Below are 57671 nucleotides of genomic sequence, written 5' to 3' on the forward strand. Positions count from 1 at the left end.
GCCGAGACTGCATTATTTGGGGCCCAATAATGCACCATCATCACCAAAATAGCGCAGACGAAAATAAAAAATAAAAACACTTAAAAAACAATGAATTAAAAAATAAATAATAAAAACATCGTCAGATTATTTTATTTAAAAAACGACAATTCCAAATATAAAAAATTAACGATATTTAATTTCAAATAAATCACAAAAATTAAAACTTAACACCAGAAAAACGCCACAAAGGTAGATATAAAAACTGATTTAACCTCTGCATTGACAACAATCTAACTCTCGTTATTATCGATTAAACAGATACACCTTCTCGCCCCAAAAAACCTATATCGCATGATCAATGACTGACGCCTTTATTCAATTCGAGGATGTATGATGGATATCAAAAAGCCTTATTTGTTATTTCTGGGTGATGCGCACGATCAGCTGGCGGCAAAAGTGGCCATCGGCATCAAGCAATGGCATCCCGAATATTGTGTAGGCCAGTTTCGTATGGAGGGCTGTCACGCCGACTGCCGGCTGCCCGATATGGACATCGCGACGGCGCGCGCCGCCGGAGCGCAAACGCTGGTGATTGGCGTCGCCAACCGGGGCGGGATCATTTCTGACGCATGGATAGCCGTATTGAGCGAAGCGCTGGAAAGCGGTATGGACCTGGCCGCCGGACTGCATAACCGTCTAGCCGACGTCCCCGAACTCAGCGCGCTGGCAGCCAAGCTGGGAAGAAACCTTCACGACGTACGCCATCCAGCGCAAACCTATCCGGTCGCCAACGGTCGCAAACGGACCGGTAAACGACTGCTTCCGGTCGGCACCGACTGCTCCTGCGGCAAGATGTATACCGCGTTGGCGATTGAGAAAGAGCTGCTGTCTCGCGGCGAGAAGGCGACCTTTCGAGCTACCGGCCAGACCGGCATTTTGATTAGCGGCTCAGGCGTTAGCATCGACGCCGTGGTGTCTGACTTTACCGCCGGCGCCGTCGAGGTGCTGGCTCCGGCCAACGACGCCGATCATTGGGATGTTATCGAAGGCCAAGGATCGCTCTTTCATCCGTCCTTCGCGGGCGTAACCACCGGCATCATTCACGGCGCTCAGCCGGATGCACTGGTGCTGTGTCACGAACCCACGCGTAAAACCATGCGCGGCGTGGACTATCCGATCCCCGATCTCGCCACCTGTATGACGCTGAATTTATCGATGGCGCACCTCACCAATCCCCACGCGCGTTTCGTCGGCATCTCCGTGAATACCTCGGCGTTGGACGAAGCCGCCGCGCAAAAATTCATTACGGAGACGGAGAGTCAATTCGGCCTGCCGGTGGTCGATCCCTTCCGTCAGGGCGTTGGACGCATCGTTGACCAGTTGGCTAACCTATGACAGAACTTCACGTTTCTCATGAAAGCTGGCCGCTGCAAGGCACATTTACTATTTCGCGCGGCAGCAAAACTCAGGCCGATGTCGTTGTCGTTGCGCTGAGCGCGGGTGGTGCGACAGGTTATGGCGAGTGCGTTCCCTACGCGCGCTACGGCGAGTCCATCGATAGCGTAATGGCGCAGATCCGCTCGCTGGAGGACGATCTCCGCAACGGGTTGGATCGGATCGCGCTTCAACGCCGCCTGCCTTCCGGCGCGGCGCGTAACGCGGTCGACTGCGCCTTTTGGGATCTGGAATGTAAACAATCCCGACAACGCGTCTGGCAGAGACTGCCCTTATCAGCGCCCAACGCGCTCGAAACGGCCTATACCTTGTCGTTAGATACGCCGGACAACATGCGTATAGCGGCCCAAAAACAATCCGCCAGACCTTTGCTGAAGCTTAAGCTGGCGGACAAAGACGATTTAGAAAGAGTGGCCGCCGTACGTGAGGGCGCCCCTGCCGTGCGACTGATCGTCGACGCCAACGAGGGCTGGAACGCCGCGCTTTATCTAAAACTAGTGCCCGAGCTGGCGGCGCTGGGCGTGACGATGATAGAGCAGCCGCTGCCCGCCGGACAAGACAGCGAGCTGGAGGTGTTGCCGCACCCTATTCCTATCTGCGCTGACGAATCCTGCCATGACTGCGATTCACTCAGCGGCATCGCGGGTTACTACGAGATGATTAATATCAAGCTAGATAAAACCGGCGGGTTGACCGAGGCCATGCGCCTGCGCGCCGAAGCCCAGAAAGCGGGCCTGCAGATTATGGTCGGCTGCATGGTCGGCACGTCGCTGTCGATGGCGCCAGCCACCTTTGTAGCGCAAGGCGCTGAGGTGGTCGATCTGGACGGCCCATTGCTGTTGCAACGCGATCGTGAAAATGGCCTGCACTATGATGGCAGTATCATCGCACCACATACGGCGGCACTATGGGGCTAACGCATACGCTGCGCCAAATGACGAGTTAGAGGAGTGTTGTAATGCAACGTCTTGTTTATGTTGACGGCCGCTATGTACAGGAACAGGAAGCGTCTGTTTCCGTGTTCGACCGCGGCTTTCTGTTCGCGGATGCCGTCTATGAAGTCACCGCCGTGGTCAATGGCAAATTGGCCGAATTCGAGGGTCATATGACCCGACTGCAGCGCTCTTGTCGAGAGCTATCGCTGGCGCTACCGGTCAGCGTGGAAGAGCTCAAAAATATTCATCAGGCGTTAATCGAAAAAAACCAGATGCAGGAAGGCGCTATCTACCTTCAGCTGACGCGCGGCAATGCGGGCGATCGTGATTTTCACTTTCCCGGCGCCGACGTGAAATCGACGCTGGTCCTGTTTACCCAGGCTCGGCCGGTCCTCGAAAATCCGGTGGCGCAGCGCGGGCTGAGAGTGGTGACCTGTCCGGACATTCGTTGGCATCGACGCGACATTAAAACCGTCAGCCTGCTGGCGGCCTGTCTTGCAAAAGAGTTCGCCCACGCGCACAACGCGGAAGACGCCTTTATGGTGGAGAATGGTTTTGTGACGGAAGGAAGTTCATGCAATTGCTACATCGTGCTGCACGATAATACGGTGGTGACCCGCCCCCTCAGTAACGACATTCTTCACGGCATCACCCGCAAGGCTATTTTGCAGTTGGCCGAACAGGATGGCATCCGACTGGAAGAGCGGCTGTTCACGCCGGAAGAAGCCTATCATGCCAAAGAAGTCTTCATCAGTTCAGCCACCACGTTCGTTCTCCCGGTAGTGACGCTTGATGACCGAACCATCGGCGACGGCAAGCCCGGCCCAATTACGCGTCGCCTGCGCGAAATCTACATCGAGATGGTCAAACAGCAGACGCAATAAATGCCGCGTGTACCAGATAGTCTTTGTAGCCGACAGATGATCCTGTTGCGTCTCATCTGTCGGCTTACTCTTTCCAGACATCAGTCCATCAGTCCATCAGTCCATCAGTCCATCAGTCCATCAGTCCATCAGTCCATGGCATCTTCTTGAGTGAAGCCGACAAGTATTTTTTGCTTCAATTATCGCCCAACGAACGGTGGCTGTTATGCCAAAATATAACCGTTTCCCCACACCGGATTTAGCCTTCAACCCATTTAATTGCGCGGCGCGTCGTCGCCTAATAGCGAAGGGGGCACGGTGGTCGTGTTTTGCGCATTTTCCAGCACCATACGCTGAGGCACCGCTAACGGAATACCCGCTGCGCGCAGACGTTTGATTATCTCGAACAACAGGTCGCTTTTAACACTCGCCACTTGGCGAGGACTACTGACATACCCAGTCACACTGAGCACCATACCGTTTGCGCTTAATTGACTAAACGTCACCGAAGGCGCGGGACTCGTTAAAATGCCTTCATGCTCTGTATAGGAGTCCAGCAGAATGGTCCTGGCCTCTTGGGGATCGGTATCCAATGGGAAAGACAGCGCGAGCGTCGCTACCCCGAGGGCATTGCCCATCGTAATATTGCGTACGTTCTGCGAGATAAACTGCGAGTTAGGGACAATGACCGTCGAGAGGTCGGCTAGCTGGATTTCCGTCGCTCGTACGTTAATGCGCCGAATATCCCCCTCAACGCCGCTGATGTTAATCAGATCGCCCACTTTCACCGGACGCTCCGTCAGCAAGATGACCCCCGAGATAAAGTTTTTCACTATCTCCTGAAGCCCGAAGCCAATACCCACCGACAGTGCGCTGACAATCCACGCAAGCTTGTTCCACTGAATACCAAGTGTGGCCAGCGTCAGCAAAATGATGATGATATAGCCGACGTTGCTGAACATCGTCACCATCGACGCGCGAATCCCACGGTCCAGCGTGGTTTTAGGGAGAAAATCGTTTTCCAGCCAGCGCCGGGAAGAACGCATGGCGTACAGGGCGATCGCCAGAAAAATCAGCGCATCTACCAACCGGGCCGGAACAATACGTAAGTTTTCCAGCCCTTTCCCACCCCAGATATCCAGCGCTTTTCTCATCAGCTCCAGTGGCGTAGTGGTGCCAAACGTCCCATTCAAAAGCGCGACGGCGGCCATTAAGATTAGAAAAACCTTGCCAGCTGCGGAGAGCAACGCCGTGGCCTGAGCTAAGTGACGGTCATCGAGATTCAACGAACTCTTGATACGCTGCCCACTTGGATTGTTCGGTGAAAACAAACTTTCACATGTATCAGATACCAGCGTGGAGAAGAGATAGAGGCAGGAAAACACGATGGCTATCCATACCAGCTCGTAGATCAGAAAACGCGCCAGGGAGATATAGCCGATGACCAGAGAAACCAGTACGGCAAAGGTCGTCAGCAAAACCGCCAAATGAATGATCCCGGAAAGCGTGGAACGCGCTTCCGGTTGCTCGCCGGTTGCCACCATCTGACGACGTATCTGATTACTTCTCAAGGCGACCATGCCCGTCGTCAATGCCAGGAATAGCGTCGCCAGCCCATTAACAACAATGGTGACGGCAACCGTAGTGCCCATCGTGATGGTCACCTGCTCAATGATCCCGAATATCAAAATAATTAATGCGGCAATCACCGGAAACGGGGTCATGGCCTTAGCCACCGGATTGGAAATGGCGGGAAGGCGCCATGAAGGCCGTTGATTAGACAGAAAGGCTCTCCCCAATCCGGCAAGCATGGAGCAAAACACGGTAAGGCGTACCAACGTATCCATGAACGAGGCGACGCGTTCAGAGGCGATATCATGACGAGTAAATGTGATGTCGATAAGATTGGCGGCAACCCCTACCGTCAGTACGGTAGACATGACGGTCGCGGTTGCGAGGAAGCTGCGCCGCAGCCGTCCTTCCGGCAGCTTATTCATCCCCAGCCAAGCCAGATATTTCTCGAGGTATTTGCCCCCAAGCGTCACCAGAGCAAGCGCAACCAGCAGCAGTATCGCCGACCCCCAGCGCCAGTCCGCACTCCATGCGCCGGTAAATGCACTCGATACCTGTTCAGAAAACGAGGATAACCGGCTCACGTCCTCCGGCTGTGGATTAACAATCGGCGACCAGAAGCGCGCACCAAAAAGACTGCCCGAGTCGAGCGCCAGCTGTGTCTTCAGTGCATTTCGCCTCAAGTTGACGATCTGTATTGAAAGATTGGCCGCGCTGGCATGCAGCGCCTGAATCTGCTCTAACTGTGAATCCAGATTGGCTTTTTTCTGGTTGAGGCTGTTGCGTTTACGCGTCACCTCATTGGTTTCATTGAGCGCGGAACTCGACTCGGGCTCCGGTCCCAGCACATTAAGCTGCGACTGCATTTGTGAACGAAGCGGCGTCACGATCGCCGAGAGTTCGTCCGCCTTGCTAATGAGCTGCTGGGTTTGATCGTTCAGGTCGCCGAATTTGCTGTCGTTGTTAACTGCCGACACCTGCTGCTTGATACCATCCAACTGTTTCTGGAGCTGTACCAATTCAGCATCGACATTGACGTTAGACTCCCCGCTCGCTTGTGCAGATTGGGATGCCGTCTCCGCCGCCACGCCATATCCCACCGGCAAGACCAAAATCGCCCACAAAAAAACACGCATCATTACGGAAAATAAAGTTGGCATATAGCGAAAGGTTCCCAGGTTCATCAGAGACGGCGGATATCCATACACCCACACCAGACAGGCTAAAGTGTAATCCATTAGTACAAATGTAGGGCAAAGTTCCAATCAGAGGAGACTGTAATTGCGCATCGTCTCGCAGTGGCAATGGCCAACGATGAAACTAAAAAAGGCTTTTCTCGATGAGGATCGAACAATCGACGCTCTCGATTAGTAAAAAGCGCGAACGGCGCCTTGCTGTACAGGGAATCGCCGTCTGGCCAAAATCGGCCGCCAAGTCGTTGACTCACCGAGGGGGGTGGGTATAATCCAGCCCACTTGTTATTGGTTGCGGTGCATTGCAATCTCTCTTCCCAAGGCGCCCTTAGCTCAGTTGGATAGAGCAACGGCCTTCTAAGCCGTAGGTCACAGGTTCGAATCCTGTAGGGCGTACCATTCATACATAGTTATCCTGTAAGTAAAAATCCTATTTTCAACAGACTTGAGTATTTTTCTATATCCACGGCCAATTGAGCAGATCAATTACCTACCCATAATTGTCATTAGAAGCGTCTACAGTATTGGCATTACATTTTTATCAAACCAAATTCAGCCATAGAAAATGATTTCATTGGTTACCTTGACTCATGGTTATTATTTGACATTAAAATCACATCACAACAATAACCATCGGATATTATATCAAAAAATGCGGAAATGAGCGGCATTCATAAGTAAAGTCATCGTTTATGAAAATGGAATTATATATCGTATACAAGGATATTTATGGCAAACTTAATTTATCTCAAACTCACTGGAGTGAAGTGAAGACTTATTTCTGCGGGTTGCTCGAGCGCGGACTCAATTGGAAACAAATATCAAGCTCTACATGAAGATGAAATTTTCGTCTATGAGCTAATGAGCCAAATAACGAGGCAAGAGAATGTTGCTCTATATCCTGTTGAGATGAGAAAACCGATAGATAAATCCACCCCTCTTTTGTCACAAGCATTAAGCGATAATGAAAAACTAACTTGTGAGTTCCTCTTTTACAGGACAGCTCAATCTAGGGGCAATGAACTCTATTTCAAAATAGTGCTAAACGAAGCGATAGTAAATGATATTCGCATATTAGCTCCTAATTCGTTGACGCATAATGAATTACAGCCTCAAGAAAATATTTCTTTCAAATTCGCTTCAATTGAATGGGATCACATAATTGCTCGAACAAGCTCTTATCTTATGTGGAAAGATGTGGAGTATTAAAACATGAGCATAGATTCCGTTAACTATGTCGGTTTCCTTGACGAAAGCGATCGCCTAAGAAGAGTAGCTCTTTTAGCATCATCTTTTTTCATTGAAGACAAAACATTGAGAATGAATTACCTCCGTGAAATAGAAAGTTTCATCAATGAAATAGATTCGAAGCTGAAATCAGCGACGATTAGCTTTTTTGATAAAAGTCACATACTACAAGAATTAAAAACAGAACGTGAGCAAACCGAAAAAGACTACCAAAAACTTAAAACTGGTGACTATGTCAAATATCTAGTCACAGATATATTTGAAGATGAGGGTATTTTAAAGTACACAAAAATTGCTGCTGGTGTATTTTCAGAGGTATTCAATCAGTTGCTGGCATTCGGTTATATCAATTAGGAAATGCCCTCCACATAAAACATCTTAAATCAGTAGTCGTTTGTTAGCTGCTCATGGAGCCAACAATGTCTACGAGTCTGTAACTCCCCTCATATTCGATGGAAAATACAAACCTGGATTAGTCAGAGACGTATATATAAGCCTAGCATCTCTAGCCGGATATGAAGACGATACTGGGGACTTGTTATATAGCGCAAGTGATTTAACTCTCTCAATTTACGCTTCATTCCGTACCCCTACTCTTGTAGAGAATTCGTCTAGATTAATATCTCGTGGGTTTATGGAGCAGCCTGGAACAACAAAATTGTTTCGATATATCCATAAGGATTTCAGCCCAAAATACAACACTGCAAATAAGCTTATGAAAGTATACATGATTGGAAGCTCTGCTAAAAAAGTCTATACTGAATTTAAAGATCAAAATTACCTTCTAGGTGAAAAATGATTTTTCTTAAGATTTTATATTTTTTGCTTTAAGTCACTTACTTTCATATGTCATTCTCTTTATTTGAACAAAACGATAGAGCATAGTGAGTTGTATAAACGAATAGGGATAAGCTTTAACATCACCAACATACTTATATTTAATCTATCACTTTTAGCTTTTGGGAAAATTGGAAACATCATTCCATAAAAAAGAATAATAACCCTAACGCTATTCATAACAACTTGATACGAATAATGATTAAAAATAGAAAAAACAACGGAGGTGAAAAATATGATAAACAAATCACCCCAGGAAACATACGCAATAAAATATATGTATGCGACAAAAGATTTGACATCTTTAGTTTTTGTTTCTTCGCGATAATTCTTCTTATCATTTAAATAATTATTTTTAAGGATTAATACCCCCCTAAAGTTCAGCCTTGCAATGAAAAATTGTTTCTTTTTTACAAGTTACCTCCTATATTCCATGCCCCCATATTATTTATTTCATTAGCATATTTAACTCACTTCCGATATTATTTAATAGCAAGCAATCTTAACCTAATTAGCATTAATTTAAAAACAGTTATCGTTTTTATTTTATAGATTTCGCTCTTAACTTTTAAAGTAGAAAATAAAATGATAAAATATAATAAAAAGAAAACTAATGTGGTAGAAAGAAAATCCTTATATTTATAAAAGTGATCAACAGAAAAACACAAAGGAATCAAAGAAGGAATAAATAGCCCCTTCCAAGATGTGTATGACATAAATAAAATATAATCAGCAAAAGCTGCAATATCCTTTTCAGTGGTATCTAAATACATAGGTTTTTTTCTGGCACTGATATAACTATTTTTCAGACCCCAAAGATCTTTTATACTGAGACCCGACCTCAATATCGCTCTTTTTTCATCCATTCCTTTCGTATTCTCCTATCTTAACCAGCGAATATTTGCTCATTCAGTGTAACCCTTTCTTTCACAGCAGGTTTGGCGTAGTTTTTGGAACGCCTGTCGCCGACGTTTTGCTAATCTTTACGTCAAACATCTCAGCATCCCAAGCGGTTGGAAACCGCTTGGCAGTAAAAAATGAAGTTTTTTTACCTATCGCCTCATCCAACTACAATTATCATTAAAGCAAGTGTCAAATAAAATATCAAAACTGAGGAAACTTAAGGGTCTTAGTGTTGTTACGATTCTAACAATTTCCTTTTTGTAGATCAGCATTAAAACAATTTATTCTTGAGGCCTGTGAATAAGATAAATGACATCGGGAAAGCAGTGGGAGGTCTCTTCTATCGAGCCCCCTTTACCCACATAACCCCTTCCTTACACCATCAAAACCACCGCCTCCCCCCAGTTTCCACAAACCCCTTGATTGCGTAACGCGGATGCGTATAGTTCTTATTTCTAATTACAGTTATTTGCCTTCTGTTTTTCTTCAACCGCCCGGCAAGCAGAACAACGCTCGCCCAGCAACGCCTGCTTTGTTCAGCGTGGGATCGGGTCGAGCTGGTGTTGGCCGCCCCGGGTAAATGGAAGTGCAAGCCAAGATTTTCGCAGTGATGGGCATCAGGGATTCGAGAAGGGTTAACCGTCACGGCTGCGTAAACAAGCGCGTCCGGGCAGCGATGGGATAGGCCCGAGCTCCATGCAGACGGACTCAAGCCCCCGGAGAGACTGATGCCCACGTCGCACATGAAAATTGTCAGATCAATGTTCTCGAATGCAGACAGGATATTACCGGGCATCACATCACTGAAGCGTCTCAATCCTCAGGCCTCGCGCAACCCGGTCTGTGACATGGAATCAATAAAAATCGCCCCGGAAACGGGATTTGCCATTTCCACCTTTCTCTATAGTTAAGCGAACTATGTATAACGTCAAACACACATCCACGCCTTTAAGTAAAACGCTGCTGGCTCTGGCGGTAGGCTCTCTTGCTCAGACGGCTGCCGCCGCAACGACTACAACCCAAGCTGACGCCGATGCCAATACCGATTCAAAAGATACGATCGTGGTGCAGGCGAGCGAGGCGGAGAACTTCCGGCCCGGCGGCGATACGCTGGTTCCTGCCTATCTGGAGGGTCAGGTCGCGAACGGCGGGCGTCTAGGGATGCTCGGCGAACAGAAGGCCATGGATGTGCCGTTTAACGTGGTGGGCTACACCGCCAAAATGGTGCAAGACAAACAGGCAAAAACCATTGCCGAGCTGTTACACAGCGATGCAGGCGTGCAGACGCTTCAGGGTTACGGCAACGCCGCGGAAACCTACCGGATTCGCGGTTTTAAGCTGGACGGCGATGACATGACTATGGGCGGTCTGGCGGGCGTGGTGCCGCGTCAAGTCGTGGATACCCAGATGCTCGACCGCGTGGAAGTCTTCAAAGGCGCAAATTCTCTGGTCAACGGTGCGGCCACCAGCGCCGTCGGCGGCATGATCAACCTTGAGCCTAAACGCGCGGAAGATACGCCGACCACTCGCGTGGGCGTCGATTACACGTCGTCGTCGCAGGTAGGCGGCAGTCTGGATCTGGGCCGTCGTTTCGGCGATGACAATCAGTTCGGCGTACGCATGAATGTGGTACACCGGGAAGGTGAAACGGCCGTGGATGACGATAAACGTCGTACTACCATGGCCTCTCTCGGGCTGGATTATCGCGGCGACCGCTTCCGAACGTCGTTGGATCTGGGCTACCAGAAAAAAACGTTCCACGGCAGTGAAATGGGCGTCAATATCAGTGGACTGGACGACGTTCCCGCCGTACCCAGCAATACCCGCAACTATTCCCAGAAATGGGCCTACAGCGATGTGTCCAACAAGTTCGGCATGATCCGCGCCGAATACGATCTGACCGACAGCTGGACGACTTATGCCGCGCTCGGCGGGCAGCATGCCAATGAGATGGGCACCTACTCCTCCCCTGCATTGACCAGTAGCAACGGCGATGCGACCGCCTCCCGCCTCGACACCAATAACATCGTCGATAATTTCAGCGGCATGGCCGGCTTGCGTGGCAAGTTTGATACCGGTTTCGTGTCTCATCGCGTCAATGTGGGCTATTCCGCGCAAACTCAGCGCACACGCACGGCCTGGGGCATGTCGTTCAATAACCCGACCACTAACATTTATCACAATAGCGACGTCGCCATGCCCGACAACGCTCTGTGGGGCGGCCATTACGCCGACCCACTGACCACTAGCCGATCACGCATGCAGGGCGTACTGCTGAGCGACACGCTCGGCGTGTTAAACGACCAACTACTGTTCACCGTGGCCGGGCGTCATCAGAAAGTGGTGGTGCGTAACTACAGTAATGCGACCGGCGAGGAAGAGGCTGACTCTCGCTTTACCGAAAGCCGCTGGATGCCGACCTATGGCGTGGTTTACAAGCCGTGGCAATCGCTGTCGCTGTACGCTAACCATACGGAAGGCCTGCAGCCGGGCAGCATCGCGCCGAGTACGGCGGCTAACGCAGGTCAAAGCACCGGCATTATCCATTCGAAGCAAAACGAAGTGGGCGTCAAGGTTGATATGGGACGCGTAGGCGGCTCGATGTCGCTGTTTGAAATCAAGAAACCGTCGGCCATTCTTGATAGCGTCAGCAATCGCTACAGCGTCGACGGCGAGCAGCGTAACCGCGGTCTGGAGTTGAGCGTCTTTGGCGAACCCGTATTGGGCGTGCGTCTGAACGCCAGCACGGTTTGGTTGGATCCGACGCTGACCAAAACCGCCGACGGCGCCAATGATGGTCATGATGCCATCGGCGTCCCGCGTTTCTTCGGCGTGCTGGGCGCTGAATACGACATCAAGCCGGTGGATGGTTTGACCGCGACGGCGCAGCTGAACCACTCCGGTTCACAGTACGCCAACGCGGAGAACACCAAAAAGCTCGACAGCTACACCACGTTGGATCTGGGTCTGCGCTACCGTACTCGCGTGAATAATGATCAGAACGAGATGGTCTGGCGCGTGGCGTTAAACAATGTGACCAATGAGAAATATTGGTCTGGCGTGGAGGACTACGGCGTGTATGTCTTCGAGGGGGAACCCCGCACGCTCAAGGTGTCGATGAGCTACGACTTCTAACGCCCTTCCCTGCGCTAAGATCCCGATATCCGGTCATGGACGTCGGGATTTTTGTTTCTCCGTCTCAGGGGGTATTTCAGCCAAACGGGGATACGCGTCAATAGAGCAACTCGCGCCAGCCCCACACCCACCGCAAGCACTGACCACACTTGAAACGTTCCAGCCTCTAGATACGCAGGCGAATCACGTAGATGCTTTCAGGCCAGCTCGAATATCCGCCTGAGCGACCACCACGACAAAATCTGCTTCATCGCGCAACGACCGAATAACGCGTATCGAGTAGCTCGAACTCGTAATTGGGGTTTGGCGACAGAATGATCTGTTTCTCTTTCGTCACGAAGATGGCGGTAATACCTGGGGAGTCTTGCAGATGGGCGATCCCGGCTTCCACCCCCATGCCGTACATCAGTGTGGTGTAAATATCGCCGTCAATGGACTCGTCCGACACGATGGTGACACTGTCCAATTCGTTATTCAGCGGATAGCCTGATTTCGGGTCTAGAATGTGATGATACCGTTCGCCATCGAGGGTGAAGTAACGCTCGTAAGTACCGGAAGTTACGACAGATTTATCGATCACTTTAATCACCCCAATCAACTCGCCCTGTTCGGCGAACGGCTTTTTAAGGCCAATGCTCCATCGCCCTTGAGGGTCGTTTAACGATCGCCCCATCGCCTGCACGTTGCCGCCCAGATTCAATAACGCGTCTTCAACACCGTTTTGCCGTAGGAAGCCTTTAATCACGTCGGCGATATACCCTTTGGCGATAGCGCCCAGATCGATCTCCATGCCCCCCTGCTTGAGAAAGACGGAGCACGCGTCGTCATTCAGGATGACGTGACGAGGCTCCGTTAGCGCAAGCCGCTGTTGAATCTCTGCCGCGTCAGGCACCGTATTACCGCTAAAACCGATTTTCCATAGCTTGACGACGGGGCCGATGGTGAAATTGAAATGGCTGTTATCCAGCAAGCTCACCTGCCGGGCGCGCTTAATCAGCTGATAAACGATGGGGCTCACCGCTACCGGATGCTGGCCCGCCGCATGATTGATATTCATCACTTCCGATGGGGAGCGATTCACCGTGAGCAAATCTTCAAGGCGTTTGATGCGTTTGAAAGCCTGAACAACCAGTTCCTCATTGAGAGAAAAGAGCGTTAAGGAAATCCGCGTGCCCATCAATGTCGCGGCATAGGAAAAGGAGTTGTCTTCAGACATCGTCATAACAGCACCGTCGCAGTTAGAGGGGAAAAACATCGCTCATGATGGATGCCATTAAAACGCAGGCGGGGCAAAGTTGACAACTTTGCCCCGCCTGTGGACTACGAACGCTATAACCAGACGTTACCGTTTAGCATAGGCCGCAGCTTGTTTACCGGCCTGGATACCGAAGATGATGATATCGGCCACGGCATTTCCGCCGATGCGGTTGGCGCCGTGAATGCCGCCGACCACTTCACCCGCAGCGTAAGCGCCCTGAATAACGGCTTTATTGTTATCCAGCACTTCGGTCGCCGTGTTAACAACCACGCCACCCATTGTATGGTGAACGCCCGGGGCGATCTTAATGGCGTAGAACGGTCCCTTATTGATCGGGTTACGCAACGCGGTCGTTCTGCCGAAATCGTCATCGTGCTGCTTTTCAACAAACGTATTGTAGCGTTCGATGGTCTTCGTCAGCTCGGCGGGTTCAATTTGCAATCGGTCTGCCAGCGCCACGATAGAGTCTTCGACTTCGACGAAGCCCTGAGCCACATATTCGCCGACCGCCATGTTTTTCTCTTTGACGTGGTCGTCAAAGACGATATAGGCGTATTTTTCCGGCAGATTGATAATGCTCGCGGACACCTTGTCACGCGTTTCCAATTCATTAAAGAAACGCTGACCGCTTTGGGAAACCAGAATCGCACCGCCGCCGCGAATAGATTCAGAGATCAGATAAGACGTATTCTGCTCCACCGTCGGGTGGATCTGAATTTCACCCATGTCGACAGTATCCGCGCCCAGCGCTTCCAGCAAGGTAATCCCGCTACCGGTGGCGCCTTTGTGGTTCGTCGTTACAAAGCCTTTCAGGTCCGGACGGTATTTCACCACCAGGTCCTGATTGGCGCTGAATCCGCCGGTCGCCATGATGACGGTTTTCGTCGGAATGACACGCTCTTCGTTTTCGTCGTTGATGGTGCGAACGCCGGAAACCTTACCGTCTTCCTGCACAATCTCGGTAACGGACGTTTCCAACATGACGTCGATGTTGCGCTGGTTGAGGTTTTTCACCAGTCCGCTGATCAGGTAGCCGCCTACCGCCGCGCCGCTGGCCGGACGGTGAGTTCGGTCGACGCTCATGCCGCCTGTGGTCGTCAGATCGCTCAACTCGATGTTGCGATCGGCCAGCCAGTCGATGGCTTCATGAGCGTGTTCGACAAAGTATTTTACCAGTTCAGGGTTGTTCTTGTTCTGGCCGCTTTTCAGCGTTTCGTTGTAGAACAGTTCTTTATCGTCGACGATCCCTTTAATTTTCTGGAAACGCGTTTCCGCAGCGTTCATCCCCGCAGAGGCTTTAATCGTGTTCCCGCCAATCACCGGCATTTTTTCGACGATCAGCACTTTAGCGCCATCATCAGCGGCCTGAATGGCTGTTGCCAAACCCGCGCCGCCGCTGCCGACGACAACCACATCATATTGCTGGACTTCGTCCGGGTTGCCGCCCTCTTCAATAATCGCTTCTTTGAACGACTTAGTCATCGCCTTCGTCACCGCTTTTTTGATGGCTTCGCTCTGCTCAGTGGCGCCGGTCACGGCGTCGACGTGCGAACTATTGGCATCAAGAATACGGGTTCTGATGATTTCGAAGCTGCCGATCAGTTCGTCATCCCACCCGGCGGTATCGGCCAGCGCGATATCTTTGATGTAGTCTTTTTCCAGGCTGACGTTAACGATGAGTTCTTTATCGTTGTCCTGAACTTTCTCCTGGTAGACACCCACCTTGAACTTTTTAGCGTTCAGGCTCATATCGCGGATCATGCTTTCCACCAGCGAGAAGCGCCACAATGGCTCCGGAATGGTCAGCTCTTCACGCTTGGTGCTGTCGATGTAGAGGTCGATATGTTCCTGCGCGGTGATGCGATCCATCCAGTCCGGGTAGGCGATGCAGCCTTTACCCACCGCCACCAGATCGTAACCGTGCTCCAGCGCGACATCGGCATCCGCTTTGTTAACGATGCCGCCCACGCCCACAACCGGAACCTGCGCCAGCGTATCGGAACGCATAGCGACATATTTTTCGATTAGCGGAGTCGCTGATTCCGTGTCGACGATTGAAGGGCGCAGCGTGTGACCCATGGAGAAGTGCACGTAGTCCAAACCGCGCTCGGCCAGTTTTTCCAGCAGGTACAGCGTGTCGTCAAAACGGATACCCGGCTCTTCCAGCTCTTCCGGCGAGAAACGGTAGCCGATGATGAAGGACGGATCGGCATATTTGTCTTTCATCTGGTGTGCGATATCCAGCACGGCCATCGGGAAGCGAGTCCGGTTGTCGCGGCTGCCGCCCCATTTGTCTTCACGGCGGTTGGAGTGTGGAGAATAGAACTGCTGAATCAGATAGGTGTTGGCGCCGTGGATTTCCACGCCGTCGAAACCGGCCTGGATGGCGCGGTGGATGGCACGACCGAATTTGGCGACCATCTCTTCGACTTCATCCGCCGTCAGCTCAATCGGCGTCGGCGCGCCGGGACGAGGCGCGGCAACGGCGCTCGGTCCTACCGGCGATTCACCGCCGATGAGTTTCGGGTCAACCATGCGTCCGCCATGGTAGATCTGCAGGATAGCTTTAGAACCCTGTTCTTTGACCGCGCTGGCGACCTTGGACAAACCTTCGATCTTGTTGTCGTCATCGATACCAATCGCGCCAGGGAAAGCCCGTCCGCGGTCGTCGATGAAGCAGCATTCCACAATCAGCGCGCCGATCTTACCGGAACGCACCTGATAGTATTCGATGAGTTCCCTGGTGACGGAACCATCAAAAAAGCCGGTGCAGGTTGTCATTGGCGCCATAACGACCCGGTTTTCCAGGGTGACGCCATTAGGCAACGTGAACGGCTGCAATAATCTATCGTTGATGTTTGTCATTAAAATACCACCTAATTTTCACAAATTTTTAGCAAATTCTTAAATTCGGAAATGGCAGGCTGCTTTTTTATTGTTCGTGTTTTAGTTGCCTACGATTATTATTCTTTTATTATGTGGTTTTTTTAATGTCATAATACTTTTTTTTAATGTCTTAATTATTTAGTATTTGCAGTTATGTTACCACCCTGTTTAAATAAAAACGTTTAATGTAAAAACATTATAAAATGTAGGGTTTTATCGACGGAAAAATGACACGCCATTTATTTCCTCAACGTTTTCGTTAACCGGGTCCTGGCGTTTTTTTATTCGCTCATTTCACAGCATTAAACCTTACCCCATAAGATTGACGGCTATTTCCAGCGTTGCTGGTTTTTATGCACTCCCCTTTTGAGCTGACCTATTCTGAACGGCAACCGTCGATTTACGCCGCATAAAACCACTAAAAAACCACCAAAAAACAATAAATTAAACATAAATGAAAAGTAAAACCGAACTGCATTAAATCTATTGCCCTTCCAAAAAACCGGATATTTATGCGCCGCATAACACGGCGATGGCATTCAATAAACGCCAGGTTGTTTCTTTTTGTACATTCTTTCAGCGAAATACAGCCTGCAAGGGCAACATAAAAAGCAGGCCTTTGTAAGTATTTTCCTCAGTACTTTTATTCGTTATTTCGACGGTTTTAATGGCTGATAAATCGGTGCGAGACTTAAATTAAGATGTTGGATATAGACCAGAAGAATGAAACGTTAGTCCGACTTTATTAATAAACTTCCCGCAGAAAAAATATTGAAGGTAACGAAATTTACTCGGTAAGGAATGTGCGAATCATTTCTCACACATCAAATAAGAACAACACTCATAAAAAATAGTACGGGAATGAATATCAGCTCTTTACCCAGATATTTATAATAATCGGATTTCCACTGTAAAAAATAGTGACTGAGATAATAAAGGCTCATGACGCATTTTACTGTTTCACCGTTTATCCTCATTTTTAGACATGCCTTCTCCATGCGTTTAACAATTTCGTTAAATGTATTGAATTTTCTATTATCCATCTTTAGATAAAATGGCTGTGGGGTTTATTTTACCCCCCCCCCCGACTTCTCATAAAAAAATTTGGCATTATCACGCAAATATCACCTGACTAAGAGCCGTCATGAAAATTAACGTTTCCTTCCGAAAACTCACACTCGTGGGATAACTGCTCCGCCCTGTTCATTTACACATTAGGTCAGGGTAAGTTGATGATTAGCCTGCGTCTGAATTTTTTCATTTTAGTTTAGTCCTAAACATTACCGTAATTTATTAATTACCGAGCGCTCTCTCATCGTTAACCTCCACCAAAAACGCAAGGGAAAATAAACATTACAATCATACGGATATAGAAAAATAGCAATAACCCCACCCTTTCCTTACCCTATCTTCGGCTATTTACTGACTTTTGATAAAGCTCAGCCATCTAATGTACCGAATAGTAATGAAATAACTCACTACTAAGGTTTCGCCTATTAGATTAAAAGCTCTACTCTATTAAAGCGACAATAATGGTTTCCATGATCATCATCACCCCGGAAATATATTAATTTCTGAAACACGCATTGACATTTAATTACCTTCTTTTCGAAAAATAGCGATGAAGTCGATTACCTGTTTGCCGATAACAGCTTCGAAGAAATGAAATGTTGATGGATTAAAAACTGGCTCGCGTGTTTCCCCACAAGCGTCCCAATGAACGGATGCGTAAAACATAGTTCTGATTATTCAAGAACTAACCCCCCAATTACCAGGGCTACGACTATGAATTTTATTCGTGATATCAAAATCAGAACCATGATGGTTCTTATCCTTATCGTGTTTTCCTTATTATGGGGAGGCGTGTCTGCCTTTGCCCTTTACTCTCTGGGGCAACTCACCTCAGAAATAAAACTGACCAATGTCCAGCAGGACAACGGCGATATTATCAATGCCGCCAGCGGAGAGTATTACCGCGTTCAGAACATCCTGAACCGGGCCGTGGCACACAAACAGAATAATAACCCCGCCGGGTTCAATTCAGAGATGCAGCAGGCCGCCGCAGAAATCGGGCGGCTGAAAGCCGGTCTGGCGCAATTTAAGGTGACCGATCACGCCAACATTAATACGGCAACGATCGATGACATCTATAGCACCTCCTACCGCCTATTTAGTGAAGCTGTCGTACCGATGTACGACGCACTGGAAGCCGATCGCCTTGATGCCTACAAGGAGATTTCGCTACAAACTTATACCCCGCTGCGCACTCAGTTCACCAACAGCATTACGCAATACAACACCGTTATCAGCACGCTGAAAGGCGAGGCTCAGGACCGCATCAGCAACTGGGTACATTGGTGTGAATACATTCTGATGGCGGCGCTGGCTACCGGCCTGATCATCGTATTGCTGACCGATCGCTACCTGGCCAAATTCGTGGTGCGTCCGCTTGATAAGATTAAACAACACTTGCAGGTTCTGGCCGTCGGCCAACTGCACACTAAAATCGCAGACTTCGGCAAAAACTGCGTCGGCAGCCTGGTCCCGTACGTCCAGCAGATGCAGGGCAACTGGGTCAATACCGTTTCTGACATCCGTCTGAGCGCTGACGAAATCTATCGTAGCTCGGGTGAAATTGCCGCAGGCAACACCGATCTGTCCTCACGTACCGAAGAGCAAGCCTCTGCGCTGGAGCAAACCGCAGCCAGCATGGAAGAGCTGAGCGCCGTGGTGAAACAGAACGCCGAGAACGCGAATCAGGCCAGCTTACTGGCTCAAAATGCCTCCAAAACGGCAAATGAAGGCGGCAGCGTCGTTAATAACGTTATCAATACGATGAACAGCATCAGCCGCAGCTCGCAGAAAATTGCTGATATCATCAACGTTATCAACAGTATCGCGTTCCAGACCAACATTCTGGCCCTGAACGCCGCGGTAGAAGCGGCGCGGGCCGGCGAACAGGGGCGCGGCTTTGCCGTCGTTGCCAGCGAAGTACGCAGCCTGGCGCAGCGCAGCGCCGAAGCGGCCAAAGAGATCGAAGGGCTGATCGGCGAGTCCGTCGGCAACGTGAAAATTGGTTCCGACCAGGTGACGCAGGCGGGCGATGCCATGGGCAACATTGTGAAAGCCATCACCAACGTGACCGACATCATGGGTGAAATCGCTTCCGCCTCAAACGAGCAGAGCAAGGGCATAACCCAGGTGGGTCAGGCCGTCATCGAAATGGACAGCGTTACGCAGCAGAACGCCGCGTTGGTGGAAGAATCAACGACCGCATCGTCGTCACTGGAAGATCAGGCGCGTCGACTGACGGAAGTGGTTTCCATCTTCCAGCTGGCCGAGTCCGAATCTCGCACCAAAGCGTCCGCGCCGGTCAAAACGGCGCAGGCTGTACCGGCTATCGCGCCGAGAAAACTGGGCACCAGCGCACCGGCGGAAGGTAGCTGGGAAAAGTTTTAATCCCATGCTAATCACGCTCTGACGCCATCCCTGTCAAGTTGTGACGGCTCTCCGGTTCTCCGGAGAGCCGTTTTACTTTTTCGTTCCTGAATTTTTCCCTCCGCACTTTCTCACCGCACCGTCATCGGATTTAATGATATTGCTTGTCCGCGGCTTTTTTTTTGGTTTTAAATAGGTCCTGAAGCCGTAAGGCGAACTGATTCACCGAAAGGAACGTGACTGACGCAATCATGCGCCAACGCCGATTCGACGGTTTTTGTGAGGAACTCATGAAATTCAAATCTGATGCGTCGCCCGCCGATGCGGAAAACAAGACCAAAACCTACGAGCTGGATCGCTTTGATGTCACTATCCTGCGGCGACTCCAGGCCGACTCATCCATCTCCAACGTCGCACTGGCCGAAAACGTGAGCCTCAGTCCTCCCGCTACCCTGCGCCGCGTGGAGCGGCTGAAACAGCTGGGACTGATTAAAGGCTATGTCGCGTTGCTTGACCCCGAGGCGTTGAATGCGGGCATGGTCGTCATCATCGGCGTCGTGCTGGATAGGTCGACCCCCAACGCCTTTAAGGATTTCGAGACGTCAGTTCAGCAGATCAGCGGCTGTATGGAGTGTCACGTCGTCACCGGCGAGTTCGACTATATGCTGATGATCCGCACCAAAGACAATCAAAGCTTTAACCGTCTGCACGCCGAACAGCTGCTGTTTCTGCCGGGCGTCCGTCAAATTCGGTCGTTCATCGGCCTGCGGGAAGTGTTATCCACTACGCAGCTACCGTTCTGAAAACGCGTTACCTATCAGGCGCCTGCTTGCCTGACGATCAAAGCCCGCCAAAGCGGGCTTCGATGATGACACCGGGGGGCGCTCTGCCCTTAGCCGTTGCGGAAGATATAGCTATAGGCGCTCAACGCCGGCGCGCCGCCCAGATGGGCGTATAGCACTCTGGCGCCTTTCGGGAATTCGCCGCGGCGAACTTTATCGATCATCCCCTGCATGGATTTACCTTCGTACACCGGATCGGTCAATACGCCTTCCAGACGTCCGCACAGGCGAATCGCTTCCAGCGTGCCGTCATTGGGCAGACCGTATTCCGGGCCGCCATAACGGGTATCCAGCACCACGTCATCTTCGGTAATCGCCTGACCCAGTTCGACCAGATCGGCCGTCTGCTGGGCGATACGCAGGATCTGCGCCTTGGTCTGCTCCGGCTTGGCCGAGGCGTCGATCCCAATAACGTTGCGCGCGCGGCCGTCGGCGGCAAACCCCACGACCATCCCCGCCTGCGTACTCCCGGTGACCGAGCACACGACGATGTAGTCGAAATTGAATCCCAGCGTTTTTTCCTGCTCGCGGACTTCTTCCGCGAAACCGACGAAGCCGAGGCCGCCGTACGGGTGTTCAGAACAACCGGCGGGGATGGGGAACGGTTTCCCGCCGTTTTTCGCCGCTTCTTCCATTGCATCTTTCCAACTTTGACGGATGCCGATATCGAATCCCGCGGCGTCAAGACGCACATCCGCCCCCATGATCCGAGACAGCTCGATGTTTCCCACGCGATCATAGACGGCGTCGGCGTAATTCACCCAGTTTTCCTGCACCAGGATGCATTTCATCCCCAGATGCGCGGCGACCGCCGCCACCTGCCGCGTCTGGTTCGACTGAATACCGCCGATAGAAACCAGCGTGTCGCAGCCCTGCTCCAGCGCCTCGGGGATCAGATACTCCAGCTTGCGCGTTTTATTGCCCCCGAAGGCCAGACCGCTATTGCAATCTTCACGCTTGGCATAGATTTCAACATCGCCGCCCAGATACTCGCTGAGCCGTTTCATCGGCGTAATCGGCGACGGTCCGAAAGTTAACGGATAACGTGGGAATTTTTCTAAATTCATCATCAGGCTCCGGCAGATAAAGAGGGAAATAGCGGTCACGAGTGGGTCACGACGCCACGAAAAACAGGCTCACCCACAGGTCAAATATTACCCGAATACAGAATGATTAAAATTGCGAAAAACCGTCAATAGATTGCTATTCATTTCTTAAAAAGGCTAAAAATACAAAAATAAGGCCTTAATTACCCATCAATAAGAAATTAAATTACCCCCCAACAACCCGATAATGCTCAGCGGTGGGCCGCTGCGGCCACTGAGTCTGGTCCGGGTGATACCCCCGCGCGGGATGGCCGTTTTACCGGGGTCAGCGAGCGGAGATGGCGTACTCCCGACGTATCCGCTGATCTTGCTCGGTCAGTTCTCGTTTCAGAAAATCGCAGAAGGCGTTCAGCACCGCCGTTCGAGGTTTGGCCGCATCCGTTTGAATCTGCATGGTCCGCTGACTGAAGGGTTCGCCGTCAATCGAGCGCATCTGCAATCCATCGCGTCGCACACGGTACAGCACCGAAAAATGGCTGCAGATGGCAACGGCATCCGGCGTGTTCAGCACATATTCATACAGGGTGGAGAAGTGATTGCAGGTCAGTATCGGGTCGATGAAGACGCCGTTCATACGACAGGAGAGATCGAACAGTTGGCGAATGGTGGCGGCCTGATCCGGCAGCGCGACCGGATAACCATTAAGATCGGCCAGCTTGAGTCCGACCTGCGCCAGCGGATGCGTATCCTGCATAATCACCAGCACCGGCGCCGGATACGAAGCGACAATATCGACGCCGTGCTCCAGCGACAGACTAAACTTCAGCGCCACATCGCATTCGCCGTTACGCACCAGATCTGGCACCTGCCGCGGGGAACCGACCGTCAGCACGAAGTTGACCGATGAGTGCGTCAGACGAAATTTCGCCAGCAATGTCGGCATCAGATTAAAGGCGATACCGTCAGTGCAAACGACCCGGATTGTGGTTTGCCGAACCGACTTCAACCCTTCGATTTCGGCAACCGCCAGCTCCATATTCGCCATACTGCGCCGCACATGATGTTCCAAAATCTGGCCCGCCGCGTTCAACACCATGCCACGTGGATGTCGTTCGAACAACGGCGCCCCGAGCCGATGTTCCAACTGTTGGATCTGACGGCTGATGGCGGAAACCGCGACGAATAGCTGTTGGCTGGCGGCGCTCAGCGATCCAGTGCTCGCCACGGCCATGAAGTAACGAATTTCGTTATTGTGCATCGGTCGCTCCGTTCATCGCGAAGGTGTTGTCAACGTTTATCCCCCTTCTCTCCCTCAACGAACCGCGCCTGTTCCGGCGTCAACCAGAACAGGCGCGATACCCGCACGGGGAATGATCCCGCTGCGCGTCAGGCCGTGGTCTGCGAGGACTCAACCTGCTGGCGTCGGCGCAGCTGCGCAGCGCCCTGCTCGGCCAAATCCCAAAACAGCCCGGTCATGATCCGCAGCGCCTCCCGCGTCATGTCCGCCAGAATGTGCTCGTTAGGCGCATGCTGTGAGCAGGCCGGATAGGAGTGCGGCACCCACAGCGTCGGCAAACCGAGCGTTTCCGAGAAACAGGCGTTCGGTAGCCCGCCGCCGAAGTTGGGCAACACGGCGGGCGCTTTGCCGGAGGTCCGTGCGATCGACGCCGCGCCCCACTCCACCCACAGGTCGTTAGGGTCGAGCCGGGTGGCCTGATAGCAGCTGACGGCGTTGACGATCTCCACGTCCGAAAACCCTTTGTCGTCCAGATGCTGCCGCAGGTGATGCGCAAAGTTTGCCACGTCGCTGCCGACCACATAACGCATATGGCACTGCGCCGAGGCGGACGGCGGAATGGCGTGCGCCGGTTTATCGGGATTGCCGGTGACATACGCTAGTACGTCCAGCGTATTCCAGCCATACACTTTCTCCGCCGAAGTCAGCCCCGGCTCGCCCCACAGCGGGTCAACCTCGGGGTCGGTCGGCCCACCGCCCAGTTCAATATCCGCCAGTATCCGGCGCAAACTCTGCGACACCGCCGGAGGCCGCAGCCCCGGCACCATAATCCGCCCCCGCGCGTCGACCAGACAGGCGATGGCGTGTGCCAGTCGGATGCCTGGGTTGCTCAGCAGTCCGCCCCAGTTGCCTGAGTGATGACCGCCCTCGCGCGGCGTCAGCCGCAGCTCGAAATTAAACACGCCGCGCGATCCCAGAAACAGCGTGGGACGTTCGGCGGAAATGCGCGGGCCATCCGAGGCGATGAACAAATCGGCCGCCAGCCAGTCGCGGTATTGCGCGCAGACGTCGTTCAACCCCGGCGATCCGGCTTCTTCTCCCATCTCCAGAATGAGCTTGATGTTGTATCCCAACCGGTCGTCGCGTCCCTTCAGCACCTGCTCAAGCGCCGCCAGATTAATGGTGTGCTGGCCCTTGTTATCCGCCGTCCCGCGGCCGTACCAGCGATTGCCGTCCTGCGCCAGCCGCCACGGCGATAGCCCACTGCGCCACTGATCGTCATAGCCCCGCACCACGTCGCCGTGTCCGTAGGTCAGTACCGTCAAGGGCGCGTCCGACTCCATCCGCCGCGCCAACAGAAAGGGACTTTTCCCCGCGATGGGGTTGTCCACAACGCGGCAGTCAAAGCCGAGGGTCTGCAAACGCGGCACCATCTCTTCCGTCAGATAGGCCATCAACACCGCCCCGGCGCCTTCGTCCTGACTCTCCGTTCGATAAGCGACCCGCCGCGCCAGCGTCTCGCGAAATGCGCCGCTGTCGAAGTACTCTTCCGCTGCTCGGATCGTGTTTTCACGCGTCATAATCTGTCCGTCCTCTTTTTCGATGATAGTGATTCGGCACGCAGCGGCCCGAAGAGCTCGGCCTGGCTCCCCCACGCTCGCGCATCGTGTCGTTGTCCTTATTCGCCGAACTGGCTGATATCGGGAATACCCAACCCCGGCTCCGGCGTCAGCACCGACGCCAGCAGCGTTTTGGTATAGGGGTGCTGCGGCGAACGGAAGATCTGGTCACGCGTCCCCTGCTCCACGATCGTGCCTTTTTGCATCACGGCGACATGGTCGACCAGATGCTCCACGACGGACAGGTTATGGCTGATAAACAGGTAGGTCAGTCCGAACTCCTGTTTAAGCGCCAGCAGCAGATTGAGGATCTGCGCCTGCACCGAGACATCCAGCGCGGAGGTCGGTTCGTCGCAGACCAGAATGGCCGGTCGCATGATCAGCGCCCGGGCGATCGCCACCCGCTGACGCTGACCGCCGGACAGCTGACCGGGATACTGTTGATGCGTCCGCGCGGGCATACCCACGACGTCCAGCATCTCTTTCACCCGCGATCTGCGCTCCTCCGGCGTCCCAATGTTGTGCAGTCGCAGCGCCACCTCCACGATATCCGCCACGGTGCGACGCGGGTTCAGCGAAGAGTACGGATCCTGAAAGATGGGCTGGATACGCGACGCCAGCGCTTTACGGTCGGCCGCGTCGATCTCTCGCCCCTCGATCAACACGTTGCCGGAGGTCGGCGGCAACAGTCCCAGCAGCATCTTCGCCAACGTGCTTTTGCCGCAGCCCGACTCGCCCACCAGCCCGAGCGTTTCTCCCCGCCGGATGCGCAGCGAAACGTTGTTCACCGCGCGGATTTCTCCCGATTTGGTGAAGATGCCGCGATTCAGGCGAAAGACCCGGCTGAGCACGCACAGTTCAAGCGCCAGATCCTCATTGCCGGGAATAGGCGGCAGCGAGGGCGCACGCCCCCCGTCCATGCTGTCTATCGTCATAGCGCCTCCACGGTTTTTACGGCCTGAATACAGCGCACCGCGTGCGCATCGGTGACATCGACATACGGGATGTCCCGGCGGCAGGCGTCGGTACAGCGCGAACAGCGATTGAAGAAAGCACAGCCCTGCTGCGGCCCGACCAGGCTGGGCACCACGCCGGGAATGGCGCGAAGCGGCTGCCCCGGCAGCGTCTTCCCCTGCACCGGAATGCAGTCGAGCAGCCCGCGCGTATAAGGATGCTGCGGCTCATGAAACAGCGGCATCACGGGGGCGGTTTCGACGATCTGCCCGGCGTACATCACCGACACGCGGTCGGCGATGCGGGCCACCACGCCCAGGTCGTGGGTAATGAAGATCACCGCGGTGCCGAACTCCTGTTGCAGCTCGCGAAGCATCCGCAGAATTTGCGCCTGAATGGTCACGTCTAGCGCCGTCGTGGGTTCATCCGCAATGATCAGTTCCGGCTCGCACATGAGCGCCATCGCAATCATGATGCGCTGGCGCAGGCCGCCGGACAGCTGATGAGGATATTGATTCAGCCGATCGGCCGCCATCGGAATACCCACGCGCTCCATCAGCCACACCGCCCGTTCTCGTGCCGTCGACACGGATACCTTGCGGTGCGCCAGCAGCGTTTCACACAGTTGATTGCCCAGCGTGAAAGACGGGTTGAGCGACGTCATCGGCTCCTGAAAAATCATCGCCATCTCGTCGCCGCGCATCGCCGCCCGCTGTCGGGGCGTCATCGCTTGCAGATCGTGACCTTTGAAACGCATATGATCCGCCGTGCGAACGGCTTTGCGCGGCAACAGATCCATCAGCGCCAGCGACGTCATGGATTTGCCGCAGCCCGACTCCCCGACCAGACACAGCATCTCGCCCCGGCGCACGGAGAAATCTATGCCGCGCACCGCATGCAGCATGCCGCGCGGCGTCGGCAAATCAACGCGCAGGTTCTTCACATCCAGCAACATGTCATCATTCATCGCCGACTCCTTAACCCCGTCCGTCCAGCGCGGTGATGTCGCGCAGACCATCCCCGACCAGGTTGATGCCCAGAACCAGTACCGCCAGCATGACGCCCGGTATCAAAATGACCCACGGCTGAAAGAACATGTACGCCTTGCCTTCGGCGACCATCAGCCCCCACGACGGCATCGGCGGCTGGACGCCCAGCCCCAGAAACGACAGTGTGGCCTCCAGCAGAATGGCGTGGGCGATCTCCAGCGTCGCAACCACCGTCAGCGGCCCCAGCAGGTTGGGCAAGATCTCGCGCAGCATGATGAACAGCGACGACGCGCCCAGCGTTTTCGCCGCCGCCACGAACTCCGCCTCGCGCAGCTGACGCGTCATCGAACGGGAGACAATCAGGAAGCGGTCCCACAGCAGCAGTCCCAGCAGCATGATCACGACGTTGACGGAGCCGCCCACCATCGACGCCATCGCCAGCGCCACCAGAATGACCGGCATGGAAAGACGCACGGTCAGGATATAGCTGACCACCGCATCGACGCGGCCGCCGAAATAGCCCGCCGTCACCCCCAGCGTGATACCAATGAAACCGGCCACCAGCACGGACACCAGTCCGATCAGCAGCGAGACCTGCGCGCCGTACAGCAGGCGGCTCAGATAATCGCGCCCCAGTTTGTCGGTGCCCAGAAGATGGTCCCAGCCGCCCTTTTCATGCCACACCGGCGGGATCAGACGCTGACTGATGTCTTGCGCATAAGGATCATGCGGGCTGATCAGCGGCGCCAGCATCGCGGCCACGATAATGACGGCGAGGATGACCACGCCTATCGCCATACTGTGATGGCCCATCATCCGCCGCAGCCAGCGCCGGGTCGGCCCCGGCTCGGGCGGAAGGGCCGTTTCGGGCGGCGTCGGTGCGATGACGGCGGAGGAAAGCGGTGAGGATGGTTTCATGACAGCTCCTTATTGCGTCCGCAGTCGGGGATCCAGCGCGGCATTCAGCACATCCGCCAGAAAGCTCAATACGATGTAAAACACGGCAATAATCAGCACGATGGCCTGCACTACCGGAAAGTCGTTACGCGAGATCGAATCCCAGGCCAACTGACCCAGCCCCTGCAATGCGAACACGGACTCGATCACCACGGAGCCGCCCAGCATGAAGCCCAGCTCCACCGTCGCCAACGCCACGACCGGGATGATGGCGTTGCGCAGACCATGCTTGACGATCACCCGAAACGCGCTGAGTCCCTTAGCCCGAGCGGTACGAATATAGTCCGCGCCCAGCACGTCCAGCATGCCGGAACGCGTCAGGCGCATCAGCGACGGCATGGCGTAATAGCCCAGCGCGACGGCGGGCAGGACGAAGTTTTGCCAGCTGCTGTTTCCCGCCACCGGCAGCCATTTCAGCCCGACCGCGAACAGCAGAATCAGGATCAGCGCAAACCAGAAGTTCGGCATCGCCTGACCAATGACGGCGATGCACATGGAACCCCGGTCAACCCAGGTATCGCGAAACACCGCCGCCAGTACGCCTAACGGGATCGCCACCACCAGCGCCAACAGCAGCGAGACGCCGCCCAGCTTGAGGGTAATCGGCATACGCTGACCCACCAGTTCCATCACCGTATTTTCGAAATAGAACGAGCGGCCGAAATCCAGATGCAGCGCCGCCCACATCCACTGGCCGAACTGCGTCATCAACGGCTGGTCCAGCCCATACTGTCGACGAATTCCCTCGATCACCTCTGCGGAAGCGTCCGGACCCGCAATCGCGGCCGCCAGATCGCCCGAGAGGTGCAGTAGCGAAAAACTGACCACGGCCACCGTGAATAGCACCGCCAGCGCCACCAGCAGCCGTCGCAAAATATAGATAAGCATCAGTCACTCCTCCTGCGGGCCGTCGCCGGAAGGCGTTGCGCGTCTTCCGGCTCATTTCACGTCTTATTTCCAGCTGGCCATCGCGAAGCGCGGCAGCTCGTCAGGCCAATCCTCGAAGTTCAGATCGGAGGTGAAGGCATAATGCGTGGAGTAGGAGAACATCGGCGCCAGATAGGCCTGCGACGAGATCCGCCCCAACGCCTCGGCATACAGGGCGCTGCGCTGTTTGGGGTCGAGCGTTTCATCCGCCTTAGCCAACGTGGCGGTAACCTCGGCGTCTTTCCAAATATCATCGCCCCGGCCGCCGAAATAGGGCGTAGTAAACGCGGCGGCATCGTTGATGGAGAACGATCCCCAGGTGCGGATCGCCATGGGCGCTTTACCGGAGATCAGATCCGCCGCCAGCACCGTGTACTGAACGTAGTGAAGACGGGCGCGAATGCCGACCTTGCGCAGATCGCCGATGATCGCTTCAGCATAGTCGCGCTCGCGATAAGCCCAGATCTCGGTTTCAAAGCCGTTGGGATAACCGGCTTCCGCCAGCAGCTGCTTCGCCTTCTCCGGGTTGTAGTCATATTTGATGACTTTGCTGGTGTCGCAGGCGGTTTGGGTGCGGAAGCAGGCGGAATAGACCGACTGACTGCCGCCGCGAACCAGATTGTTAACAATGGCCTCGCGATTGATGGCGTGGTTCACCGCCTGACGCACGCGCAGATCCTTGAACGGCTCGCCGCCCGGTCCCTTGGCGTGAGTGTTCAGGGCCATAAAGCCGATGCGCATGGTTTCACCGCTTTTGACGGTGAGGTTCGGCATGGTCTCCAGCGAGGTGATCTGATCGGCGGGCACCCGCCAGATCCAGTCAACCTGACCGGTCATCAGCTGCGCCAGCCTAGTTTCCGGATCGCGGATGACCACAAACTGCAGCTTGCCGATTTTCGGCTGTCCCTGCGGGCTGTCCGCAAAGTAATCGGGGTTCTTTTCCATACTCACGCCCTGAGCGGGGGTGACTTTGGTGATTTTGTAAGGGCCGGTGCCGATGGGCGCCTGGCTGAATCCGGCCAGCTTCACCTTCTGGTAATAGGCTGACGGATAAATGGGCGTGGGGCCGGAGAGATATTCCAGCGCGGCGGGGAACGGTTTTTTTAGCTTCAGCCGGACGGTGTAGTCATCCACCTTTTCGGTGGTTTCAATCCAGTCCACACTCTGCGGCATCACCGATGACGTGCCGGGGCCAGCGATATGGTTGAAGGTATAGGCCACATCTTCCGCGGTGAAGGGATCGCCGTTGTGGAAGGTGATCCCTTTTCGCAGATGAATGAGTAGAGACGTGGGCGATTCCCAACTCCAGTCCGAAGCCAGTTCAGGTTTATATTCGCCGGTTTTGGGATCGCGATAGATCAGGGTATCCCAGACCAGGTGGGCGAGGATCACGCCTTCACGAAGGTTATTATGATAAGGGCTGACGTTTTCCACCTCGTTATCGGAGGCGTAAACCAGCGTGTCATTCTGTTTTCCCGCATAGCTGGAAGATGCGCAGCCGAGGAGGAGTACAGACAAAACACCGCGTTTGATCTGTCTTGTCAGTGAACAAGCCATAGGATTCTCCATTCGATACACTTCATGAAAGAATTAAATCGCCACAATCTCACCTACGTTCCGACAGGAAGTTGCAAGAGTGGAGCCAACCCCGGCTTCCTAACCTTACTGATTTTCGATACAAGATTTCTAATAATGAGAAACCGCCTAACCCGAGCTGCTTTCGGCGCAAACCACAGGTCATTAAGGTGTGATAGGTTTTATTGATAGACGGGTATTCTGGGAATGGGCGTTTAGCGGCGGTGCAACAGCATGATCGACGCGCACCCTTTTAAGGCACCGGGACCTCCCCCACGAATGACGTCATCGATGCGCCCCCAAATACAGGCGTTACCCGCCCGCACAGCATCGTCACTCACACCGGAAGTGGCCACGTTCCTTTCGCCCCAGTTCGTGCGCCCCGCGATAAATCGAAAAACAGTGGCAGGGGGGGATTTCCGCTCGACACCCCAGAAGCAGACGAATGATGTTCGTCATTCGGTGAGAAAGGGAATCAATGCCAAAACTAATCACGATGAGACAACTTCATTTATCACTGAACAATGTAATTCAACGCCGTTCCAGGCCGATTAAACATATTCGCCGGGGAAAATAAACTTCATCGTGGGCGGCGGAATATTCTTTCTAGTGGCATTCGGCGAGAATGTATTTTCCCACCTTGTCAGACACCCTAGCCTGTTAGCGGTCATGGCAGTTTTAGCGAGGCCCGACAATATCGACAAATATCTCGACGCACAGACGTTCTGTGGCGGAGGGTATCCCTGAGTTTATGGCGAGTAATTTCTCCGCGTGCTGTGAGTGACGCCCAAGGTACAAACCTGTCGCTAACAGGGGGAAAAACAACATCCCTACTATCTTATTGTTTTAAAGATTTAATTTAAGCGCCCCTTCCCTAAGCAACACTCTCGCATTGTGCCTGAATGACGATGTGGCGCCCGCTTTTCGGCCTTTATCGCTTTTGCTAATCGACAATCAATATTATTAATTGGCCTCGTGAGTCGCGGATAGAGATGATAGCGGCATCGAATCCTCCCGCTTAAAACAGGATAAAGAATAAATAAACCCGTCCGTCGCCAGCGTGGCGATGCTTATTAAGGCATCACCGAATCAATGACCATTACGTCGTTGTTATATTTGACGCGAATTTATTTATCCGTCGCAACACATGGAATATTTTAACCAGAGCGAAAGCCATCGCCGCCGTTATTAAATAATTCTGACATCACCGGCCGTTGATTAATTTTTAATTGTTGCCCAGACGCGCGTTCATTCTTTTTCACTAACCAACCAGAGCGAATAGAAAAGTATGTCTACGACCGTATTAATGACTGGCTTTATGACCAGCGCCGGATTACTGCTCTCTATTGGCGCACAGAATTCATTTGTGTTGCGTCAGGGCGTGCGTCGGGAACATGTCTTTTTAATCTGTACCCTCTGCTTCCTGTTAGACATTTTATTGATCAGCGCAGGCGTCTTTGGCGTCAGCGAGCTGCTCAGTTCCCACCCGTGGGCGCTGAATTGCCTGACGCTGGCAGGCGTATTATTTTTGATCCACTACGGCTTCTGTGCGCTTCGCAGCGCCTGGCGAGGCAACCAAAGTCTGCGCCTTGGCGCGACCGGCAACGCGCGGGCCAGCCGTCTTTCCGCTGTCACCGCCTGTCTGGCCGTCAGCCTCCTCAATCCCAACGTCTACCTGGATACCGTCGCTATCATCGGCGGCATATCGTCCGGGCTGGGTCATGAGCAAAAAGTCTTCTACTTAGCAGGCGCGTTGCTGGCCTCCGGCCTCTGGTTCTATGCCATCGGCTACCTCGCTTCCGCCTGCGCGCGTTTGTTCGAGAAGAACCTGACCTGGCGCGTGCTGGATAGCTTTATCGGCGTATACATGCTGTTTATCGCCTGGCAGTTGCTGCGGCTCATCCTGTCTCCGGCGGCGTCATGATGCCCGCCGCCACTTCTTCGTCCATCGAGCGCCTTAGCGGGCGATGCGGGCCGCGAGTGACTCAACGCGGCGAATCGCCTCCCGCAACGTTGTTTCCGTCACCGTAAACGGCATGGCGTCCATATCCGCTGTTTTGACGGCCGCCTGCAAGATGGCTTGCAGTTCGGCATCGGTCAGATCGGGACTGATGTCCGCCAACGTCAGCGGCACGGCGCAGGCATGCGCCAGCGATAGCGCCTCCAGCAGTTCTTCGTCGCTCCGTGCTTCCAGCGCCAGCAGGCACAGATTGCCGAACCCCACCAGCAATCCGTGGCCAACGTCGCGGGTCTTGTCGCAGACGGTGAAGCCTTCAAACAGCGCGTGCGCCGCGGCGGCATGCGCGCCGCTGGCCATAATGGAGGTCAGTCCGGCGAACAAGAAGATCGCATCCAGCACCTGATCCAGCGCTTCGTTGGCGCGATCTTCCGCCACCGCGCGACAGGCCTCGGCGCCATAGCGTTCGATCAGTTGGAAACAGATCGCGCTGTGGGCGCGAGAGGAAGCGGCCAAACCGCTGTGATTGTGCCCGGTATCAATCGCCCGGAACTCATACCACTTCGCGAGCGTATCCCCCAACCCCGCGGCGAGCCAACGCAACGGCGCTTGGGCTAACAGCGAGCTGTCGATGATGACCGCATTCGGCGCAGACGGCAGATGACACACAGCGACAAAATGCCCGTCCTCTTCGTAGATAACAGAAAGCGGAGTGACCGCCGCGCAGGTACCGGCGATGGTGGGCAGCGTCACGACGGGGATCCCCGCCTGATGCGCCACCCGCTTGCCTGTGTCCAGCGACTTCCCGCCGCCCACGGACAGCAGAACGTCGCTGTCGGTTTCCGCCACGCGGGCGCACAGTCGTTCGACCTGCTTGTCGCTGCAATGCCCGCCGAACCACTCTACGGCGCTTAACGTGAGACCGGCCTGCGTCAGTTGGGTACGGATTTTCTCTTCCGTCGCCGCCAATGCCTGGTGACCGCCGACAACCAATACGCGCGTCCCTAACCCTGCACAGATGTCCCCTAACTGACGGCTGGCGTCCGCCCCGCGTACGATTTTCGCGGGGAAAATAACCTGTTGTGTCATGTGCTTTCCTGCCTGTTTTAGCATAAAACCAATGAGTGACTTAGACACCGAGCGGCAGACGCCCAAGCGAACTCCCTCCGTGCGGCTTTCTTGACGGCCTCATTTCACGTTAGCACGTGCGGCGATGGAACGCGTATCCTCCGTCAGTCGTTAGGATCCGTCACGGGACGACGGCGCGGCATCTCACGGGCTGCGTCAGCGCATCTGCGCTTCCCCTTTATCCAACGAATATCAGGGAACCACTCAGGGCGATGACGGACGGAAACGATTGAGCGTCAGCAATTAATGTCGATACAACGCCTGACAGCACGCGCCGCTTCTGACAAAATACGCGCCATCCCCCGTTTGTGAAATGATGGATTTTCTATAGATGGTTGCGAAACTTATTGATGGTAAAACGATTGCGCAGCAAGTTAAGAGCGAAGTTGCTGCGCGTGTCCAAGAGCGTCTGGCCGCCGGTAAGCGAGCGCCGGGTCTGGCGGTTATCCTGGTAGGGGACGATCCCGCTTCTCAGATCTATGTCGGCAGCAAACGACGGGTCTGTGAGGAAGTCGGTTTCATTTCCCGCTCCTACGATCTGCCCTCCACCACCGCCGAAAGCGAGCTGCTGGCGCTGATTGACCGACTGAATGCCGATGAGACCATTGACGGTATTTTGGTGCAGTTGCCGCTGCCGCAGGGCATCGACAATACCAGCGTCATCGAACGCATCGCACCCGACAAAGACGTGGACGGTTTTCACCCGTACAACGTCGGCCGCCTCTGCCAGCGCGCGCCGCTGCTGCGCTCCTGTACGCCGCGTGGGATCATCACGCTGCTGGAGCAGTACAAGATCGACATGTTCGGTCTGAACGCCGTCGTCATCGGCGCATCGAACATTGTCGGTCGTCCGATGAGTCTGGAGCTGCTGCTGGCCGGTTGCACCACGACCGTGACGCACCGCTTCACGAAGAATTTGCGCCAGCACGTTGAGAACGCCGATTTGCTGGTCGTCGCCGTCGGTAAACCGGGCTTTATTCCCGGCGACTGGATCAAACCCGGCGCGGTTGTGATCGATGTCGGCATCAATCGACTGGAAGACGGCAAAGTCGTGGGCGATATTGATTTTGCCGGCGCGAGCGAGCGCGCATCCTTCATCACGCCGGTCCCCGGCGGCGTCGGCCCGATGACCGTCGCCACCCTAATTCAAAATACCTTGCAGGCCTGCGAGGAATATCACGACACACCCGCAAAGGCATAAACTGAGATTATGGAAATTTTTCACCTGAACCAACATCCGCACGTTGAACTGTGCGATCTGCTGAAACTCCTCGGCTGGAGCGACAGCGGCGCCTCCGCCAAACAGCTCATCGCCAACGGCGACGTGAGCGTCGACGACCACATTGAAACGCGTAAGCGTTGTAAAATCGTCGCCGGTCAGGTCGTGCGTTTCGCGGACCAGGCGGTCACCGTTCAGGCCTAAATCGCCCGACTGAGATCGCCGCGGCATCGCGTATTTCCCCCACATCCCCCCTTGCGGAGATGTGGGCTCCTCTCCTCTTCCCCTCTCACTGTCACATTATCCTTCTGCCATGACGCGCCATTGCAATGCGCCTATCCTCGCCTGCGTGCGAGATATCCAGGATTCGGGTTCAGGAAGGAAGAAAGTCAACATCGGGGAGAATCAATGAAAACAGGCCGGGAGCGAATCAGCTTCCGGCCTGTGGATGAGCGTGAGAGGCGGCGAAACGAAGCGCTCCGCCGCGAAGGGAAGCTCGAGGGCTTACTTACGACGCCAAATTGTCCCCTGTGGACCGTCTTCCAGCACGATCCCCATTTCGTTGAGGCGGTCGCGCGCGGCATCCGCCATTCCCCAGTCTTTACTCTGACGCGCATCGTTGCGCTGTTTAATCAACGCTTCGATTTCCGCCACTTCGTCATCATCCGCCTGAGCGCCGCTCTGAAGGAATAGCTCCGGCTCTTGCTCCAGCAGGCCCAGCACTTTCGCCAGCTGTCGCAGCGCGGCGGCCAGACCGTTCGCCGCCGCAGGATCTTCCGCCTTCATCCGGTTGACTTCGCGCGCCATATCAAACAGCACGGAGTAAGCTTCCGGGGTATTGAAGTCGTCGTCCATCGCCTCGCGGAAACGGGCTTCGAAGGTTTCGCCGCCGCTGGCCGCCGCCGATGCGTCCATGCCGCGCAACGCGGTGTATAAGCGCTCCAGCGAGGCGCGGGCCTGCTTGAGGTTCTCCTCGCTGTAGTTCAACTGGCTGCGGTAGTGGCCGGACATCAAAAAGTAGCGAATAGTTTCAGCGTCGTAGTGCGCCAACACATCGCGGACGGTGAAGAAGTTGTTCAGGGATTTGGACATCTTTTCCCGGTCGACCATCACCATGCCGGAGTGCATCCAGAAGTTGACGTATTCGCCGCCGTGAGCGCAGGTGGACTGCGCAATTTCGTTTTCATGGTGCGGGAACATCAGATCCGAACCGCCGCCGTGAATGTCGAAGTGCTCGCCCAGCTGCTTACAGTTCATGGCGGAGCATTCAATATGCCAGCCGGGACGACCGTTACCCCACGGCGACGGCCAGCTCGGCTCGCCGGGCTTGGACATCTTCCACAAGACAAAATCCATCGGGTTGCGTTTAACGTCTGCGATTTCAACCCGAGCGCCCGCCTGCAGTTGCTCCAAATCCTGACGGGACAGGATGCCGTAATCCGCATCGGTGTCGACCGCGAACATCACATCGCCGTTTTTCGCCACATAGGCGTGGTCACGTTCCATCAACTGCTGCACCAGCGCAATGATTTCACCGATATGCCGGGTGGCGCGCGGCTCGACGTCCGGCGGCAGAATATTCAAGGCTCTGAAATCGTCATGCATCTCGGCAATCATGCGGTCAGTCAGTTGCTCAATGGTTTCGCCGTTTTTCGCCGCACGCTGAATGATTTTGTCATCAATGTCCGTAATATTGCGGACATACTTCACTTCGTAGCCGAGGTAACGCAGATAACGCGTGACCACATCGAACGCCACGAAAGTCCGCCCGTGACCAATGTGACACAGGTCGTAGACGGTTATCCCGCACACATACATACCGACTTTGTCAGCGTGAATGGGTTTGAATTCCTCTTTTTGACGAGTCAGGGTATTAAAAATCTTTAGCATCGGGACATTCCATGGTGTTCGCAGGATATGAGCATCACTGTTTGCGTTACGCGTATCAAAGTATGAGTGGCCAGCGTTTCGGGCCCAGGCAGCGTATTGAACCCCGAACCCTGACCTATTGCAAGATCAGTACCATCAGGCGGTGGAAGTTATTTCATCCTGAGAAAAAGATTTTTAACAGAAAAAACAAACGCCCAACCGGCGGTTCGGGCAAGAGTAAGGTGGGAAAATACCCCTTCACACGAAGGGGTTAACGTGTGCTCTCTTGGTATGCTGCGCGGCTTTATCGTTTCAGGCGCGGCGTTCCCGAAGGCGCCTGGCGTCGGAAAAGATGTCGCGCTACCGCCAGCGGGGGTTAGACGCCAGCGAGTAACGACCGCCGCCGAGCAGCAGGATGGCCAGGCCGGCGAAAAAGTATACCGCCATGTTCTCAATGCCCCACGCGCCGGTCTTGTCCAGCGTGAGGGCCGCGGTCAGATCCGTCAGCAGATAAGCGGCCAACATCGTGAGCGTGAAAATGAACGCGGACGGCCGGGTCAGAATACCCAATATCATCAACACCGGGGCGATCACCTCGCCCACATAGACGCCATAACCGACGATGCCGGGCAGCCCATGCGCCATCACCATCGACTGAATGCCGCCAATACCGGCGATCAGCTTATGCACGCCGTGGAACAGCATCATGGCACCGAATGAAACGCGCAGTACCAGCTTACCGAAATCCGGCCTGTCAAAGAGCGAATTGAACCCGTTAAGCATCATGCACCTCCCTTGTGGTCACCTGATTAAGGAGAATGATTATCACGTAATCCGGGACGTTTTACCGATTGCCGCGTCACGTTTGAAAAATCGTTTCTTCCCCCTGTGGCGACGACGATTGCATGACCTCGATATCCGGTTCCGAATCGTTCCACAAGGCAGAGGCAATAAGGTGCGTCTCGCCGCTGGCCAATGCGTTTCGCCCTCGACGCTGGGCGTTGGCGCGGGGCGGCCTTTGCTGACTCAGCCATTCACTTATGTTATAAGAGCGCTCTTGGTGGTTCACCGCCTCTGTAAACCTCTCCTTTATTTTATGTACTATGGCTAAGTAGGAATCATTATTATGATTACGTTTCATACCAACCATGGCGATATCGTCATCAACACTTTCGCGGACAAAGCGCCTGCTACCGTTGAAAACTTTCTGAAATACTGCCGTAGCGGTTTCTACAGCAACACCATTTTTCACCGCGTGATCAATGGTTTTATGATCCAGGGCGGCGGTTTTGCTCCGGGTATGGAACAGAAAATCACCGAAGCGCCGATCAAAAACGAAGCCAACAACGGCCTGAAAAATACCCGCGGCACGCTGGCGATGGCTCGCACCAACGATCCGCACTCCGCCACCGCTCAGTTCTTCATCAACCTGGTGGACAACGACTTCCTGAACTTCCGCTCTGAGCGCCCTGATGGCTGGGGTTACTGCGTCTTCGCCGAAGTCGTAGAAGGCATGGATGTGGTCGACAAAATTAAAGCGGTCGCCACCGGCCGTAGCGGCATGCACCAGGATGTGCCGAAGGAAGATGTCGTTGTGACCAGCGTTACGGTCAGCGAGTAATTTTCTCTGCATGGCGACGCTGTTTATTGGCGATTTACATCTGAGCGAACAGGAACCGGCTATTACCGCCGGTTTTCTGCGTTTTTTACGCGAAGAAGCGGCTCAGGCCGACGCGCTGTACATCCTGGGCGACCTGTTCGACGCCTGGATTGGCGATGACGATCCGCAGCCGCTGCATCACACCGTCGCCGCCGCGCTGCTGGCGCTGCATCATCAGGGCGTGCCCTGCTACTTCGTCCACGGCAACCGGGATTTCCTGATCGGCAAGCGCTTCGCCCGCCAGAGCGGCATGACGCTGCTGCCGGAGGAAAACCGAATTGCGCTATACGGTCGCGAGTATCTGGTGCTGCACGGCGACACGCTGTGCACCGACGACGCCGCCTACCAGCGTTTTCGCCGCCGCGTTCACAACCCGCTGATTCAACGTCTTTTTCTGTGGCTGCCCCTGCGACTCCGGCTACGTATCGCCGCGCGCATGCGCTCCGCCAGCCAGCAGGCCAACCAGATCAAATCGCTTGAGATCATGGACGTCAATCCTCAGCAGGTCATAGACCGGCTGCGTCACTTCCAGGTCAAGACCATGATCCACGGTCATACGCATCGACCAGCGATTCATACGCTGACCGTCGACGGAGAGACCGCCCAGCGGGCCGTTCTCGGCGCCTGGCATGAGGAAGGATCGGTCATCAAAGTCACGCCCGACGGTATTTCACTCCACGCATTCCCGCTTTAAGTCCTGTTTTCCACCCGTTTTTTGCGCTAAACCCCGACGTTCATCACGACGCAACCGTTTTCCTCCCTCTGGGGTCATGGTATGCTCTACGCCCTCGTCGCCGGAGCGCCGACTCGGCGACGATGTGTCTATCACCCTGTGCTCTGACCGGCGTCAGGCACATTCACAGGAGCACTACAGGCATGTCATCCAACGCTGCCCCGGCGAAAATCGCCATCGTGATGGGTTCAAAGAGTGACTGGGCCACCATGCAGTTCGCAGCAGAAATCCTCACCACGCTGAATCTCCCTTTCCACGTTGAAATCGTGTCCGCGCACCGCACGCCGGATAAACTGTTCCGTTTTGCCGAAGCGGCGGCGGATAACGGCTTTGACGTCATCATTGCCGGAGCCGGTGGCGCTGCGCACCTGCCTGGTATGCTGGCCGCCAAAACGCTGGTGCCGGTGCTGGGCGTTCCGGTCCAGAGCGCAGCGCTGAGCGGGGTGGACAGCCTGTACTCCATCGTGCAGATGCCGCGCGGCATTCCGGTGGGGACGCTGGCGATAGGCAAAGCCGGCGCGGCCAATGCCGCCCTGCTCGCCGCACAGATTCTGGCGTTGCATGACCGCGAGCTGGCGACGCGTTTGACGGATTGGCGTCAGCGCCAAACCGACGATGTGCTCCAGCACGCCGATCCGCGGGAGGAAGCATGAAACCGGTCTGTGTATTGGGTAACGGTCAACTGGGACGCATGCTGCGTCAGGCTGGCGAACCGCTGGGCATCGCGGTCTATCCGGTGGGACTGGATGCCGAGCCCGAGTCTATCCCCTACCAGCACAGCGTCATCACCGCAGAAATCGAACGCTGGCCGGAAACCGCCCTCACCCGCCAGCTGGCGACGCAGCCTACATTTATCAATCGCGATATTTTCCCGCGTCTGGCCGATCGTTATACGCAGAAACAGCTGTTGGACGAGCTGCAGCTAGCAACGGCGCCGTGGCAGTTGCTAAGCAGCGCCGACGCCTGGCCCGACATCTTCAGTCGGTTGGGCGAACTGGCCATCGTCAAACGCCGCGTCGGCGGCTACGACGGCCGCGGCCAGTGGCGTCTGCGCCCCGGTGATGAGGCAACGCTGCCCGTGGACTGCTACGGCGAGTGCATCGTCGAGCAGGGAATTAACTTTTCCGGCGAAGTGTCGCTGATCGGCGCGCGCAACGCACTGGGCGAGTGCGTGTTTTATCCGCTGACCCACAATCTGCATCAGGACGGCATTCTGCGCACCAGCGTCGCGCTGCCCCATCCTGAACCGGCCTTGCAACGGCAGGCTGAAAAGATGCTGTCCGCCATTTTGCATCATCTGGGCTATGTCGGCGTGATGGCGATGGAGTGCTTTATCGTCGGCGACCAACTGCTGATCAACGAGCTCGCGCCGCGCGTGCATAACAGCGGCCACTGGACCCAGAACGGCGCGTCTATCAGTCAGTTCGAACTGCATTTGCGTGCAATCCTCGATTTGCCGATGCCCGCGCCCGTCGTCAGCACGCCGTCGGTGATGGTCAATCTTATCGGTACTGACGTGAATGCCGACTGGCTGACGCTGCCGCTGACGCATCTGCACTGGTATGAGAAAGCCGTGCGTCCGGGCCGAAAGGTCGGGCATCTGAATCTCAGCGATCCGGACTCCGCGCTCCTCCGCGAAACGCTACAGGCGCTGACGCCGATGCTGCCTTCGGAGTATCAGTCCGGGCTTACGTGGGCGCAACAAAAGCTATCGGCCTGATCTCGGGCTGCGCGGATGTCCCCGGAGATCCGCGCGCCGACGCCACGTTTTAACACCGTGCTTGCCCGTCGCCTCGTCAGGGGGGCGTGGCAGGCGACCGGGTTTGCACCCGTGATTTATTTCGCGGGATAATAGCGCCGTCATTCAGGCCATCAGATTGTGACTGAATGCGATGACCGCGTGTTATCACCGTGGCGCTCACGGAAACTGGTATTTAAGGATGTATTTCCCGCAATGAAGATTTCTCCTCTGTTCATCGGTGTTTTTCCCGGCTTATCGCCGTCATGTGTTGTCCTATCCGCTGCTCCGCTGCGTCGCCGTCCGCCTGCGAGAAGAATGTCAGCATCACTCGACAATAGTGGTCCTGATGTGACTACCCTCGCACACTTCGCCCGGCCCCACGTTGTGAGCCGGACGTCTGTTTTATATGCATGACTCGCTCAGGAGAGAGTTGTATGAGCTCAATTCAGGAAAGCAGCGCGGTCTTTGACACCGCCTCCACTTGGCGTAAAAGCGATACCGTCTGGATGTTGGGACTGTATGGCACGGCCATCGGCGCCGGGGTGCTGTTTTTGCCCATTAACGCCGGTATAGGCGGTTTGTTGCCGCTCATCATCATGGCAGTTATCGCGTTTCCCATGACCCACTATTCGCATCGCGCACTATGCCGTTTCGTCCTGTCAGGCAAAGGGGACGCGGAAGATATCACCGAGGTGGTGGAGGAACATTTCGGCGCCCGGGCCGGTCATCTCATCACTCTGCTGTACTTTTTCGCAATCTACCCCATTCTGCTCGTCTACAGCGTGGCAATCACCAATACCGTCGACAGCTTTATCACGCACCAGCTACACCTGCCTTCGCCGCCGCGCGCGCTGCTCGCACTGACGCTGATTTTGTGTCTGATGTTCGTGGTGCGCTTCGGGGAAGCCACCATCGTGAAAGCGATGAGCGTGCTGGTGTATCCGTTCTTGACCGTGCTGTTGCTGCTAGCCTGCTATCTGGTGCCGCACTGGAATCTATCGGTATTCCATACGTTGTCGCTGTCCGGAGCCGTGAACGGCAGCAGCCTACCCGCGACGCTGTGGCTGGCGATTCCGGTGATGGTGTTCTCCTTCAACCACTCGCCGATTATCTCTTCGTTCGCCGTGGCCAAGCGTAAGGAGTACGGCGATGCGGCGGAGAAGAAGTGCGCGCGTATCCTGTCCTACAGCCATGTGATGATGGTATTGACGGTCATGTTCTTCGTGTTCAGCTGCGTACTGGCGCTGTCGCCGGAAGAGCTGATGGCGGCGAAAACGCAAAATATTTCGATTTTGTCTTATCTGGCGAACCACTTTGACAGCGCGCTTATCGGCTATGCGGCGCCGCTGATCGCGACCGTCGCCATCTCCAAGTCGTTCCTGGGTCACTACCTGGGCGCGGGCGAAGGATTCAACGGACTGGTGGTGAAAACGCTGCGGCGACGCGGCAAAACGCTGGCACCTCGTACGCTGAACCGCATCACCACTGTTTTTATGCTGCTGACCACTTGGGCAGTGGCCACGTGGAATCCCAGCATTTTGGGGATGATTGAAACGCTGGGCGGCCCGATCATCGCCTGCCTGCTGTTTTTAATGCCGATGTATGCGATCCATCGCGTCCCTGCGATGCGGCGCTATAGCGGCCAGCTCAGCAATCTCTTCGTGACGCTGACGGGACTGATTGCGATGACCGCAATTATCTACAGCCTGTGTCAGTAACCCCCGGAGTGCGGCGCTATGCGCCGCACTCCGTCGCTGTTTTGTATACACGTCAATGCACACCGTGAATCCCCACCCCCGTTCAACGGCATAATAAAAAGTCCATTTGAATACTCGCCATGCCCGTCATTCACGCGCCATAATGGTAATGGATAGTAGAAACACTTCAGTAAATCATTTAACGGAGTGAGAATGAGTCAGGACAAACTCTACATAGACAAAGAGTTGAGTTGGTTATCTTTCAATGAACGCGTACTTCAAGAAGCCGCCGACAAGAATAATCCGCTGATTGAACGTATGCGCTTTCTGGGCATCTACTCCAGCAATTTGGATGAATTCTACAAGGTCCGATTCGCCGAACTGAAACGTCGTATTCTGATTAACGAAGAGCAAGGTTCCGCCAGCGGACTGCGTCATCTGCTCAGCAAAATTCAGATGCGCGTACTGAAAACCGATCAGTTGTTCGACAATTTGTATAATGAGCTGCTGCTGGAGATGGCGCGCAACCAGATTTTTTTGGTCAACGAGCGGCAGGTGTCGCCCAACCAGCAAGCGTGGCTGCGCGACTACTTCAAGCACTACCTGCGTCCGCACATCACCCCGATTCTACTGCTGCCTGAAACCAATCTGATTCAGTTTCTGAAAGACGATTACACCTATTTGGCTATCGAAATTATTCGCGGTGAGAAGACGGACTACGCGCTGTTGGAAATCCCTTCCGACAAGGTCGCTCGCTTCGTCGATCTGCCGCCGGAAGCGCCACATCGTCGCAAAACCATGATCCTCATCGATAATATCCTCCGCTACTGTCTGGATGATATTTTCCGCGGCTTTTTCGATTACGACGAGCTTAACGCCTACTCCATGAAGATGACCCGCGACGCCGAGTACGATCTGGTGACGGAAATGGAGTCCAGCCTGCTGGAGCTGATGTCGTCCAGCCTCAAACAGCGGCTGACGGCCAAGCCGGTCCGCTTCGTCTATCAACGCGACATGCCGGATGCGATGGTGGAGTGCCTGCTCAAGAAACTGGATATCACCTCCTACGACTCTGTCATCCCCGGTGGCCGCTACCACAACTTCAAGGACTTCATCGGCTTTCCAAACGTGGGGCGCGCCAACCTGGTCAACAAGCCGCTGCCACGCCTGCGTCATCTGGGATTCAATCACTTCCGCAACGGCTTTGACGCTATCCGTGAGCGCGATGTGCTGCTGTACTACCCTTACCATACCTTCGAGCACGTGCTGGAGATTCTGCGGCAGGCGTCCTTCGACCCCAGCGTGCTGGCGATTAAAATCAACATCTATCGTGTCGCCAAAGATTCCCGCATTATCAACTCCATGATCCACGCCGCGCATAACGGCAAAAAGGTCACGGTGGTGGTGGAACTGCAGGCGCGTTTCGATGAGGCCGCCAACATCCACTGGGCGAAAAGACTGACAGAAGCCGGCGTGCACGTCATCTTCTCCATTCCCGGCCTGAAAATTCACGCCAAGCTGTTTTTGATCTCACGGCGTGAAGGCGACAACGTGGTGCGCTATGCACATATCGGCACCGGCAACTTCAACGAAAAAACCGCGCGGCTATATACCGACTACTCGCTGCTTACGGCTGACGAACGTATCACCAACGAAGTGCGCCGGGTCTTCAACTTCATCGAAAACCCGTACCGGCCGGTGAGCTTCGATCACCTCCTGGTGTCCCCCCAGAACTCCCGCAGCCGCCTCTATGAGCTGATCGACCGCGAAATCGCCAACGCGCAGAATGGACTCGAGGCGAGAATCACCCTGAAGGTGAACAACCTCGTGGACAAAGGCCTGGTGGACCGGCTCTATGCCGCTTCCGGCGCCGGGGTGAAAATGAACCTATTGGTCCGTGGAATGTGCTCGCTCATTCCCGGTATCCCGGGGATCAGTGATAATATCCGCGTCACCAGCATCATAGATCGTTATCTGGAGCATGACCGACTGTACGTTTTCCACAACGGCGGCGACAAGCAAGTGTTTCTCTCCTCCGCCGACTGGATGACCCGCAACATCGATTACCGCATCGAAGTCGCGGTGGAAGTGCTGGACCAGACGCTGAAAGCGCGAATCCTCGACATTCTGGAGATTCTGTTCAGCGATACGGTCAAAGCCCGCGTGCTGGACAAGGAGTTGAACAATCACTACGTCACTCGTGGCAACCGGCGCAAAGTCCGCGCCCAGAATGCGATCTATGAATATCTTAAGGTCCTTGAGCAACCCGAAGAGTAGGCCAGAGCCATGCCTTTAACCGACAATATCGCTGAAAAACCCCAGGAATTCGCCGCCATCGATCTGGCTCCAACAGTTTTCATATGGTGGTCGCCCGCGTGGTCAATGGCGCGCTTCAGGTGCTTAGCCGCCTAAAACAACGGGTGCATATGGTAGACGGACTCGACAGCCACAATCGGTTGAGCGAGGAGTCCATGGAACGTGGTTTGAACTGTCTTATGCTGTTCGCCGAGCGACTGCAAGGATTCCCCGCAGCCAATGTCTCTATCGTCGGCACGCATGCCCTGCGAGAAGCCCATAACGCGCAGGAATTTCTGCATCGCGCTGCCAAAATCATTCCCTATCCGATTTCGATTATTTCCGGACACGAAGAAGCACGACTGATCTTTATGGGCGTGGAACACACGCAGCCGGAAAAAGGCCGTAAGCTGGTGATCGACATCGGCGGCGGGTCGACGGAGCTGGTGATAGGCGAAGATTTCGAGCCTAAGCTGGTGGAAAGCCGCCGCATGGGCTGCGTCAGCTTCGCCCAACTGTTTTTCCCCGACGGCGAAATCAACGCCAACAACTTCAAACGCGCCCGTCTTGCCGCCGCGCAACAGCTGGAGAATCTGGCCTGGCAATACCGTATCTACGGATGGGACTATGCGCTGGGCGCCTCCGGCACCATCAAGGCCGCCAACGAGATCCTGCTGGCGATGGGCGAGAAAGACGGTCAGATTACGCTGGAACGTCTTGAAATGTTGCGCGATGAGATCTTGAAGCATAAGAACGTTAAGGCCTTAAGTCTTCCAGGCCTGACGGATGAGCGACAGAACGTGCTGGTTCCCGGCCTGGCCATCCTCTGCGGGGTCTTCGATACGTTGGCTATCGATAAGCTCAGGCTGTCGGATGGTGCGTTGCGGGAAGGCGTGCTGTATGAAATGGAGGGCCGCTTCCGCCATCAGGATATCCGTATCCGCACCGCGAAAAGTTTGGCAAGCCATTACAACATTGACCGCGAGCAGGCCAATCGCGTACGTGAAACGGCGGAACTCCTGTACGGCCAGTGGGAAGAACAGAATCCCACGCTAGTGAATCCGCAGTTGGAAGCCATTTTGAAATGGGCGGCCATGCTGTATGAAGTGGGCCTCGGTATCAACCATAGCGGAATGCACCGCCACTCCGCCTACATACTGCAATATACCAATCTGCCAGGCTTCAATCAGGAGCAGCAGATGGTGCTGTCACTGTTAGTGCGCTGGCATCGCAAGACGATAAAAACAGACGAGCTGCCGCGCCTGAATCAGTTCAAAAAGAAACAGTACATGCCAATGATACTGCTGCTGCGGCTGGCTACGCTGCTAAACAACCAGCGCCAAGCTACGACGTCGCCGCAGACGCTGCGTCTGGCGACAGACGATCGCACCTGGACCCTGATTTTCCCGTTCGGCTATTTCAGTCAAAATACGCTGGTGCAGCTCGACCTGGAAAAAGAGCAGGAATACTGGCAGGGCATCAGCGACTGGACGTTATTGATTGAAGAGGAAAAAGAGTCGCCGACGCAGATTTAGGGCAGGACGAATGCCCCGGCGCCTTACTCCTGCTTCACATTGTGAAATTTTTCACATTTTCGCCTGAGGGTGATTTTTTGCCCCAGGCGCATTGACCCCGCTGTCAGCTTGTGTCTAAATAAACAACAGCGAATGTCCGCTTTTATCAGGAATACATCCGGTAATGTCTACGATTACCCCCAGGCGAAGATTCATGTTACGTCAACGACGAAGTAGTACGCGTATAGCCCGTACCGTACTCATGATCAGTCTCATCATTCTGTTAGGTCGCTTTGTTTATTCCGCCGTCGGCGCCTTTCTTTATCACCAGGAAATTCAGCAGCAAATACGCGTTGAGCATCCCCTGGCCACATCTACCGTCACCCCCCTGCTCAACGAGAGTAGTCGCTAAGCCCACGCGTTCTGCTGATTTCAGCTATTTTATGATTACCGACTCGCATCGAGGCGGGCGTTGTGTATTCGTGTCACATACGATGCAGACGATGACCGCGTCATCCAGCAAGCAGGAGGTCAATAATGGCAAGTGGTTGGTCAAGTGACGGTTCCGTACAGGAACAAATCGACGCCACCGTCGATGATGCCATCGCGCAGGCGCGCAGCCAGTTACATCGCGGCGAAAGCGCCGACTACTGCGAGGAGTGCGGGGAGCCGATCCCAGAAGCCCGGCGAAAAGCGTTACCGGGCGTACGCTACTGCGTTGTCTGTCAGGGAAAAATCGACAAACAGCGCAACATCAATGCTGGCTACAATCGCCGAGGCAGTAAAGACAGCCAGCTTCGTTGAGTGGCGGACGCCGCAACTGCGCAGCGTCTTTACTTTGTTACCGCGCCACCAGCACCGACGTTTTGGCGTGGCGCACAATCGCCGAGGAGTTGGACCCCAGCAGGTAGGTTTTAACGCTAGGGCGGCGTGAACCGACCACTATCAGATCGGCCTTGATCTCCTCGGCCAGCTCCAATACCTCATCGCGCGGCGTGGGAAGGTAATACTGTGGTCAAGCTGCTCAGCCGGAAGGTCGATCTGGCTCAATAGTTCGTGCAGCTTTTCATCCGCCTTGATCACCGCCTCGTTTTCAAACTCCTTCAGTCCGAACGCATAAGCGGAAATGTAGGCGGAAACATCCGGGAGAACATGAAAAAGATGCAGTTTCGCACCGGATAATTTTGCGAGAAACGTGGCCTGAGACAGTGCGTTTTGGGTCAAATCTTCTTCATCGATATCGACTGGCACCAAGATAGTCTTATACATAACAGCCCCCTTCCCTGTGTGCCTTGGCAGTCTCAGCGTAGCTCTGTTTTCCGTTGAGATAAATGGCGATGGTCCACTTTTGTGAGTTGGGCGTCAATGAGTCACAAGAATCAAATATACTTAACATACAAATAGTTACTGCATCACCATTTGCCAGCCGTCCAAAAGCCTTTATGCTTCCTCTGTTTCCGAACACTGACTTTTACGAGCATTACATCATGTCTGCCAATCACGATTTATTTCTCCGCCTTTCGCGCTCCGCTTTTCGCCAACGGTTTCATCTTGGCCCCAAAGAGCGTGATTATTGCTATAGCAAAGGCAAAAGTGTGATCGCTTCACACGCCGCCGACTTCATCGCGCAGCGGCTGGCGCCCGCGCAGCCTAAAAATGATGGAACACAGACGCCCATGCGCGGACATCCGGTCTTTATCGCCCAGCATGCCACGGCAACCTGCTGCCGAGGGTGCTTGTCAAAATGGCACGGCATCGCCAAACAACGACCGCTGACGGCAGAGGAGCAACACTATATCGTTGGGGTGATTTTGCAGTGGATTGAGCAGGATTTAGCGACGGCATCGTAGACAAAAAACGGGCGGGGGAATTGATGGCGGGTCGCGAAAAAGGCGCTCCCTGATTGATAAGCGCTGTCGTTTCTGATGGAGCGACAGCGAGGGACATACTTTTATCGGTCCGTTTCTCGAAAGAGAAAGCGGACCGTGTGGGCAATTACATACTCACGATATTGACCTGAACATCTCCTGCCGAAGAAAAAGTGACATACGTGCAAGATTCGCCTGAACTGAAAAACAGTTCGATCACGCCAAAGTCAATAAACATGTTCATCCATGAAATGTCTTTGCTTAACGTGAACGCGTGAGGTTTTTCAAACTCGGTGATCCCCTCTGCTTTTGCCGAGCGGCGCACAATGCTGCAATCACGGGTTGCGGGAATGTAAGTCACGACAAAAGTCCAGTCACTACCGCCAACCTCGATTTTGATCTCGCTGGCGGTACTGCCCTGAAAGTCAAAGCCGATGTAGCCCCTCCCATCAATCGCTAAAGGCAGCGCAGTATCTTCGATGTCGAGGGTTTCAGTAATTTCTGAAGCAATCGCATCCGAAAAAGAAGAGACCGGTTTGTTTTCGATGTAGTACTCATTGTCCACGTAGCGCAGTTTGAGTTTACGCATGAGGGTCGCAATACCGATGTTGCTGGACTTGTCGACGATGGGCTGCGCATCCGCATCTTGCCAATAACCCCAATTTGAGGCCCAACCGAGGCAGTACAGACGATCAAAGCTTTTCATCTCATCATATCCGGCACGCGCACCGTAGAAATCGGGACCGTGATCGATGACTACCGGCGCAGGTGTTTCGATATTGCCGAACACCATCGTGTCGTAATCCACCGTTCCCACATGCATAAACGTCCCCGTCGTCCCCAACGTTCCGCCATTGGCACCGAATACCAGCACGGACTTGTTGTATCCCAGATCGCTACACGACACTTCTAACAACGTAGGGCACTCGATTAACCCCATATTGTCAATCACTATGCTGTCGATATAGGTGAACGGCGCTTTACCGGTGAGGGAACGATAGATGCCGATCTTGCCGCCTTCGGCCAGATAGATGTACACCGCGCCATTGTGAATGAACGCAAACGGGTCGCGATAATTTTCAAGCTGCAGTTCATTGGGTTGTACGGGATTGGACTCGCAGGATTTGAAGGTGTAACCCTTATCGTTCGAATACCACAGGTTAGTGGTTTGCACTCCATCGTTATAGCTGGTGACATAAGCCAACCAAGCACCCGCGCCGTAACCCACCAGATTGTTTTGATCGATCACCACCGAACCGGTGGCGATGTCTCCCTGTGGCGTGGTGTATTTCGGGATTGCCACCCCATGATCTTCGAATGTCACCCAGTCGGACGTGGTGAAATGTCGCCACTCCGTACCATTACCCCCCCAGGAATAGTCCCCATTCCATAAAAAGTATCCGTGCCACAGAGAGGTCTCGCTGTCGTACAGAAACGTCTGGATATCATTCATAAAACCCGGTTCTTCACTGGATAGGTGAAAACCGTTGCTGAAAACAAATTGTTCAATGACTTCGGCCATGGTGAAACTCCTCTTGTTTACGCATAACCCACCTTCGCCCCATACGGACGAAGACGTTTTCCAATGTTCCCAGCACAGTCGACTTGGCTAATTTGCTATGTGGGATGCGTTTGTTCACAGACTGAAAGACGTGAAGTAAAGCAACCCTTTCCCCTCTCGTCACAGGCGTATGCGGCCAAATCCTCCGTAAGGGATTGGTAGCGTTGATTTTTGATGAATTGATAAAAATTGTCATATTGGCTCCATATTGGTATCAGACAAGTAAAACTTACAACATTCTCGCCCAATTACAAGTTTAAATTTAAATGAAAATTTCAATATTTGCTTGTAGCATAGGTAAAATGAACGAAAAAAAGCGTCTCACCACAGCATCGCGCATCGCACAACTCCTCACCGAGAAAGGCTGGAACCAGTCTATTCTGGCCCGCAAACTGAAGATTTCCCCTCAGGCTGTACAAGGCTGGGTATCCGGTAAAACGGCACCGCGCGGCGCTCATCTGGAAAAGCTGTCCCAAGTCAGCGGCTATCCTGAGCATTGGTTTTTCATGTCCCGGGAAGACGACGAGCGCACCGTGATATGTCCGAATACATCTCCAGCAGCCCCCTTACCCGTTAAGCGTACGGACTGCCAACGTTATCGCGTCGATATGCTCGCTATACAGGTCAGCGCCGGGCATGGCGTCGTGTCGTCATCAGAGTTTGTTGAAACCATCAAAGCCATTGAGTACACCCATGAGCAGGCACGGATGCTGTTTGGCAGCAAGCCCGCCAGCGCCATCAAAATGGTGACGGTCAAAGGCGATAGCATGGCGTCTACCATCGAACCGGGGGATATGATCTTTGTTGATGTGTCCGTCAACACCTTCGACGGCGATGGGATCTATGTGTTTGTCTTCGGCAATATGCTGTATGTCAAGCGGCTGCAAATGCTGAAACATCGACTGTTGGTCCTGTCCGACAACCCCAAATATCAGTCCTGGCATATCGAAGATGGGGAGCAAGATGAATTTCACGTCATCGCGAAAGTGCTGCTTAGTCAGTCCGTCAACTTCAAGCGGTTCGGGTAAGCGACAGCATGCTGGTCGCAGGCTGCCCAAGGCAAGAGGCGCCACGACCGCTCGACACGGCGTAAAACCAAGGCATTTTATCCTCGCCAGGGGATATTCACCGCCCTCCTCGTCCGAGAAACTATTCAGCTGACGCAATGCCGGGATTGCAGCGCATTCCGGTGCCACGCCGTTTCGTCAATAATCGGGTATCGACAGACGGAAAACTTGTTGCTGTGAGTGCTGTGAGTGCTGTGAGTGCTGTGAGTGCTGTGAGTGCTGTGAGTGCTGTGAGTGTGATGATGCGCCAGCTCAGGCTAAACAGCACTGCGCAATCCTATGATAGAGAACGAAAAACAACGCCAAGGGGAGAATCACGCGTAGAATAACGCAAAAAGAAAAGGGGCTGCTATTGAGCAACCCCTTGAAATGGATGGCGGAGGAGTAGAGATTCGAACTCTAGAACGGTTTCCCGTCGCCGGTTTTCAAGACCGGTGCCTTCAACCACTCGGCCACTCCTCCGCAACGAGGCGAACTATAAACAGAGCGCCTGATGTTGTAAAGCGACAACCGGTTCGATTGCCTTAAAAATAGGCTAATGGCGATTGGATGGGTGGAAATTCATCATTTCGCTCACACTTTCTTCTGCACACGCCGGTGAATGCAAGTAAAGAAGGGTAAAACACCTTTAATCACACAGCGTGACTACCTAATCTAAGCGTGAAATAAAGACCCCTTATAGAGAGAGTCGCCACTATGGATCGCTTTGTTACCTCAACATCACGTGAACAATCGCTGCTCAGCACCCACAAAGTGCTGCGCAATACCTACTTCCTTCTGTCGCTGACGCTGGGATTTTCCGCCGTCACCGCAACGCTCAGCACTGTCTTCAACCTCCCTGCCCCAGGCCTCTTGCTGATGCTGGCGGGATTCTATGGTCTGATGTTCCTGACCTATAAGCTGGCGAACAGCCCGGCGGGGATATTGGCTGTTTTCGCGCTGACCGGCTTTATGGGATATACCCTGGGACCGATTCTGAGCACGCTCATCGCGTCCGGCGCGGGCGACATCATCATGCTTGCCCTTGGCGGCACCGCGTTGGTGTTCTTCTGCTGTTCCGCCTACGTGTTGACCACGCGTAAAGATATGTCGTTCCTGTCCGGAATGATGATCACCGGTTTTGTCGTGCTTCTGGTCGCTACCATCGCCAACCTGTTCCTGCACATTCCGGCATTGCAGATGGCGATTAGCGTCATGTTTATTCTGTTCTCCGCCGGCGCCATTTTGTGGGAAACCAGCAACATTATTCACGGCGGCGAAACCAACTACATCCGGGCCACGGTCAGCCTGTACGTTTCCATCTACAACGTGTTCGTCAGCCTGCTGAGCTTGCTGGGGATGAGCCGCAGTAACTAAATTTAGTCCCTTCCCCCCTCGTCAGAGCCCCACCCCGGTGGGGCTTTTGTTTTCGCGCCGCCTTCCCTCAGCCAAAATTTGGTAAACTAGGCGTGTTTTGACGTCATTTCGAGGTGTTATGTTTACGTTTGAAGGCCGCGTCATCGAGACCGACGCGCAGGGATACTTGAAAAATAGCCAGGACTGGCAGGAAGGGATGGCGCCCCTGCTGGCGGAAGAAGAGGGGATCGCGTTGTCGGAAGCGCATTGGGAAGTGCTGCGCTTTGTGCGGGCGTTTTATCTGGAGTTCAACACTTCGCCCGCGATCCGGATGTTGGTCAAAGCGATGGCGCAGAAATATGGCGAGGAAAAAGGGAATAGCCGCTATCTTTATCGCTTATTCCCCAAAGGTCCCGCCAAGCAGGCCACCAAAATCGCAGGATTGCCGAAACCGGTGAAATGCATCTAAATTCAATAAAGAATATCGAACGCACGGTAATCGGTATTGCCGTGCGGCTCAGTCGACACCCGGTCGACGCGGGCATGTTTTGGTCCACCTTTTTTCACCCACTCCACTAGTTCCTCCACCGTGTCTGCTTCGCCGCAGGCAACTAGCTCGACGCTACCGTCATCACAGTTTTTGACGTACCCGGTCAACCCCAATATTTGCGCCCGAGTCTGCGTATGAAAACGAAACCCTACCCTCTGAACCAGACCGTTAACATAGACTTTCACCGCCATCTGAGACATCTGTTCTCCTCAATTTTGTCTTAAAGCTACGCCTTATGCCTTGGCGCCACACGGCTTAGCCGTGCCAAATACCCCTGAAAAACGCCTGTTATCTACGCTTGAAATTGCCGTTAGCGTACCCCATTTATAGTAAGTCAGATTCGTCTCTCGGGAGGTTATATGATTATCTGTAAATTTGGCATCGGACAGCAGATTCGTCATAAGCTGCTGGGATTTCCCGGAGTAGTGGTCGACATCGACCCTGAGTATTCGTTGGAAAAACCCGCGTGGGAAGAGCTCGCCGCTGCCGAGACGCAGCGCACGGCGCCGTGGTACCACGTGGTTATGGAGGATGAGGCCGGTCAGCCGGTCCATACCTATCTGGCGGAAGCGCAGTTGCAGCAGGATGAGCATGCCGAAACAGAATCGGACTCACCGCTGGATGAGCTCGCGGCACAAATTAAAAGCCGCGCTCCTAAGCTGCTCCACTAACTTCATCGCAGACTGCCAGCCTTATCACTTTCCATCAGTCATAAGGCCCGGCAGGTTATCTCTCCAGTCCCAACCGCGGGATTTCGATTTTTGGACAGCGGTCCATGATGACCTTCAAACCAGCGTTGCTGGCCAGCACGGCGGCCTCTTCGTTTATTACGCCTAACTGCAGCCACAACACCTTTGCGCCAATGGCGATGGCGTCTTGTGCCACGCTGAACGCCGCTTCAGGCTGGCGGAAGACATCCACCATATCCACCGGCCGGGGAATATCGCTCAGCGAGGCATAGGCCGTTTGCCCCAACAGCGTCTGTCCGGCAAGTTTGGGACTCACCGGGATCACGTCATACCCCTGACCCAGCAGATAAGCCATGACGCCATAGCTGGGTCGCGTACTTTTCTCGCTGGCGCCGACCAGTGCGATGGTCTTGACGGAGCCGAGCGCCGATTGAATCTCTATGTCGTTCAACATCATGCTACTCCTCATCGATACGAGACGATGGTTTTAGTGTATCGCATCTCCCGGACAGGCTGGCCCCCATGACATATCATTTTCCGCTGGGCCAACAAAACGCTATTCTTCGCCGTCTTTTAACGAAACATAAACTATCTGGGGTTTCTCGGTGGAAACTTTGACACATGCATCACCTTATTAAACAATATTGCGGTCGCCGAATATTCTGGGGAAATGATGAAATTCAAGTTTGCCTTTATCTGCCTGTCACTGGCCACATGCGCAACGTCTGCGATGGCCACGACGCTGAAACTCGGCCCCGACATCGAGCTGATCGTCGTCGATGGCAGAAAAGTACCCGCCCCGCTGCTCAAAGGCGCGGGCAGTCTGGAATTGAATGGCGGCGACCACCAACTCCTGTTCCGGGTGAACAAAACGACAGACGTTCGTAAAGGCATGAAAGAGGTTTTCCACAGCAATGGGCTGATCGCCACCTTCAATACCCATAACCAAAGCGCGATAACCATCCACCTGCCGGATCTTTCTACGCCGAAGTTACGCAAACAGTTTAAGCAAAAAGCGCACTATCAGCTGATGGGCGATCACAACCAGCCCATCAGCGCGACAACCGACAGGATCACGCTAACCGAGGCCGATCTGAACGGCGACATCGAGAAAAAAATGATTGCCTACAACAGCGCAGCGCTCCCGGCCTCCGTCCCTGCGCTCACCGCCCTGCCGCCGTCGCAGCCCGTGACGCCGCCTGCGAACGATGCCAATGCCGAGCCGCTGACGCCCGCTGCGGATAAAACCGATCCGTTTATCCTGATGCAGTACTGGTTTCAAAAAGCCGACCAGAAAACCCGACAACGTTTTCTTCAATGGGCAGCGGGCAACGACGGTCAATAGTCGGAACTCACCCCGGACGTTGAGGAACGACGCCCAGAAATCCGTTCAGGCATCACCCTTTTTACATTCAATTGAAAATCTGTTTTTGTTACCTGACAGACACACAGTACTAAGGAAGTCATGATGGAGCTTAAGCTCACTACCCGTAAAATCGAAGCGCGCAAGCACATCGCACTGGTCGCCCACGATCACTGCAAAGAATCGCTGCTGGAATGGATCACCGCCAATAAGCCGAAGTTCGTCGGACACCATCTCTATGCAACGGGAACGACCGGAAACCTGATTGAGCTCCACACCGGCCTGCCGGTCAAAAGCATGATGAGTGGACCGATGGGTGGCGATCAGCAGGTCGGCGCGCTGATCGCGGAAAGTAAAATCGACATGATGATATTTTTTTGGGATCCGCTGAATGCCGTACCGCACGACCCAGATGTGAAGGCGCTGCTGCGTCTGGCCACCGTCTGGAATATCCCCGTGGCCACCAACCGTTCCACGGCGGATTTTCTGGTGAACTCAAATCTGTTCACTCAGCCCGTCGATATTGCCATTCCCGACTACCAGCGCTACCTGCAGGCCCGCCTGAGATAAGCGTTAGAACGAAGGAAGGCGGCCGCTGCTGACCTTCCTTCTCAGACGCGATTCAACCACTCATCGAACGCGACTTCTCTTGCAATCCACAGGATTTTAACTCGGCTTGCGCTGCTTAGGCACGCCCAGACGATGTAGCTGTTCGACGAAGACCGACGGTTCATCTTTACGGAACAGCAGCCAGACCTGATGTTTAGCCCTCGTCAACGCCACGTAAAGCAGTCGACGCTCCTCGGCGTCAGGAAAATCTTCAGGTTTCGGCAACAGCACGTCTTCCAGCATCGACTCTCGTCCCGGCGCGGGGAAACCGTCCTTGCCATCTTGCAACCCGGCGATGATCACAAAGTCGGCCTGCTGCCCTTTACTGGCGTGAATGGTCATAAAATCGATATTCAGCTTGGGCCAGCGGGTAGGAGCTTTTTGCAGCGCTTCGGGTCTCAAGTGGTGATAACGCGCAAGCACTAAAATGCGCTCTTCGGGCTTCACATAACCACTCATTTTATCCAGCAGCCCTTCCAACTGCTCGTCAGGCAGCAGTACCACCGACTTCTTGCTCCCATCGCGCAGACTGTTAAGCGCCTTTTTTAACTGGCTGGGATTCTGCTGAACGAATTGACTGGCGATTTCGCCAATACGCCGGTTGAAACGGTAGGTCGTATCCAAGACGCACTGCGCCCCAACGCCGAAATGGCGCTCAAACGCGGTCGTCAGCGCCAGTTCGGCGCCGCTGAAACGATAGATGGCCTGCCAGTCGTCCCCTACCGCGAATAGACTGGTTTCACGGTTTTGCCGTCGCAGCGCAGACAACAGCATCGCTCGCTGGGGCGAGATATCCTGAAACTCATCGACCAGAATGTGTTTCCAGGGACTGATAAAACGCCCTTTATCCAGCAGGTTCACGGCCTGATGGATCAACCCCGGGAAGTCGACCGCCCCTTCCTCTTTCAACGCTTTTTTCCAGGCTTTCAACAGCGGAGCCATTAGCCTGATACGCTGTTGGAATACCGCTCGCCGATCCTCATCCGCCAGTTCCACCATTTCGCTCTGCGTACCGCCATGAGACCGCATCAGCCCAAGCCAACGTTCAAGGCGACCCGACAGGCGGGAGGACAGCTTTTTATCTCGCCAGAAGTCGCCTTCGGGCACGTCCCACGCCAGTTCATCGGTCAACCACTGCCGCCATCCTTTAGCCTGTGCTTTCTTATCGTTGCACTGCTGCTGCCACTCTTTGATCAGGAAGTGGCGGCGATGCTCGGCGTCGGTCTCCAATTTACTGATGGTGGGAACGCTGCGGCTGCAGCTTTGAATAATGTGCAGCGCCAGCGCATGGAAGGTTTTGGCTTTGATATCGCCCGTGCTGAGGCTCGTCTGAATGCGCTCGTTCATCTCCTCTGCCGCCTGCCGACCGAAGGCCAGCAGCAGAATCTGATCCGGCGTCGCCTCGCCGCGATAGAGCAACCATGCGGCCCGCGCCACCAGCACCGACGTTTTGCCGCTGCCCGCGCCAGCGAGGACCAATACGGCGTCTTCGCCATTGATTACGGCCTGACATTGGGAGGGATTCAGCGGAGAACTTTCCACGTTGGCGAAAAAAGGCTGCTGCGCCTCCAATGTCTGCGTCGTCCAGTGCTGGTTCGCCTTTTCACGCTGCGGTTCTCCCGCCTCCAACCACTGCTGGCAACGTAAATAGTGATCTCGGCAGCTGTCGAATTCACAAAGCCTCTCCAGCGGCAACGGTAACGCGGAAAAGGCATCGCGGATATCTTGCTGCAACTGCGCCAGCTCTTTACGCCCGAACCAGCGGTCGCGTGTTTCCAGACGGTGGATGGCGTCAATTTGGCGTTTAAGCACCTCGGCGCTGACCTGGCTCATTTCTTCGCTCCATCCCTGCCAGGCTTTCATGACATAGTGAAAGAACTGCTGCGTTTCCTGCCATTCGGTGCCGTGGAGGCGTACCACTTTTTGTGCCGGCAATTCGAACTCCAGCTCGCCCCAAATCAGCCCTTTTTTACAGCGGATCGCCATCAGTTGATTGAACGGGATAAGGTATTCATGTTTGTCGCCGCTGACTTTGACGCCGGCATTCAGCAATCTCACCCGGTTGTAAGGGTGCTGCGCCAAATGCTTGCCCATCGAGGTTGATTTAAGTTCCATTATCTCCGCGCCGTACCTTGTGAGATCTTGTTGTTTAGCCGCTAGTTTAACCGCTATTTCACCGCACGCTCTAGCCATAAAAACGCGTTAGGATATCGTTGCCAATAATGTGATAATTCTTTCTCCATCATAGCCTTTGATTCAAAACACAGGTCCTGGAGTAACTATGCGCACCGTGCTCAATATTCTGAATTTTGTCCTGGGCGGTTTTTTCACCACGCTAGCCTGGCTCGCGGCAACCTGCATTAGCATCGTCTTGATTTTCACACTCCCTCTGACTCGCTCCTGTTGGGAAATCACCAAACTGTCGCTGCTGCCCTACGGTAACGAAGCCGTACACGTCGACGAGTTGCGTCCCTCAGAAAAAAACCCTTTACTTAATGCGGGTGGCACGCTGTTGAATGTCTTTTGGGTGATCTTTTTCGGTTGGTGGCTTTGCCTTTCACACATCGCCTGCGGGATTGCACAGTGCCTGACCGTCATCGGTATTCCGGTCGGCATCGCCAACTTCAAAATTGCCGCCATCGCACTCTGGCCAGTCGGCCGCCGCGTGGTCTCCGTGGAAGAAGCCCGAGCGGCGCGGGAAGCGAATGCCCGACGCCGTTTCCAATAATCAGGCGGAAGTATTGTGATCGACACCTTTACAGCCTCTTTGCGCCGGTACCTCTATAACAGTAACTGGCTCTATAACATCCGTATTTTTCTGGCACTGGCTGGCGCCGCCGCCGTTCCTTGGTGGCTGGATATTCCGACCACCACGATCCCACTCACGCTCGGCGTGGTCGCCGCGGCGCTGGCGGATCTTGACGATCGCCTGACCGGCCGCCTGATGAATCTTCTCATCACGCTG

General features: G+C 54.3%; 48 protein-coding genes, 2 tRNA genes and 2 pseudogenes (1 of these 52 running past the window's edge). 31 read left to right on the forward strand and 21 right to left on the reverse strand.

The window, feature by feature from the left end; translation table 11 throughout:
• The first annotated feature begins 375 nt into the window (after positions 1 to 375).
• The 3 genes from dgcN to AU511_RS08535 are packed head-to-tail and all read left to right on the forward strand — an operon-like array spanning position 376 to position 3256.
• Positions 376 to 1377 carry an N-acetyltransferase DgcN gene (gene dgcN / locus AU511_RS08525; RefSeq protein WP_094109387.1) on the forward strand — a complete coding sequence of 334 codons (1002 nt, stop codon included), beginning with the start codon at positions 376 to 378 and terminating at the stop codon, positions 1375 to 1377.
• Positions 1374 to 2354, forward strand: coding sequence for an N-acetyl-D-Glu racemase DgcA (dgcA, locus tag AU511_RS08530; protein ID WP_094109388.1), 981 nt, complete (start codon positions 1374 to 1376; stop codon positions 2352 to 2354). Before dgcN ends, dgcA begins: the two co-directional genes overlap by 4 nt.
• Before the next feature lie 41 nt (positions 2355 to 2395).
• Positions 2396 to 3256: a D-amino-acid transaminase gene (locus tag AU511_RS08535; RefSeq protein WP_094102041.1), complete on the forward strand. Its 861-nt coding sequence runs from the start codon at positions 2396 to 2398 to the stop codon at positions 3254 to 3256.
• 254 nt (positions 3257 to 3510) lie between these two features.
• Here AU511_RS08535 and AU511_RS08540 read toward each other — a convergent pair whose 3' ends face one another.
• Complete coding sequence (locus tag AU511_RS08540; RefSeq protein WP_094109420.1) at positions 3511 to 5967, reverse strand: DUF3772 domain-containing protein; 2457 nt, start codon at positions 5965 to 5967, stop codon at positions 3511 to 3513.
• Between the two features lie 355 nt (positions 5968 to 6322).
• Between AU511_RS08540 and AU511_RS08545 the strand changes: the two genes are divergently transcribed.
• The 4 genes from AU511_RS08545 to AU511_RS17995 all read left to right on the forward strand — a co-directional run bounded on the left by AU511_RS08545 (position 6323) and on the right by AU511_RS17995 (position 8047).
• Positions 6323 to 6399: transfer RNA gene (locus AU511_RS08545), tRNA-Arg, on the forward strand.
• Positions 6400 to 6777: 378 nt separating this feature from the next.
• Entirely contained in the window at positions 6778 to 7209 is a 432-nt protein-coding gene (locus tag AU511_RS08550; protein ID WP_240503798.1) for an Hcp family type VI secretion system effector, read from the forward strand.
• Between the two features lie 3 nt (positions 7210 to 7212).
• Positions 7213 to 7602, forward strand: coding sequence for a DUF4225 domain-containing protein (locus AU511_RS17880; protein WP_094109389.1), 390 nt, complete (start codon positions 7213 to 7215; stop codon positions 7600 to 7602).
• A gap of 40 nt (positions 7603 to 7642) precedes the next feature.
• Positions 7643 to 8047, forward strand: coding sequence for a DUF4225 domain-containing protein (locus tag AU511_RS17995; RefSeq protein ID WP_167372009.1), 405 nt, complete (start codon positions 7643 to 7645; stop codon positions 8045 to 8047).
• A 520-nt stretch (positions 8048 to 8567) separates the two neighbouring features.
• On the opposite strand, the gene AU511_RS08565 is transcribed toward AU511_RS17995, so the two are convergent.
• Positions 8568 to 8951, reverse strand: coding sequence for a hypothetical protein (locus AU511_RS08565; protein ID WP_094109391.1), 384 nt, complete (start codon positions 8949 to 8951; stop codon positions 8568 to 8570).
• A gap of 955 nt (positions 8952 to 9906) precedes the next feature.
• On the opposite strand from AU511_RS08565, the gene AU511_RS08570 reads away from it, so the two are divergent.
• Positions 9907 to 12123 (forward strand): TonB-dependent receptor, encoded by a 2217-nt coding sequence (locus tag AU511_RS08570; RefSeq protein ID WP_094109392.1) that lies wholly within the window; start codon positions 9907 to 9909, stop codon positions 12121 to 12123.
• A 247-nt stretch (positions 12124 to 12370) separates the two neighbouring features.
• On the opposite strand, the gene AU511_RS08575 is transcribed toward AU511_RS08570, so the two are convergent.
• Positions 12371 to 13345 (reverse strand): FAD:protein FMN transferase, encoded by a 975-nt coding sequence (locus AU511_RS08575; protein ID WP_094109393.1) that lies wholly within the window; start codon positions 13343 to 13345, stop codon positions 12371 to 12373.
• Positions 13346 to 13465: 120 nt separating this feature from the next.
• On the reverse strand, positions 13466 to 16246 hold the full coding sequence (locus tag AU511_RS08580; protein WP_094102017.1) for a flavocytochrome c: 2781 nt from the start codon (positions 16244 to 16246) through the stop codon (positions 13466 to 13468).
• A 1806-nt stretch (positions 16247 to 18052) separates the two neighbouring features.
• Here AU511_RS08580 and AU511_RS08585 point away from each other — a divergent pair.
• The gene (locus AU511_RS08585; RefSeq protein WP_094102018.1) at positions 18053 to 19726 is read left to right on the forward strand and encodes a methyl-accepting chemotaxis protein; all 1674 of its coding nucleotides are present in this window, start codon (positions 18053 to 18055) and stop codon (positions 19724 to 19726) included.
• Between the two features lie 269 nt (positions 19727 to 19995).
• On the forward strand, positions 19996 to 20508 hold the full coding sequence (locus tag AU511_RS08590) for an Lrp/AsnC family transcriptional regulator (RefSeq protein ID WP_094102023.1): 513 nt from the start codon (positions 19996 to 19998) through the stop codon (positions 20506 to 20508).
• A gap of 89 nt (positions 20509 to 20597) precedes the next feature.
• On the opposite strand, the gene AU511_RS08595 is transcribed toward AU511_RS08590, so the two are convergent.
• The 8 genes from AU511_RS08595 to AU511_RS08630 all read right to left on the reverse strand — a co-directional run bounded on the left by AU511_RS08595 (position 20598) and on the right by AU511_RS08630 (position 29833).
• Positions 20598 to 21614 carry a 1-aminocyclopropane-1-carboxylate deaminase gene (locus tag AU511_RS08595; protein ID WP_094109394.1) on the reverse strand — a complete coding sequence of 339 codons (1017 nt, stop codon included), beginning with the start codon at positions 21612 to 21614 and terminating at the stop codon, positions 20598 to 20600.
• Between the two features lie 304 nt (positions 21615 to 21918).
• Positions 21919 to 22851: a LysR family transcriptional regulator gene (locus AU511_RS08600; RefSeq protein ID WP_094109395.1), complete on the reverse strand. Its 933-nt coding sequence runs from the start codon at positions 22849 to 22851 to the stop codon at positions 21919 to 21921.
• 128 nt (positions 22852 to 22979) lie between these two features.
• Complete coding sequence (locus AU511_RS08605; RefSeq protein ID WP_094109396.1) at positions 22980 to 24410, reverse strand: M20 family metallopeptidase; 1431 nt, start codon at positions 24408 to 24410, stop codon at positions 22980 to 22982.
• A gap of 98 nt (positions 24411 to 24508) precedes the next feature.
• Positions 24509 to 25384, reverse strand: coding sequence for an ATP-binding cassette domain-containing protein (locus tag AU511_RS08610; protein ID WP_094109397.1), 876 nt, complete (start codon positions 25382 to 25384; stop codon positions 24509 to 24511).
• Complete coding sequence (locus AU511_RS08615) at positions 25381 to 26370, reverse strand: ABC transporter ATP-binding protein (protein WP_094109398.1); 990 nt, start codon at positions 26368 to 26370, stop codon at positions 25381 to 25383. The genes AU511_RS08610 and AU511_RS08615 overlap by 4 nt, the downstream gene beginning before the upstream one ends.
• 10 nt (positions 26371 to 26380) lie before the next feature.
• Positions 26381 to 27310 carry an ABC transporter permease gene (locus AU511_RS08620; protein ID WP_094109399.1) on the reverse strand — a complete coding sequence of 310 codons (930 nt, stop codon included), beginning with the start codon at positions 27308 to 27310 and terminating at the stop codon, positions 26381 to 26383.
• 9 nt (positions 27311 to 27319) lie between these two features.
• On the reverse strand, positions 27320 to 28237 hold the full coding sequence (locus AU511_RS08625) for an ABC transporter permease (RefSeq protein ID WP_094109400.1): 918 nt from the start codon (positions 28235 to 28237) through the stop codon (positions 27320 to 27322).
• Between the two features lie 63 nt (positions 28238 to 28300).
• On the reverse strand, positions 28301 to 29833 hold the full coding sequence (locus AU511_RS08630; protein ID WP_094109401.1) for an ABC transporter substrate-binding protein: 1533 nt from the start codon (positions 29831 to 29833) through the stop codon (positions 28301 to 28303).
• Positions 29834 to 31139: 1306 nt separating this feature from the next.
• Between AU511_RS08630 and AU511_RS08635 the strand changes: the two genes are divergently transcribed.
• Positions 31140 to 31775 carry a LysE/ArgO family amino acid transporter gene (locus AU511_RS08635; RefSeq protein WP_094109402.1) on the forward strand — a complete coding sequence of 212 codons (636 nt, stop codon included), beginning with the start codon at positions 31140 to 31142 and terminating at the stop codon, positions 31773 to 31775.
• A 33-nt stretch (positions 31776 to 31808) separates the two neighbouring features.
• On the opposite strand, the gene AU511_RS08640 is transcribed toward AU511_RS08635, so the two are convergent.
• Positions 31809 to 32897, reverse strand: a complete 1089-nt coding sequence (locus tag AU511_RS08640; RefSeq protein ID WP_094109403.1) for an iron-containing alcohol dehydrogenase family protein — start codon at positions 32895 to 32897, stop codon at positions 31809 to 31811.
• Positions 32898 to 33267: 370 nt separating this feature from the next.
• Between AU511_RS08640 and folD the strand changes: the two genes are divergently transcribed.
• Both folD and ybcJ read left to right on the forward strand, forming a co-directional pair.
• Positions 33268 to 34137, forward strand: coding sequence for a bifunctional methylenetetrahydrofolate dehydrogenase/methenyltetrahydrofolate cyclohydrolase FolD (folD, locus tag AU511_RS08645; protein ID WP_094109404.1), 870 nt, complete (start codon positions 33268 to 33270; stop codon positions 34135 to 34137).
• A gap of 9 nt (positions 34138 to 34146) precedes the next feature.
• Complete coding sequence (gene ybcJ, locus AU511_RS08650; RefSeq protein ID WP_026740024.1) at positions 34147 to 34359, forward strand: ribosome-associated protein YbcJ; 213 nt, start codon at positions 34147 to 34149, stop codon at positions 34357 to 34359.
• Positions 34360 to 34659: 300 nt separating this feature from the next.
• On the opposite strand, the gene cysS is transcribed toward ybcJ, so the two are convergent.
• Together cysS and AU511_RS08660 are read right to left on the reverse strand one after the other, a co-directional pair.
• Positions 34660 to 36045, reverse strand: coding sequence for a cysteine--tRNA ligase (gene cysS, locus AU511_RS08655; protein ID WP_094109405.1), 1386 nt, complete (start codon positions 36043 to 36045; stop codon positions 34660 to 34662).
• Positions 36046 to 36384: 339 nt separating this feature from the next.
• Positions 36385 to 36807, reverse strand: coding sequence for a DoxX family protein (locus AU511_RS08660; RefSeq protein WP_094109406.1), 423 nt, complete (start codon positions 36805 to 36807; stop codon positions 36385 to 36387).
• A 343-nt stretch (positions 36808 to 37150) separates the two neighbouring features.
• Between AU511_RS08660 and ppiB the strand changes: the two genes are divergently transcribed.
• From ppiB to AU511_RS08705, 9 genes and pseudogenes are all read left to right on the forward strand, one after another.
• Positions 37151 to 37645: a peptidylprolyl isomerase B gene (gene ppiB / locus AU511_RS08665; protein WP_094101932.1), complete on the forward strand. Its 495-nt coding sequence runs from the start codon at positions 37151 to 37153 to the stop codon at positions 37643 to 37645.
• A gap of 10 nt (positions 37646 to 37655) precedes the next feature.
• Entirely contained in the window at positions 37656 to 38378 is a 723-nt protein-coding gene (lpxH, locus tag AU511_RS08670; protein WP_094101931.1) for a UDP-2,3-diacylglucosamine diphosphatase, read from the forward strand.
• 182 nt (positions 38379 to 38560) lie between these two features.
• Positions 38561 to 39070, forward strand: coding sequence for a 5-(carboxyamino)imidazole ribonucleotide mutase (gene purE, locus AU511_RS08675; protein WP_094101930.1), 510 nt, complete (start codon positions 38561 to 38563; stop codon positions 39068 to 39070).
• Positions 39067 to 40137, forward strand: coding sequence for a 5-(carboxyamino)imidazole ribonucleotide synthase (purK, locus tag AU511_RS08680; protein WP_094109407.1), 1071 nt, complete (start codon positions 39067 to 39069; stop codon positions 40135 to 40137). Before purE ends, purK begins: the two co-directional genes overlap by 4 nt.
• Before the next feature lie 455 nt (positions 40138 to 40592).
• A complete protein-coding gene (locus AU511_RS08685) occupies positions 40593 to 41876 on the forward strand; it encodes an HAAAP family serine/threonine permease (RefSeq protein ID WP_094109408.1) in 1284 nt (427 codons plus the stop codon).
• A 192-nt stretch (positions 41877 to 42068) separates the two neighbouring features.
• Positions 42069 to 44132, forward strand: coding sequence for a polyphosphate kinase 1 (gene ppk1 / locus AU511_RS08690; RefSeq protein ID WP_094101927.1), 2064 nt, complete (start codon positions 42069 to 42071; stop codon positions 44130 to 44132).
• A 9-nt stretch (positions 44133 to 44141) separates the two neighbouring features.
• Positions 44142 to 45685, forward strand: a pseudogene (gene ppx / locus AU511_RS08695) (exopolyphosphatase).
• Between the two features lie 193 nt (positions 45686 to 45878).
• A complete protein-coding gene (locus AU511_RS08700; RefSeq protein WP_240503797.1) occupies positions 45879 to 46076 on the forward strand; it encodes a YfgG family protein in 198 nt (65 codons plus the stop codon).
• Between the two features lie 125 nt (positions 46077 to 46201).
• Positions 46202 to 46468, forward strand: a complete 267-nt coding sequence (locus tag AU511_RS08705) for a DksA/TraR family C4-type zinc finger protein (RefSeq protein ID WP_094101924.1) — start codon at positions 46202 to 46204, stop codon at positions 46466 to 46468.
• Positions 46469 to 46505: 37 nt separating this feature from the next.
• On the opposite strand, the pseudogene AU511_RS08710 reads toward AU511_RS08705, so the two are convergent.
• Positions 46506 to 46933 (reverse strand): annotated as a pseudogene (locus tag AU511_RS08710) (universal stress protein).
• 218 nt (positions 46934 to 47151) lie between these two features.
• Between AU511_RS08710 and AU511_RS08715 the strand changes: the two are divergent.
• Positions 47152 to 47514: a DUF4186 domain-containing protein gene (locus AU511_RS08715; RefSeq protein WP_094109421.1), complete on the forward strand. Its 363-nt coding sequence runs from the start codon at positions 47152 to 47154 to the stop codon at positions 47512 to 47514.
• 145 nt (positions 47515 to 47659) lie between these two features.
• On the opposite strand, the gene AU511_RS08720 is transcribed toward AU511_RS08715, so the two are convergent.
• Positions 47660 to 49054, reverse strand: coding sequence for a glycoside hydrolase family 32 protein (locus AU511_RS08720; protein WP_094101740.1), 1395 nt, complete (start codon positions 49052 to 49054; stop codon positions 47660 to 47662).
• Between the two features lie 341 nt (positions 49055 to 49395).
• On the opposite strand from AU511_RS08720, the gene AU511_RS08725 reads away from it, so the two are divergent.
• Positions 49396 to 50121 (forward strand): LexA family transcriptional regulator, encoded by a 726-nt coding sequence (locus AU511_RS08725; RefSeq protein WP_094101741.1) that lies wholly within the window; start codon positions 49396 to 49398, stop codon positions 50119 to 50121.
• A gap of 413 nt (positions 50122 to 50534) precedes the next feature.
• Here the strand turns inward: AU511_RS08725 and AU511_RS08730 are convergent.
• A tRNA-Ser gene (locus AU511_RS08730) sits at positions 50535 to 50622 on the reverse strand.
• Positions 50623 to 50856: 234 nt separating this feature from the next.
• Here AU511_RS08730 and yccA point away from each other — a divergent pair.
• Entirely contained in the window at positions 50857 to 51516 is a 660-nt protein-coding gene (gene yccA / locus AU511_RS08735; RefSeq protein WP_094101742.1) for an FtsH protease modulator YccA, read from the forward strand.
• Between the two features lie 118 nt (positions 51517 to 51634).
• Entirely contained in the window at positions 51635 to 51964 is a 330-nt protein-coding gene (gene tusE, locus AU511_RS08740; protein WP_094101743.1) for a sulfurtransferase TusE, read from the forward strand.
• Between the two features lie 2 nt (positions 51965 to 51966).
• Here tusE and yccX read toward each other — a convergent pair whose 3' ends face one another.
• Positions 51967 to 52245 (reverse strand): acylphosphatase, encoded by a 279-nt coding sequence (gene yccX / locus AU511_RS08745; RefSeq protein ID WP_094109410.1) that lies wholly within the window; start codon positions 52243 to 52245, stop codon positions 51967 to 51969.
• A gap of 159 nt (positions 52246 to 52404) precedes the next feature.
• On the opposite strand from yccX, the gene hspQ reads away from it, so the two are divergent.
• Positions 52405 to 52716 (forward strand): heat shock protein HspQ, encoded by a 312-nt coding sequence (gene hspQ, locus AU511_RS08750; RefSeq protein ID WP_094101745.1) that lies wholly within the window; start codon positions 52405 to 52407, stop codon positions 52714 to 52716.
• 55 nt (positions 52717 to 52771) lie between these two features.
• On the opposite strand, the gene AU511_RS08755 is transcribed toward hspQ, so the two are convergent.
• The gene (locus AU511_RS08755; protein ID WP_094109422.1) at positions 52772 to 53185 is read right to left on the reverse strand and encodes a CoA-binding protein; all 414 of its coding nucleotides are present in this window, start codon (positions 53183 to 53185) and stop codon (positions 52772 to 52774) included.
• 222 nt (positions 53186 to 53407) lie between these two features.
• On the opposite strand from AU511_RS08755, the gene AU511_RS08760 reads away from it, so the two are divergent.
• Positions 53408 to 54079, forward strand: coding sequence for a DUF2057 family protein (locus AU511_RS08760; protein WP_167372010.1), 672 nt, complete (start codon positions 53408 to 53410; stop codon positions 54077 to 54079).
• A 123-nt stretch (positions 54080 to 54202) separates the two neighbouring features.
• Entirely contained in the window at positions 54203 to 54667 is a 465-nt protein-coding gene (locus tag AU511_RS08765) for a methylglyoxal synthase (protein WP_094101747.1), read from the forward strand.
• Positions 54668 to 54763: 96 nt separating this feature from the next.
• Here the strand turns inward: AU511_RS08765 and helD are convergent, their stop codons facing one another.
• Positions 54764 to 56821: a DNA helicase IV gene (gene helD, locus AU511_RS08770; protein ID WP_094109412.1), complete on the reverse strand. Its 2058-nt coding sequence runs from the start codon at positions 56819 to 56821 to the stop codon at positions 54764 to 54766.
• 166 nt (positions 56822 to 56987) lie between these two features.
• Here helD and AU511_RS08775 point away from each other — a divergent pair, with 166 nt between their 5' ends.
• Both AU511_RS08775 and yccS read left to right on the forward strand, forming a co-directional pair.
• Positions 56988 to 57434 (forward strand): YccF domain-containing protein, encoded by a 447-nt coding sequence (locus tag AU511_RS08775; RefSeq protein ID WP_094109413.1) that lies wholly within the window; start codon positions 56988 to 56990, stop codon positions 57432 to 57434.
• A 15-nt stretch (positions 57435 to 57449) separates the two neighbouring features.
• On the forward strand, positions 57450 to 57671 hold the beginning of the coding sequence (yccS, locus tag AU511_RS08780) for a YccS family putative transporter (protein WP_100059656.1). It continues 1935 nt past the right edge of the window; only the first 222 of its 2157 coding nucleotides appear in the window; its start codon is at positions 57450 to 57452; its stop codon lies off the right edge, out of view.

The organism is Lonsdalea iberica (genome assembly GCF_002111585.1).
Taxonomy (GTDB): Bacteria; Pseudomonadota; Gammaproteobacteria; order Enterobacterales; family Enterobacteriaceae; genus Lonsdalea; species Lonsdalea iberica.

Excerpts from the sequence above, each read along its gene's own strand:
- AU511_RS08575 (WP_094109393.1), bottom strand. The coding sequence starts at position 13,345 with ATGACGATGTCTGAAGACAACTCCTTTTCCTATGCCGCGACATTGATG.
- dgcA (WP_094109388.1), top strand. The coding sequence starts at position 1,374 with ATGACAGAACTTCACGTTTCTCATGAAAGCTGGCCGCTGCAAGGCACA.
- AU511_RS08600 (WP_094109395.1), bottom strand. The coding sequence starts at position 22,851 with ATGCACAATAACGAAATTCGTTACTTCATGGCCGTGGCGAGCACTGGA.
- AU511_RS08720 (WP_094101740.1), bottom strand. The coding sequence starts at position 49,054 with ATGGCCGAAGTCATTGAACAATTTGTTTTCAGCAACGGTTTTCACCTA.
- AU511_RS08595 (WP_094109394.1), bottom strand. The coding sequence starts at position 21,614 with ATGAATTTAGAAAAATTCCCACGTTATCCGTTAACTTTCGGACCGTCG.
- AU511_RS08640 (WP_094109403.1), bottom strand. The coding sequence starts at position 32,897 with ATGACACAACAGGTTATTTTCCCCGCGAAAATCGTACGCGGGGCGGAC.
- AU511_RS08760 (WP_167372010.1), top strand. The coding sequence starts at position 53,408 with ATGAAATTCAAGTTTGCCTTTATCTGCCTGTCACTGGCCACATGCGCA.
- cysS (WP_094109405.1), bottom strand. The coding sequence starts at position 36,045 with ATGCTAAAGATTTTTAATACCCTGACTCGTCAAAAAGAGGAATTCAAA.
- AU511_RS08620 (WP_094109399.1), bottom strand. The coding sequence starts at position 27,310 with ATGAAACCATCCTCACCGCTTTCCTCCGCCGTCATCGCACCGACGCCG.
- folD (WP_094109404.1), top strand. The coding sequence starts at position 33,268 with ATGGTTGCGAAACTTATTGATGGTAAAACGATTGCGCAGCAAGTTAAG.
- AU511_RS08705 (WP_094101924.1), top strand. The coding sequence starts at position 46,202 with ATGGCAAGTGGTTGGTCAAGTGACGGTTCCGTACAGGAACAAATCGAC.
- tusE (WP_094101743.1), top strand. The coding sequence starts at position 51,635 with ATGTTTACGTTTGAAGGCCGCGTCATCGAGACCGACGCGCAGGGATAC.
- AU511_RS08565 (WP_094109391.1), bottom strand. The coding sequence starts at position 8,951 with ATGGATGAAAAAAGAGCGATATTGAGGTCGGGTCTCAGTATAAAAGAT.
- AU511_RS08625 (WP_094109400.1), bottom strand. The coding sequence starts at position 28,237 with ATGCTTATCTATATTTTGCGACGGCTGCTGGTGGCGCTGGCGGTGCTA.
- AU511_RS08570 (WP_094109392.1), top strand. The coding sequence starts at position 9,907 with ATGTATAACGTCAAACACACATCCACGCCTTTAAGTAAAACGCTGCTG.
- purK (WP_094109407.1), top strand. The coding sequence starts at position 39,067 with ATGAAACCGGTCTGTGTATTGGGTAACGGTCAACTGGGACGCATGCTG.
- AU511_RS08775 (WP_094109413.1), top strand. The coding sequence starts at position 56,988 with ATGCGCACCGTGCTCAATATTCTGAATTTTGTCCTGGGCGGTTTTTTC.
- lpxH (WP_094101931.1), top strand. The coding sequence starts at position 37,656 with ATGGCGACGCTGTTTATTGGCGATTTACATCTGAGCGAACAGGAACCG.
- AU511_RS08580 (WP_094102017.1), bottom strand. The coding sequence starts at position 16,246 with ATGACAAACATCAACGATAGATTATTGCAGCCGTTCACGTTGCCTAAT.
- helD (WP_094109412.1), bottom strand. The coding sequence starts at position 56,821 with ATGGAACTTAAATCAACCTCGATGGGCAAGCATTTGGCGCAGCACCCT.
- AU511_RS08585 (WP_094102018.1), top strand. The coding sequence starts at position 18,053 with ATGAATTTTATTCGTGATATCAAAATCAGAACCATGATGGTTCTTATC.
- AU511_RS08765 (WP_094101747.1), top strand. The coding sequence starts at position 54,203 with ATGGAGCTTAAGCTCACTACCCGTAAAATCGAAGCGCGCAAGCACATC.
- ppiB (WP_094101932.1), top strand. The coding sequence starts at position 37,151 with ATGATTACGTTTCATACCAACCATGGCGATATCGTCATCAACACTTTC.
- AU511_RS08535 (WP_094102041.1), top strand. The coding sequence starts at position 2,396 with ATGCAACGTCTTGTTTATGTTGACGGCCGCTATGTACAGGAACAGGAA.
- AU511_RS08635 (WP_094109402.1), top strand. The coding sequence starts at position 31,140 with ATGTCTACGACCGTATTAATGACTGGCTTTATGACCAGCGCCGGATTA.
- ppk1 (WP_094101927.1), top strand. The coding sequence starts at position 42,069 with ATGAGTCAGGACAAACTCTACATAGACAAAGAGTTGAGTTGGTTATCT.
- AU511_RS08715 (WP_094109421.1), top strand. The coding sequence starts at position 47,152 with ATGTCTGCCAATCACGATTTATTTCTCCGCCTTTCGCGCTCCGCTTTT.
- ybcJ (WP_026740024.1), top strand. The coding sequence starts at position 34,147 with ATGGAAATTTTTCACCTGAACCAACATCCGCACGTTGAACTGTGCGAT.
- AU511_RS17880 (WP_094109389.1), top strand. The coding sequence starts at position 7,213 with ATGAGCATAGATTCCGTTAACTATGTCGGTTTCCTTGACGAAAGCGAT.
- AU511_RS08725 (WP_094101741.1), top strand. The coding sequence starts at position 49,396 with ATGAACGAAAAAAAGCGTCTCACCACAGCATCGCGCATCGCACAACTC.
- dgcN (WP_094109387.1), top strand. The coding sequence starts at position 376 with ATGGATATCAAAAAGCCTTATTTGTTATTTCTGGGTGATGCGCACGAT.
- hspQ (WP_094101745.1), top strand. The coding sequence starts at position 52,405 with ATGATTATCTGTAAATTTGGCATCGGACAGCAGATTCGTCATAAGCTG.
- AU511_RS08610 (WP_094109397.1), bottom strand. The coding sequence starts at position 25,384 with ATGACGATAGACAGCATGGACGGGGGGCGTGCGCCCTCGCTGCCGCCT.
- AU511_RS08615 (WP_094109398.1), bottom strand. The coding sequence starts at position 26,370 with ATGAATGATGACATGTTGCTGGATGTGAAGAACCTGCGCGTTGATTTG.
- purE (WP_094101930.1), top strand. The coding sequence starts at position 38,561 with ATGTCATCCAACGCTGCCCCGGCGAAAATCGCCATCGTGATGGGTTCA.
- yccA (WP_094101742.1), top strand. The coding sequence starts at position 50,857 with ATGGATCGCTTTGTTACCTCAACATCACGTGAACAATCGCTGCTCAGC.
- AU511_RS08605 (WP_094109396.1), bottom strand. The coding sequence starts at position 24,410 with ATGACGCGTGAAAACACGATCCGAGCAGCGGAAGAGTACTTCGACAGC.
- AU511_RS08540 (WP_094109420.1), bottom strand. The coding sequence starts at position 5,967 with ATGCCAACTTTATTTTCCGTAATGATGCGTGTTTTTTTGTGGGCGATT.
- AU511_RS08660 (WP_094109406.1), bottom strand. The coding sequence starts at position 36,807 with ATGCTTAACGGGTTCAATTCGCTCTTTGACAGGCCGGATTTCGGTAAG.
- yccX (WP_094109410.1), bottom strand. The coding sequence starts at position 52,245 with ATGTCTCAGATGGCGGTGAAAGTCTATGTTAACGGTCTGGTTCAGAGG.
- AU511_RS08700 (WP_240503797.1), top strand. The coding sequence starts at position 45,879 with ATGTTACGTCAACGACGAAGTAGTACGCGTATAGCCCGTACCGTACTC.
- AU511_RS08685 (WP_094109408.1), top strand. The coding sequence starts at position 40,593 with ATGAGCTCAATTCAGGAAAGCAGCGCGGTCTTTGACACCGCCTCCACT.
- AU511_RS08630 (WP_094109401.1), bottom strand. The coding sequence starts at position 29,833 with ATGGCTTGTTCACTGACAAGACAGATCAAACGCGGTGTTTTGTCTGTA.
- AU511_RS08590 (WP_094102023.1), top strand. The coding sequence starts at position 19,996 with ATGAAATTCAAATCTGATGCGTCGCCCGCCGATGCGGAAAACAAGACC.